The sequence below is a fragment of the Chryseobacterium amylolyticum genome (assembly GCF_051011775.1).
Taxonomy (GTDB): Bacteria; Bacteroidota; Bacteroidia; order Flavobacteriales; family Weeksellaceae; genus Chryseobacterium.
Genome location: NZ_JBPCHX010000007.1, coordinates 115,344 through 173,014, shown reverse-complemented (window position 1 = coordinate 173,014; position 57,671 = coordinate 115,344). Strand labels below are relative to the sequence as shown.

Genomic DNA, 57,671 nt, shown 5'->3' with positions numbered 1-57,671 from the left:
TCTACTTCTACTTCTTCATCATTCAAAATCTTTTCATTATTCATGGAAAGCCGGAAAGCATAATAATCCTCCTCTACTCCTATGATAGGAATAGCAATTCCGGATCTGGTTATGACATCTCCATGTTCGTTTTCTACGAAATATTTTAAAATATTAGTACCTGAAAGATGATGGTCCTGCAGATACTGTGCTAAAAGCTGTGGACTGAATATCACGAAACCTTTAAGTTCAGAGAATATTTTTTTCATATATATGGATTGGATTAAATTTTACATAGGTGGAAAAGTGCTCAATCATATTATTCTTTAACATCATGCTTTCTTTTAAGTTACTAATTTCCATAACCTTATCTTTTTATTACTGGTGATTACCTTTCATATGCATATGTCTCATTTAAGCAAATTAAAAGATTTATATCACAATTATTTAAACTGATTTGCTAAATCTAAATAATATTGTTTTCCATATTCATTATTGGATTCTTCTGCTTTTTTGTTAAAATAATCTGCTACCTCTTTTTTATTTTCCTCAGGAATTTCACCACCATACAAATCTATGATAACCTCAAAAGAGCTTTCTGCTACCTTTTTCGGAGACATTTCCTTTACCTCCATAAAATACTGCCACTTTTGATTGTAATTTTTGAAATGTTCCATTCTTGGAAGAAATATTGCCACATAAGGACCTATATTTTTTTTGTAAGCATTTTCAAGCATCAACTCATAGATCTCCTTTGTTTCCGGCAAATTGTACCTTTGGAGCATATTTCCTAATGCAGAAATGAGTAAAACTACCAGTTTGGTATTATCAGCATTACTTTTATAAATATCTAAAAGAATATCAGCAAATTCTGCATCGTTAAAAAGATTGTTATAATATACTGATACTTCAAGTCTCGGTGTCTTTTCAAACTCTTTTACAGCCTGAAACAGTTCCTCTGCACTCAGTTTTTTCCATCCGGAGATTTGTTTTTTTAACGATTCTATGTTATCAATATTCTTCTGTATCTTTTGAGGTATTTTGCTCATTTATATATTTTTTCTTTATTTACATTCAACTTTAAATTTACCGTTGCTTTCCACGGATTTGGTTTCTGCTTTACTCATAATATCATCTATTTCAGCCGCAGTGTAGAATTTTCTTCCTTGCTTCAGATTGGCAGGATCATAAGAGTGATAGAAACCTCCGTCAAGCCTTCTCTTATTCAGTAAGGCCTGGCTTTTATGATGAAATAATGCAGAGCCTTCAATATTCCTGGAAGCAATTCTTCCATTTAAATTATCAACATACTTCACTTCATCAAAGACCTTTCCATCTCTCGCATGTTCCATAAAACGTTCCTGAACAGGCCGTTCCGTAATTCCTTCATACACCATCACACCATTACTAAACAGTTGGTAGAAAGCATCCAATCCAAAAACATCGATCCAAATATTGCTATCAAACACAAAGGCATATAAATTGGGATTTCTGCCTTCTAAGCCGATCGGATCTTTGGAAATATAATTTCCGCTATCGTTATCATAATATCTGAATCGATTATAATAAAGACCGTCTGTTTCTATGTCTTCATATTGCCCAAGCTGCCTGAAAGGAATAAAATACCTATCGCCTTTTAAATTTTTAAGATTTCCATAGATATCATATTCTGTACTCCAGATTACTTTACCTTCTTTATCAAAAGCCTGTACCGGTCTTCCTAAATAATCAGAAACAATACTGTAGCTTTCTCCATTGATAATTTTGGCACACGGTACATATGAATTTCGCTCATATATCCATGTAACCACATTTTGTACAGGTTCTTTTCCTTCAAGAACGTTTCCGTCATCATCTATTGTCGTTACAGGTTCTTCATCAATATCATAGCTCCATTCATGCAGAAGAACGTTGCCATCCCAAATATAACGAGTTATTTTCTTTAGACCAATTTTTGAGATTCTTCTTCCGATGGCATCATACTTAAAGCTTACCTCTTTCCCATCGGGACGTTTTACTTTGGTAAGCATTCCGTTGGCACCCCAGAAATAGGCCCAGTCACCAGGGTTCCATTCCGGGCTCTGCACTTCTGCGGAAGGTATTGAATTTACATTGGGTAAATCTATACCGTCTGGCAGCTTAGGAGTATTCAGCCAGTCTGAAGCGATGGTTTTGTAATAAGGATGCACAATATCTTCTTCGTCCTGATGCTCCGGTAAAACATTATTGATCGGACGTTTACTTTTTAATAGTAAATTACCATCCTCATCGTAATGATAGAACCAGTTTTTGTCACGCATCAGCTTTCCTCCTTTATCGTACACACGATCGGTTCTTTTTACACTTTCGTACAGACAGCCTGTAGCATCCGGATTTTTATATTGCACCTCACCACTGGAGTATTCTGCAGCCACAAGGCTTCCAAACGCATCATAATCAAACCTTGTTCTTCCGCCCGTTACTCTATCCAGAATATTGAACAAACGGTTTCCTGCAGCCCAGTTATAATCTTTATGTAAAGTTGTATCAGTTTTATTAACTGTCACCTTCTGGCTTATTGGCATTCCGGTATGATCAAACTCGAATGTACTTTCTATTCCGCCTGTGATTTCACGGGAAAGCAGCTGCCCACTCTGACTGATATCAATGTTCATCTGCCATGGCAGCTTAAGATCCGGAGTGGCAGCTATTACTGTTTTAAAGTGTCTCAAATCATTGTAGGCATATTCTATCTCCGCACCCAGACTGCTTTGTAAACCTACGAGATTTCCCTGACTGTCGTATTCATACTGAATAGAATGTTCACCTTGCTTTTCACTGGTGATCTGCCCTAATTTATTTCTCTGGAAACTGATGCTGCTGTCTTCGTTATCAGCTTTAATCAGTAATCCTGAAGTATCATATTGATAGGCTTCCCATGTTCCGTCCGGATAATGGGTCTGCGTAATCCTTCGTCCCAAATCATACTCGTAAAATGTATTTTTTCCCTGTGGGGTTCTTCTTTGGGTAATAAGACCGTCTTTGTCTCTTATAAAAAATTTTTTCTGACCGTCAAAACCTGTTTCTCCTATAATTTCATTATTATTATTTCTTTCAAAAGAATATATTTCCCCTTTTTCATTGGTAATGCTTACTAAATTTTCATAGGCATCATAGCCGAAGATCAGGGTTTCTTCTTTTTTATTGGTAATGGCATTCCGTCTAACTCTGCGTTTCAGGCTTCCCAACGGAGTATAGCTCAGAAGCCATTCTGCCCGGCCGTCTGTGGCATATACCGGCAGATCATAAGCATCATAACGAAGTTTTAAAGGAAGCTGTCCCTGTTCATCTACTTCTATTACCCTTCCCATCCTGTCTCTGTTAAGAATGGTTCTGTTTAATGGTTTCGGGCTGAAAACAAGCATTCTTCCGTATTCATCATATTTCAGATATTGTTCCGCTCCGGCCGTATTGGCTATATGAGTAATCTGTCCTCTCTGATTGTATTCATAGTAAGTTGCAATATCCCCTCTTCTGCTATTTTCAGGAAGTCTTTCTCCATCGGTATACTGGTAATAGACGGTTTCTTCTATGGGATCGGTATAGTTCAACAGTTTTCCGTCTTCGTCATAACTCCAAGTTTCTGAAGCTCCGGAAGGTGAAAAACGGGCTGTAACCTGTCCAAATTCATTATACTGATAGTGATATTCTTCGCCATCCGGACTATGGTAAATTTTGATATTCCCCATTTCATCATAGGTGAATCCTTCCACTCTGCCTTCAGGTGATCCAATCATTTTCAGCTCATTATGTGCGGTATAATCATACCAGGTTTCACCACCTTCTCCATCTACTTTTTTATAAACCAGAAAGTTTTCATCGTAATGGTACTCCTCTGTTTTATTATTTTGTTTTGGATAGATAACTTCTGTATAACCTTCCTCATCATGATAATGAAGTTTACCTTCCATATATCCATCCGTTCCTTTGGTATGGATTACCCTTCCCTTTTTGTCATATTCCCACTGATAGCTCATTCCGTTACGGTTGGTTCTTCTTACCACATGGTTTTCTCCATCATAATGAAACACAATGGCCTTTTTATGAATATCCCAGACACGGGTAAGATTACCCCGCTCATCATAATCATAACGAACCTGCAGATCTCTCTGCTTTTTATAACAATAGTAAACTTCTGTTACTTTTTTATACTCAGGATGAATAATGGTTTCTATACTACAGCCACTCTTAACATCTTTTATACTTTTAAGGACAATATTCCGGTCTTCATATTCATATTCCCTGATTGTTCCGTCACCATATTCAATACGGATTACTTTATATATAGTTCCTTCCGAAATATGATGGAAACGTTGATACGTATAGATATCAGTTCCTTTACGGATTACCCAGATGCTGCTGCTTGGTCTGTACTGCCATATCTTCTGATCCCGGAAATACGTCATTTCCTCACCTATTTCAGGAGCAGGAATCAGCATTGCTATATTTTCGTCCGGATGCATCCATCCGGCAAACTTATTATCTTCCTCAGGTAGAATAAACAGATCATGATTATTGAAAACCCCGTTTCCAAGCGGGCCAAAATCATAAGGCCGGTCGCTGTGCCAGATATTTTTCCAGAGTAAAGGTGTACTGCCCTGAATTACAAAATCATCCCATTCGAAAACCATAGCACCGGTTGCAAAATTCACAGGTTCAAATCCCCAATGACACAATTTCTTGGATAAAGCATTGGCAAATTTGAATTTATTGAACGGAGCTTTTTTAAGAACACTGTGATTAAGCTTTTTTAAACCGTTGGCTCCAAGTTTTCCTATTTTCTTGGTCAAACTTCTCATTAAAAACATTCCCGCAAGACGCATCAGCATTTCTCCCGGAGTATAAACATGGGGTACAAAGGCTCCTCCCACCAATACCGGCCCGCCCGTATTGATCTGGATATACATACTTGAAAAATTATTGTAGAAAGCAAAATAAGCCAGAGGGTTTTTCTTTGGTTTATCAGGCATTGCAGGCAGCATGGTCATTCCGAAAGGGAATCCCATACAGGTAAGCACCTGCTGAGGCTGATTGCCGCTCATTTTACTTCCCTGTGCCAAAACTGTCTGCGAGCCGTAATAGACCTCTCCTTCGTGTGGAGCTTCCTGAGGAAAAGGAATAATATAAACAGGAATCAAAGAAGTGATATGTCTGAAAGGGATTACAACCCCCATAACACTGGTGGTTGTAGTTGCTTTATGCCTTCCGTGAACATATATTGACCCTCCCATCGGAATGCTTTCCGGAAGAGACGGCATCAGGTTTCTTGCAAATTGCGGAATCGGAATCGTAATGGTAATGTAATCCATAATATCAAAAACAATCCCGATAAACGGATGTGGCAACGGTAATGGAATCAGCATAAATGAAGGCGGCGGCGGAATGAGCGTCCAATGAATATCAATCGCCAGTACAATATCAAAATGCTTACTCGTATGCTGAATGGCTGTGGAAGGCATTGCAGGAGTATTAACCTTTATCAGCTTCACTTTGCTTTCCGGAGCCGCTTTTTCTGCAGTCACAGCACTGCCCCCACCTCCGCCTCCACTGCTTTTCGCCGGCTGGCCAGAGTCCCCGCCCGCTATGGATTTAGCCATGGAAACAGGATTCAGTGAATCGAAATTATTCTTCATTCCGTTTTTCCATCCCTGTGTGGTTTTATCCCAGCTTACCGAGGTAACATCTGCATTTACCTTCCAGGAGCGGTCCGGATTCATATCCGGTTTTGCTACCTTGATGGGTTTTACTGTTTTTTTATTCAGATCTGCCATGATTCTTTTAATTTGAGATTAGCCCGCTTTCGGTTTTTCCACGCTCACTTTCCAGTCATCACCAAAATAGCCCTTCATTTCGTTATCCAGTAGTGCTTTTTTATCCGTATCTCCTTCATATTTAAGAATAAGCATAGAGGCCACAAACCTCAGACTGCTCTGTTCCCTTGCTGAAGAATCCATCACTTTTGCTATATCCAGGCATTTTTCAAAATACCTGATCATTTTATCTTTTGTCAGAACCGTATCATTCAACGTTCCGATGATTCTGTAACACTCAATAGCCATTGCATATTCTCCTATTTTCCGAGCCGTTTCTGCAGCTTTTTCAAATGCTTTCTGTGCCCTGGATTTTTTGGAATTCCCTAATAAATGGCTTCCATAGTTCATATACATCTGAACTTCCAGCGGAGTATCCGGCTCTACTTCTTCAAATATGGTTTGGTAGGTGTCTTCTGCTTTATCCTTTTTTTTATCTGCCGTATAAGCCTGGGTAAGCATAAAATAGGCAGAAATTTCTCCCTGTTTATTCTTTTGTTCTTGGGCAAGCTTCACCGCCTTTTTCAGTGCATATTCCGCTTCTCTGAACCTTTCTTTACTTAAATGATTACTCGCTGTAAGGATCTGCTGCTGAAAATCCGTATCCGGACTGTTCTTTTTACGATTGGTATGGGCAGCGGTATTCTGCATTAGCTGATGAATATCTACTTCTACCCTGAAACTATGCGCTGAGGAGATGTTTGACAAGGTCCTGTAATGGTGATGCTCTGCCCAGACCAGTTTAATATCTTTATTTCCCGACTTTTCGCAGATCCTGCACCATTCTTTTACCCACAAAGAAAGCTCTTCGGTATCGCTGATCCTTAGCGGAGCTATATAAATGTAGATGCAGGAATCCTTAATATTGGCGAAATTTTTCTTTAATTCCAGTAAAGGATAAAAGGCTTTGTATGCATCTGTTTTAAAAGTTTCGTCAGGTTGTCTGAGTTCCCATTCCGGAATATTTTCTTCACTTTTCTTCAGCATTTCATAGAATTCCGTCCATTCATCCAACAAGGTTTGTCCGAAAGAATTCATCCCGTTAAATTCCTGGTAATGGAGCAAAAAAACATCATCTCCCTCTTCATCCTCAGAAAGCTTCGACTTGATAAAACCATCAAAAAGATCGGTTTCATGTTTTTCTCCCAAACAGATCAGCATGGGTTTTTCTCCGTTCTTTGAAACAACTTTCCGCCATTGCCTTTTTAATTTGATCAACTCCAAATCTACCGGATTCATCTGCCTTAATTCAGTTTTACAGTTCCACTTACAATATTTGTCTCGCTTCCGCCACCAATATTTATTTTTCCCCCGCTGCTGAGATTGGCTTCGGTATCTCCTCTCATGGAAAGTGTTTTGGTTCCGATATCCAGCGTATCGGATTTGATACCGATTCCTGAAGTAGGATCACCGTCCTCAGGGCCTACCCCTACACCGATACTTGATGTTCCGCCTACTCCGATATTAATTCCCTGAACAAATATTTCTTTTCCTTTGATCTGGATATTTCCATCTTTATCCATATAAATGGAACTGCTTCCACAATTCAGCGTAATGGAAATTTTGCTGTCTATGGTGATGTTTCCAGCCCCATCCAGAAAAACGGAGTTCTGATCTTTATCTCTCACTGTAATTCCTCCCCCGTCATCCAGGCTCATCGTATGCCCGCTTTTACTGCTTAGGCTTTTAATATTATTACCGGCACCACCGCCTCCGCCAACGCCTCCATGGAACATTCCTCCCATCACAAACGGACGGTCAGGATGCTGATGGGCAAAGTTGACCACCACCTGATCTCCCTCTTCCGGAATAGCCATGAACCCACGGTTTTTACTTACTTTTTCACTTCCGCCGCCATCAGGAGTCATCACCCTGATATATTCTGTCGTGGTAGAGCCGTTCTGCCAGTCAAACTGTACTTTCACCCGTCCCTGATTTAAAGGGTCTGCATTGGAAATTACTTTGGCAAACTGAGCATCCGCTTTTGGGGTATGGAATTCCGGACGGGGAATAAATCCTGTATCTGATGCGATGGCCTCAAAGGTTCCTGTATAATATCCTCTTGCGTCTACATCATGATACATTTCTGTAATCATCAGTTTGGTAAAGTAGGTTGTTTCACTGCTTTCAGCTTTTCTCATTTCGATATCAGCAATACAGCCGGGATATAGAAACGGCACTGTTGTAACTCCTGAAATAACAAACACTTCGGCAGCTTTGCTTCCTGCAGTTCCTTTCTGGGAATTTTCAACATCCATGAAAGACACTGCTTTTATGGGGGCAACTCTCAGTGATGGGGTTGTAAAGGTTTTCTCTGAAATTTCATACGCCCTTTTCGCAATATCTGAAGTATGATTGATCTTTGAGCTTCCGGCGGTTAATTTTTCATTTTTACTGCTGTTGTAGCCATAAAATGACGGATTCACGTGCTGCGCTTTCATTTTTATTTTAACATCGCTCACGCTGCTTCCGTATGTAAGTTTTACAGGTTTTTCCTGAGGGGGAAGTTTCCCGAAATGCAGTACTTCACCATCATAATAAAACTGTTCCCCATAAGCTTCTGCAATTCTTGCGAGATAGTTATAGTGGGTTTCTTCATATTGTGAACTGTAGGAAACATTCCCATGGGACGCATCTACCCTGAAATCAAAGGTATTTTGTCCCAGACCTTCTTTGATTACCTGATCTGCAATACTGTTCAGACTGATTTCCTGAGATCCCCCAAAACTTTGAATGTGGGGAGCTGCATCTAAAAGAACGGTTGGGCTGGAACCTGTAAGAACTATATTTCCCAGACTTCCTTTTTCCTGGCTGAAACCTACTTCAGTAATTACTCCTACAAAATTTCTTTCCGGGCCGTCTTCAACGTCTTTATACCTGAAGATCACTGTAATTCTTTTCCCCAGGAAGTTCTGGGCTTCCTCAAGATTATGGTTTTCTGAGCTTCCTAAGGTATCGTGAGCCAGCATCAGATCAAATTCATGATGTCTTACAGCACTTTGTTTTAATTTAAAATGCTTGAAATGTTTGATTACTTTTCCGTCAATTACAATTTCAAGCTTTACCACCCGATTGATCCCGGCGACCTGGTTTCCGGGAATCGTATTGGCATTATAAATTCCTGAAGTGGGCTGTTTAGACCACACTTTATCTTCTACCAGAGTGGGAGGATTAGGTTGTTTTACCTGGTTCATAAACATTTGAGAGCCGTTTTGAACCATTCCTGTATAGGCCTGGGCCTGAGCCATTTTTTCCGTTGCCTTCTTAATGGTTCCATTCGATTTTTCCTGTACTTCCTTAGCAGTTCTGCTGACCGCCTGATCTGTCAACGTTTCTTTAATATTGTTTACAGCTGGAATTTTATCTTTAGAAACAGGCGTTTTGGGTGAATGATCGTCCTGAAACATAGTTGTAATATTTTGATTGATTGGATGTCAGATTTTTTTAAGCTAAAATTGATCTGAACAATAAGATCAGATAAACTTTATTACCCGATTCCGCCTATGGGCCGGAGCCGGATATTGAGGTCAAAACAGGCATTAGAAAAACGGTAAAAAGGAAAAGCAAAATACGAAGTCCTGTTTACCCCCTGTTAATGGCAGAATTTCTCCTGATTTAATGTTGTAATATGCGGGTTTTAATCATTATTAATTTTTTGTATTGGATTGGTGGTATTACAAAGATAAAGCGGTAATCGTTATTCAGGAAATTTTCTACATATAATCTGTAATTTTGTAGTAGTTCTACGACTTTTCATCAATAATTCCAAAACAGATGATTAAAAAAAAGAAACAAATCCCTCAGTGTCAAATAAATATTTAACAATTTTTAATAAATAAAAACGGGCAATTTATCACTTAAAATAGAAATAAGTTAAAAATACCATGTAATAAAAAACCAGCTGCAAATAATAAATCAACAGCTGGTTTTTATTGAAACGAGTTTACATTTATAAAAAAAGTATATTTATTAAAACCATTAAGAACGGTTAAGAAACGAAGCACAGTTAAGATGAATTATTACAACTTAATACAGCCTTAATGTTTTAAAAATAAAAGTTGCAACCAATTCATTTAAGGTTTTCTAAGCTCTGCCACTTTTTTGAGATAAACATCGCTCTGATCCAGAAATTCCTGATCGGTCTGATGTATGGTAATATGAGGCATAACTCCCTGCCCTCTTTTCTGATCCGGAAGATTCTGAGCATCCTGAATCACATGAACAATTGAGAATCCGGTCTGGATTCCCGTGTTGGGAAGTTCATACACCAGCGGAAAGTGGCCGTTATGTTCATAGTAGCCTCCTACAGTTTCTTTTCCAATGACAACGGCATTGGTATAAGATTTAATCAGAGAAGCCAAATGGGAAGCAGCAGAAGCAACCCTTTGGTCTACCAACAGATAAAGCTGCCCTTTAAAGGTTCTGTCATTAGGCATTATGGAAGGATTTTTGTCATCTGCCCAATAGTATTTGCCCTGAACATTTTTAGGATAAAGCTGTTTCAGATAGGCATTCAGCCCCTGCTTATCCTGAACTCCATTGGAAAGGAAAAGAGGGGTTATCACCAGTTTTTCTTCCAACGGAACTTCGTTGAATTTGGTATAGGCATAATGACTGTCGCGGAAAGGCCTTTGTGTAAGATAAGAGAACACTTTTTCATACAGAGCTCCTGTACCTCCAGTATTTCCCCTGAGATCAATAATCAGGTTCTGTATGTTTTCACGTTCCAGAGTATCCATCATCTGATCAAGGAAAACGCTGAATTTTTTATAAGCAGGATCTTCTTTTCCGGTAGCAAAATCAAATCCTCTCAGAGACAGCCTGTAAATCCCCCCGCCTTTTTTGCTGAAACTATATTTTTCAGACAGCAGCTTTTTATCAAAAGCAAGTGAATATCTTGATTCCTGAAGCTTTTTAAAGTTTTCCAATGGGATCCCCGGCAGGGAAATCTCCTTTGCGGCTCCATTCCATTGATACCGGATCACATAATTTTTATGGTTTCCGAATTCTATATAAAATTTATCCAGCATACCTCTTTCAAAACCTGTGGTTTCCTTATAAGGCATAGAATATCCATCAGAAAAATAATACTGAGAAAGGCGGCTGATCATCTCTTTTGAAGGAATTCCGTTGATGGAAAGGACTTCAGCACCAAGAGGTATTGCTGCATCTTTTGAATCCTGAAGCAGGCGGCCGTCAATATTTTTCAGGGTAATGGGCAGATATTCAGATTTCTGTGTGAGATAGTATGAGGCATGATTGGGTAAGTCTGTATAATTATGACAGCTTCCTTCAAATCCGGTAAGTCTGGCAATTATTTTATAAAAATCGAAAATATTTTTACAGTTTCCTGCTTCTGTTTCTGCCTGCTGGTAGATGCTGTCTATCTGTTTTTTACTTCTGTACACATACAATCCGGAATTTGCCTGTTCCCTGATAGAACGGAATGCCCTTAGGTCTTCCACAAACTGACCAGGTGTAAACTGACCATTCAGAACAGGGACACTTTTGGACTCGACAACAGAAACTTTTGTTGTTTTGCTTTTTTCAAGATAAGATTTGGCCCAGATCTTCACTTCATATTTTTTCCCTTTTTCAGGGGTAAAATAGAAACGCTCAACACTTTTTATTCCTCTGGAATCATCCTGTTCCTTTAATTTTTTTCCATCCATAAACAATGCAACTCCCAGATTGGCATCAGCGGATTGTACCGAGATCCATGATGGCCGGTGAGATTGTGGTGAATATTTCAGGGTATCTCCCGGCTTAAGCTCCGAATGGGTCTGTGCATATGCACTGTTTAAAAACAGTAAAAGGGGAATGATAAAAGGTTTGGTCATTATTATTTTTTGAATGGGCTAATATACAAATTAACCTTAACCGTTTGAGCATTCTTTTAATACTATAATTTTATACTCATTTCCTGTACTTCTTCTGCAGAAAACCCATAAATCTGTGGTGTTTTTATATCCAGAAGATTCAGATAGATGTATAATTCTGCCCTGTGGTGGATTTCATGCTCTATCATGGCACGAAGCCATTTCCATACTGAAATTTCACTATTAGCCGGTGTCAGACATTTCCGTGTAAGATCCTCGTCTGAAAGGCCGGTAATAATTTCCAGGGTCTGCCTGTGCATTTCATTGAAAAATTTAACTGTATTTCCATAGCCGTCGGCAAGCTCTTTTCCACATCCCGGATAGGCACTTTTTTTTCCGGCGATGGTTTCTCCATACATATAGCGTTCAATGGCTGCAATATGCCTTATCTGATCTCCGATGGTAAATTTCCCGGGTTTATAGGTAAAATCAATATGCTCCGGAGGAACAATTTCTATAATACGATTGGTTCTTTCTCTTATTTTTCCGTAATAATCTATGAATGACTGTATTGTTTTTATTTCCATATCCTTTGTTTTATCAGGTCCTTTTTCTATAAAGTGAATATAAGAAATCCAAAGATAAGATCTTGATTTTTACCATAATCATTTATAAGATTAAAAAAATCCCTAATAAGTGAGTCCAAAATTTGGAAGCTTACCAAATAACCAATATTTTAGTTAAAAAATAACCATGATGAGAACAGGAATCTGTTTGTGTATTATTCTGTTAGGTTTTAACAGTATCACCGCTCAATCCGCAAAAATTGATACTGAAAAACTGCTTGAATATTATGAAACACAACGCTATGCCGATGCCGCCCGATATCTTCAGAGCATATATCCCGGAGAAACACAGGATATAAAAGCCCTTTCGCAAATTGCTTATTGTAATATGATGGCCGGTAAACTGCCGGAAGCAGAGAAAAACTATCTGAAAATTAACACTCTTCAACCGAACAGCCTGCCCACTTTATTCAGTTTAGCCGGTATTAATTCCAGAAGGGGAAATGTTGCTAATGCCAAAGCTTATCTTCAGCAGATTATTCAGCTTGACAGCCTTAACTTCAGCGCTTACAAGCAGCTTGCAGCTTATGCCGACCAACCTGAGCCCAGACTCGATTATCTCAAAAAAGCCAATACTATCAATCCTGCTGATCCTGATGTAGCTTATGATCTTTCTTTAACGTACAGCGGCCTGAAACAATACCAGCCCGCTTACAATGTATTGAAAACAGCCATCGCTGCCGATACTGAAAATTTCACCTTACAGCAGGCTTTATTACCGGTTGCGAACCAGCTAACCAAATATCCGGAAGTGATTGAGACCGGCGAAAAACTGCTGAAAAATCATGCTGACGCCAACGTAATGAATGACATGGGACAGGCCTATTTTTATGTAAAGGATTATCAGAAATGCATTATGATGTACAAGACACTTGAGGATATGGGGGTCCAAAATGAAGGCACGTTCTATTATATGGCCTTAAGCTATCGTGAGCTGAAAGATTATCATAAAGCTGAAATCTATGCACAAAAAACTATTGATGAAGCTGTTTCAAAGCACACCACTCTTTATTATGCCGCGCTGGCTGGTATTTATGAAGCCAAAAACCAGTATAACGAGGCGGTAACCGCTTATAAAAGAGGATTGACATTCGGTACCAGCAATATTATTTATTACCGTTTGGGACTTCTCTATGACCTCAATCTGAAGCAGCCTAAAAATGCAGCCATGTATTATCAGTTATACCTTAAAAACAAGCCTGATCAGGAAAAGGAAAAAGAGCAGATTGCTTATGCCCAGGGAAGAATCCCTCTTTTAAAATAGTAATACTATTTTGTGATTATAGTCACAAGTGTAAACTTTATTAATCCGTTAATTTTGTATTCAACGATAAAAACAACATTTATGGACAATACAACTCAAAACGCAGCAGAACAGTTTATCCGGTATTTAAATGAAGAAAATTTTGACAAAGCGGAAAGCTGCCTTGATCCTGATTTTAAATTTATAGGAGTACTGGGAAAAAGAGACGGAGCTTCAGTCTATATCAAAGATATGAAGCAGATGAAGTTCAAATATGAAATTCTTAAGACTTTTACGTCCGGAGAAGATGTATGCTTCTGGTATAATATCAACATGGGAGAAAAAACAATAGAATCTTCAGGATGGTATCATATAAAGGATGGAAAGATTCACACTTTAAAGGTTCTGTTTGATCCGAGACCTTTACTGGACAAATAAAAATATATTGAAAGCTTTGTCCCCATTCATATCCCCCGGTCGTCATAAAAAAAGAATATAATTTATGAAAGAATTTGCACTGATCTTCAGACTGAAAGATATTTCTGATTTCAAACCTTCTCCGGAACAGATCCGGGAGCGTATGGCGTGGCTGGGAAGCATTGCAGCACAAAACAAACTGATGGATAAAGGGAATACTTTATTACCTGCTCCCGGCACCGCTAAAACTGTAAAGCCTGACAATATTGTAACAGACGGCCCTTATACCGAGATCAAGGAGTTCATCAGCGGATATATTATTGTACGGGCAGAATCTATAGATGAAGCAGTGGAAATGGCGAAAGGAAATCCTATCTTTAAAATCGGCGGGAATATTGAAGTCCGTGAAGTTTTGAAAGCGGATGAGTAAGCAGGAAGCAGGAAGATGGGAGATGGAAGTTATGGCAGTTTAAGTAGAAATTTCTTTCTTCAGGCAGCGATGTATCATGTTTTAAAAAATTAATTTACAAAGTAGAAAACGTTTTAAATCCATCCTACTTTTTTTCTCCATACTGTATATTGAACGTCTTTGCCATCAATTTCCGGAATGTCTTCAGATTCCGGAATTTTATTGATATCTGTTCCGGCCAGTGGCGGCAGGTTTACTGTCTCACGCTCTTTATTTACATTTTCCTTATTTTCTACGGGATAAATTGTTCCGTCGGCGGTTAACTGTGTTCCATATCGTTGGGGTTTACTCTGAAAAACCTGAATCCGGTCATGTAAATAAGCTTTATGTACGGGATTAATATCACTGCCATTTTCTTCCATCATCGCATAGCAGGCTTTCATAAATTCAGGTTCGCCGATAGCATGCTGAATAATCAGCCAGGCAGCATCATTTGCTTTCTCTCCTACTTTTGAGATGGTTGGATATCCAATTTCAGCCATGATTTCCCGCAGCCGTTCCGCATTAGCTTTATGAATTTTTTCCATTTCAGGATGATAACCTCCGGATAGCTCGCCGGCCAGCAGCAGCTTTTCTCTTACAGACAGGTCTTTGTCAGCCATTTCAATCAGTTCTTTTTCAAAAGGGAGATGATTCATATTATAAATGTTTATTGATGATTGATAAATGATAAGTGAGGAATATACTCTATATAATTTTATCAAGAATAAAACTTACCCTGCTTTCTACTGAAACTTTCGGAACTTCTATGATCGTAAAACCATACTCCTGATAAATTTCTTTCATACACTCAAAGGTTGCCACTGCCTGTTCAAAGGTTTGTTTTCTCTCAGGATCATTTTCATAAATCTCTTTCCATGGCGGAAGAATAAAAACATTGTTGTGATAAACCATTGCTCTGGCTTTAGATTCCATGATTGCCGGGATGGGAATATTTTCAAGTCTCATATAACCAAGCGTATCCAGTATGCCGCGGTCAAAGAAAACAGGTTTTGTATAGCCCATTTCACTTATTTCCAGGTAGGTTTTTAGAGATTCCTCAAACATCAGTTCTGCAAAACGTTCTTTATTGAGCCAGGGAAGTCCTTCACCACCGGAATCAATCTGCTGCCTGATAATTTTCCTTCCTTCTTCCGGCACTGTAATCGCTTCATGGCGGCTTAATTCTTCCAGCAATGTTGTTTTGCCGGCTCCGGGACCTCCGGTAATAATATATCGTGTTAAAATATCCTGCTTCATGGATTTGAATTATATCTGATTAAACCCAGGCTTCCATAGATTCTGTGGGTATTAATAATTATTTTTAATAATGTTTTTATAAGTGCTGATACGGTCTTCCTCACGGAACATATTACATAATATCAGGAGATTATCCGTATTGTATTTTTCTGAAACTTTCTGTAATCTCTGACCAACAGACTGAGGTGTTTCTGTAATAATCCTGTCTAAAACAGTAAAGAACTCTTCTTCATCTTTAGTTCCCAGAACCTTTTCTTCAACAGCTTCCGGGGAAAGAACAGCATCCGGACTTACCAGTTGACGGGATTGTAAAAACTGATAAGCCATTCCATAGGCATTCCGTCTGGCCTCTTCAATGGTAGCAGCCACTGATACAGCCACTGCAACCTGTAAAGAAGGCTTTGGAAAATATTTCGTTACATCAAATTCTCTGAGATAGGCATCTGTATTTTCCATTCCCTTCTCATTGTTCATAAAAGCAGCAAATGAATATCCGATCCCGTGCTTTGCGGCTTCCCTGGCAGAAGTTATTCCAGAGCCCAGCCACATGATTTCGGGGATATGCAGCACATGGGTTGGCTGCGCAATAAGCCCGTTGTATACACTTTCTTCGTCTCTGATAAACTGAATGATTTCTTCCAGCTTTGTCTCCATATCGGATAAGACCACCGGTTTATGATTATTCAAAGCCATTACGGCATCTTTTAACCCTCCCGGCGCCTTTCCCAGCCCTAAAATAAAGCGTTCCGGATATAGGGTTGACAGCATTTTGGTCCATTCTGCAATTTTATAGGCAGAATAATTCCGCATCATGATGCCGGCTGTCCCCACTTTGATCCGGCTTGTTTTACTGAGGACAATTGCCGCTAAAAGTTCTGGACTGGAGCTGCCATAAGCTTCTACTCCATGATGTTCAGAATACATAATACTATGAAATCCTGTTTCTTCAGCCAATACGGCAAGATTAAGACTGTTAGTCAATGCCAATGCTGCATTTCCTCCCATGACGGCAGGTGACTGGTCTAATATCCCTAGCTTCAGCTTCATCGTATTGAATCAATTTTATGGTGAAGTTATGAAAGCTTTGTTTAACAGAAAAATATAATCCTATCATTCTTTAGGTGGGAAGACAATTCCTTCATCCTTAATCAGGTCGTAACCAAATTTCATGATAGTTTCAATAACCGGAATGGCTTTTTTTCCTTTCTCTGTAAGGCTGTATTCCACTTTCGGAGGAATTACCGGAAATACTTCCCTGTGGATCATCTCTTTAGCTTCCAGCTCACGCAGCTGGCTGGTCAGCATTTTATCTGTAATATGGGGAATATCCTTTTTAAGTTCGCTAAAACGGAGAGGTTTCTCCTGTAATCTCCACAAAACCGGCATTTTCCAGGTTCCGCCGATATGACTTAATGCAAATTCAATGGGAGTATAATATAATCTTTTATCATGGAAAAATTCAGGCATAACAAATGTTTTTACATTAACACTTTCTAAAAAGTAAGTATAGAACCAAAAGGTAAGTATATAGTTTTCTGATAGTCTATTCTGCAAATTTGCAAAAAAAAATAATGAATATGAATAGAAATCTTTATCTGCTGGCATTTGGTGTTTTCGGAATTACCACTACAGAATTCGGAGTGATTGGAGTATTGCCTGAACTCGCTTCTGCATTCCGGGTCTCCATTGAAAAAGCGGGATGGCTGCTGAGTGCATTTGCATTGATTGTTGCTGTTTTCGGGCCATTCATGCTTCTTATCCTCTCTTCTTTCAAAAGAAAAAGCTTATTGATTCTTTCTTTATCAGTTTTTGTCGCAGCCAATATCCTGTCTGCCTTTATTCCTGATTTTTATCTTCTTCTTATCGTAAGAATGATTCCTGCGTTTTTCCATCCGGTGTACTGGTCTATTGCTTTATCTGTGGCCGGACAAACCTCAGATGCTGCAGAGAAATCCAGGGCCGTCAGTATTATTTTTTCCGGGCTTACGCTGGCAACTGTCTTGGGAGTACCCTTGGCTACTTTTATGTCTGATTTTCTCTCCTGGCAATCTTCCTTTTTACTCACTGCTTTCATTAATGGTGTTGCTCTGGCAGGAGTATGGCTGTATTTGCCATCCATTCAGAATACAGGAGCATCTTCGGGTAAATTCCAAATTAAAACATTTCGGGATAAGCATATATGGGGCGGGTTTCTTCTGGCATTCTTCATGATTACAGCAATGTATTCAACCTACGGTTATATGGCAGATTTTTTAAAGAATGTCACCCATATGAACGGAAAACAAATCAGTATGATGCTTTTTCTGTTTGGTACTGCAGGTATTGCAGGAAACAGAATTGCAGGAAAATATATGAGCAGGTTTCCGTTTCAGACTACTTTGGCGTTCCTGATTTTACTATCCGGAATCCACCTTCTGATTGCATATTACGGGAGCTGTTTTACCCCTATGATTTTGATTACAGGCTTTTGGGGGCTCATACATTCCGGAGGTTTTCTGATCAGTAATATCAATGTAACCTCGTCTACATCAGAGGACTCTGAGTTCATCAACAGTATTTTTACTTCGTGCGGGAATTTTGCTGTTACTGCAGGGAGTCTTTTGGGGGGATTCTGTATTGCCCGTTATGGTATAGAAAACGTAGTATGGCTAAGCATCACAGTTCTTATTCTTGCTATGGTTGTGCTGCTTGTCAAAAAAAGAAACAGATATTGAACTTTATTAAAAAGTAAAGCCTTCCATTACAGCCAGGTTACTTTAAGTTTTTTCAGGAACAAGACCTTACTTCTGATTCTTATATTTGCGACTGTCTTTAATAATCGTAATTATTACAAAGTAAATCAAAAGCGCAAGCATATGAAGCCCTGGCACAACAAGCAGCAAAAACCACCATACAAGTCCTGCACCTCCACCACTGTCAAATAGTAAATGATAATATAATACTGCATTGTATATGAAGAACAATATCATATTGAAAGTACCGAATTTCCAACTGTGTCTAAAGGTTACAATAATAAGTAAGAAACAAACTATTGAAGCTGCATATAAAAGCTGATTATCATTCATTGTTGGTTAAACTATTTATCATTTATTTTAAACTGTTCTGTTCTAAGCAGATAGCAGCCTCTAGGGAAACTTTTTGTCCGTTAACACAAATTCATAGGTTTCAAATCTGCTGATTGTTGTAAGAAAGCACTTGCAGATACAAGAAAAAATAATAGTTGAAGCGTTTCATGGCTGGTTTTTAATGATAACAATTATACATAGAATTATCCTATTTTACAAATAACATTTGCCTTGTGAAGTGTCTATTGTGTAAAGGCATGCTAGCTAAAAAACATCAGAATAACTCCAAAAAAAGAAACCTGAATATGTATTTTTAAATTTTATTTATATCAATTCCAAATAATTTGAATACTTTCCATTTATTGTCACAAATATTTAATACTTTAGCTCAATAATTTTAACGAATGGGAATAATCCTTAAACCAATTGATATTGTAGATGACATTTCACAAGAAGAATTCCGTGAAAAATATCTAAAGCCATGTAAGCCGGTAGTAATCAGAAACATGGCAAGAAAGTGGCCTGCCTATCAAAAATGGACGATGGACTATATGAAGGAGGTGGTTGGTGATGTTATCGTTCCCCTTTATGACAGCTCAAAAGCAGATCCTGCAGCACCTATTAATACTCCAACGACAAAAATGCCTTTCAGTGAGTATGTTGACCTTATTCAAAGAGAGCCTACCGACCTGAGAATCTTTTTCTTTGATCCTATAAAATTTGCGCCAAAATTACTGGATGATTATGTTCCGCCAAAAAATCTTATGGGTGGATTTTTAGATAAATATCCAAGTATGTTCTTCGGAGGTAAAGGCTCTGTGACTTTCCTTCATTATGATATTGATATGCCGCATATTTTCCATACCCATTTCAATGGAAGAAAGCATGTCCTTCTTTTTGAATACAAATGGAAAACCCGCCTTTATAAGCTTCCTTATGCTACCTATGCCCTGGAAGATTATGATATTGCCAATCCTGATTTTGAAAAATTCCCAGCATTGGACGGGATTGAAGGAATTGAGTGTTTTCTGGAGCATGGAGATACTCTATTTATGCCTACCGGCTGGTGGCACTGGATGAAATATCTGGACGGTTCTTTCTCTATTTCCCTGCGTGCCTGGGATAAAAGCTGGGCGGTAAAAGCACATTCTCTCTGGAATCTTGCCATTCAGCGTAATTTTGATAATTTCATGAAAGGCCGGTATAAAAAAAGGTATATGGACTGGAAAGAAAGGAAAGCTGTAGAAAAAGCCAATATTGCTTTGAAAAAAGGACTTCCAAAATAACAGAAAATCTTTTAATATATAGCGGATGGATGATTGAACAGAATCATCCATTCTTTTTTTATTCACCTTCAGGATATGATTCAAAAATTAATTAAATTGCATAGTACGTTTCCTAATACCCATGTATATGTTTGAAAAGTTGATAGATAGTTTTGAAAAGCTATGCCTGCAGATTATAATTGAAATACTGCTGGTTCCGGTAACCATTTTCAAATTGTTTCAGGACCCACGCCGCTGCTATGATCTTTCTGCACACGAGATGGAAAAAGAAGAAACCGAGCGTTTTCACGACTACCTCTCTCCTATCAAACTTTCTGTTTATACTTCTGTAATAGTCTCCGTACTTTTGATGGATTACAGCGGAGAGCACAATATCATTTCCAAGATTAAGGGACTGAGCATGGTAGAAAAGGCACTCTTTATATTTTTGATGAATAATATTACTGCTGTCATATTCAGTGTTGCTTTATTATGGTACAAACAAGAAAAAGTAAATACGGTAACCTTCCGGACATTGCTGTTTTCTTTCATTTATACAACCGTCTACACTACTACTCCCTTTTTTATATTAATCAGTTCGGCTATGTTTCTGGGGCAGACATTAAATGTGGAAGCTTATCTGGACCGTCTTGGCAAAGTGAGTGAATACGGGACGAGAGATTATCTGTTTTTTCTGGTCTTTCTGGTTTTTATTATCATTGGAATTATCGGGGTCTTCAAGTTGTTCAAAGCACTCCATTACATTCTGAAGAATAATTTCAGCTATCATCCTTATGTCGTATGGTTTTTCACAGTGCTGTTCTTTGTTATTCAGCTTTATTATGCAAGAGGATTTATTTAAAAACCAACACATACCAGTCTGTTCATATTTGTTTACATTTGTAAAAATCTTATATCATGCCTAAACCTCGAGAAAGAATAGTAAGCACTGCAATGGTGCTCTTCCATAGACAAGGCTATAACAGCACGGGTATTAACCAGATTATTGACGAAGCCGATGTGTCAAAGGCAAGCTTTTACCAGCATTTTAAATCTAAAGATGATCTTTGCATAGAGTTCCTTAATAAAAGGTATGACTATTGGGTTTCTGAGCTTGAAAAATTCACATCGGAAGCAAAAACACTGCAGGAAAAGTTTCAGAAATCATTTGATTTCCTGATGTACATGAATGAAAAAGAAGATTTCAGGGGATGCAGTTTTCTGAATATCCTGTCGGAAATTCCTGCCGATAAGGAAGAAATTCATAAGGTGATCCGCAATCATAAAGTTAAGCTGAGAGAATCCTTCAATGAAGCTATTCAGAATGAGATGATATCAGCCCATATCTATCTTCTTTTTGAAAGCTCAATACTGGCCAGCCAGCTTTACAGATCGAATGAACTGATAGAGAAATCTAAAATGATTGTGCAGGAAATACTTAGTTCATCACGTTAAGCAAAATTTAAATTTTGGCTAAAGCCGGTGATTGGTTTGTACTTTTAAGGCGGGCTAAAGCCCACCTCTATTGAATTTTAATAAACATCTTTTATCTTTTATAAATTTCCTGTATTAACAATTCTTAAAAAAAACTTAATTTTCTCTTCAACTCGTTTCCCAAACAGTCGTTTAATTTTGTTTCTGATTTTATCTAAAGAAGGAAAAAGTGAAAAAAATTTTTACAACTGTTTTATTTTGTGCCTCTGTTTTTTTCTATGCACAGACCGGTTCTCTTTCCGGAAACATTAATGACGATTCGAAAATAGCCCTGCCGGGAGCCAAAATCTCCTTAAGCCCCGGAAATATCTATACGACTTCTGATGAGCATGGAAATTTTGTTTTCCTGAATGTGCCTCCCGGAACCTACACCATGAAGATCGATTATCTGGGATATGGAACTCATGAATATCATGTAACGGTAGAGCCTGAAAAAAACACCCGTCAGAATATTATTTTCGACAAGAAAGAGACATCCATTGCGGCTATTGTAGTTTCGGGAGCTACATTAAAAAATCAGGCAAGAGCTTTAAACAAGCAAAAAAATAATGCCAATATCACCAACGTAATTTCTTCAGATCAGATCGGCCGTTTTCCTGATGCCAACATCGGAGATGCCCTGAAGCGGGTTCCGGGTGTCACCATACAAAATGACCAGGGTGAAGCCAGAAACCTTATCATCCGGGGGCTTGCTCCGAATCTTAACTCCGTTACCCTGAATGGTGACAGAATTCCTTCTGCTGAAGGAGATAACCGGAATGTTCAGATGGACCTGATTCCTTCTGACATGATCTCTACAATAGAGGTTAACAAAACCCTGACTCCGGATATGGATGCCGATGCCATCGGTGGTTCCGTTAACCTGATCACAAGGGCTTCTCCTAACGGACAGAGAATTTCTGCCACGCTCGCCGGAGGATACAATCCGATCCGTGAAAAAGGAAATTATACAGCCGGATTTGTTTATGGAAACAGATTTCTGGATAAAAAATTAGGCGCAGTTTTCAGTTTCTCCTATAACAACAACAATTTCGGTTCAGATAATATTGAACCTGTATGGAGCCAGGCCAATGATATCGCCCAGACTGTTTATGTGAGCAAAATGGGAGTACGTTATTATAATGAACACCGTATCAGACATAGTTTTGATCTTAATATGGATTATGAATTCAATTCTAAAAACAAGATCTATGCTTCCGCCATGTACAACTTCAGAAATGATAAAGAAACCCGATATGCCTTAGGATATAAAATAAAACCGGTATACAACAGTGATGAAACTGAAATCACAGACTGGAAAGGAAGCATTACAAGACAGAATAAAGGGGGGGATGCCGATAATGACAACACCCGCCTGGAAAAACAGAAAGTTCAGAACTACGCTTTAAGAGGGGAACATTTATTAGGTTCTAAAGTGGATCTCGACTGGTCCGTAAACTATGCCATTGCAAGCGAAGACAAGCCTCACCAGCGTTATATAGAGTTTGAAAACAGCAAAATGAATTTTTCTCCGGACCTCAGCAATCCTGAAAAACCTGTGATCAATCTTCTGGCGGCAGATAATCCGGGAAGCTATAAACTGAGTGATCTTTCCGATGCCAACAGCTTTACACAGGAAAAGGAACTGGGAGCAAGAGTGAATGTGCGTTTCCCGTTTTCAGTAATTGATGGTCAGAAAGGACGCCTTCGTACCGGTTTCCGCATGCGTTTGAAGAAAAAGGAAAGAGAAAATGATTTTTATGCTTTTACGCCTGTCAACAGTATGGGAAGCCTTTTATCCGTTCCGACAATAAATCTGGACGGTCAGAACTTCCAGCCGGGAAATTATGTTCCGGGAACATTCGTTGATCCTTCTTTCCTTGGAAATCTGGATTTATTCAATCCGGGATTGTTCAATGGTAAGCTGAAACCTGAAAAATATTTATCCAGCAACTACAATGCTAAAGAGCAGATTTATGCAGGTTATATCCGCTGGGACCAGGATTTTAATGACAAACTGTCCATGATTGTTGGAGCCCGTGTAGAGACAACACAGATTGATTACACCGGAAACTATGTCATGAATGAAAAGGATCTGGTAGGACAGATTAATAATACCAATACTTATACGAATGTCCTTCCGAATATTTCCTTCAAATATGTGCCGGTTCAGGATCTTGTGCTTCGTGCAGCCTTTACGACAGCACTTGCCCGCCCGAACTACTATTCGCTCGTTCCTTATCTGAATGTTATTTCAGAAGATGAAATCGTTGCAGCCGGAAACCCGAATCTAAAAGCAACCTATGCTTACAATTTTGATTTCATGGCGGAAAAATACTTTAAATCTGTCGGGATTCTTTCCGGAGGCGTATTCTACAAAAATCTGAACGACTTTATTTATACGTACTCAAAAAGAAATTATACGGCCAATGATTTTGCGAATGATTTTGCGGGACAAACCAATCCGATTCCGGCAGGAGAAAGCAACTGGAAGTTTACCCAGCAGCGTAACGGTGACAATGTAGATATTTATGGTTTTGAGGTCGCTTTACAAAGACAGCTCGACTTTATTCCCGGAGCTTTCTGGAAAGGACTTGGAGTATATGTCAACTATACTTATACCAAATCCAAAGCAAAAGGTATTACCAACGAAGAAGGTATTGAAAGAACAGATGTAGGATTTCCGGGAGCTGCCCCTCATATGTTCAACGGATCTTTATCCTGGGAAAATAAACGTTTTTCAGCCAGAATCTCCATGAATTATGCTTCTCATTATATTGATGAGCTCGGTGGCAAGGCATTTGATGACCGTTATTATGACAAACAGTTTTTCCTTGATGCCAATGCTTCCTACAGGATTACAAGCCAGCTCAGAGTTTTTGCAGAAGCCAATAATCTGACGAACCAGCCGTTAAGATATTATCAGGGAATCCCAGACAGGACCGCTCAGGCTGAATATTACAGACCAAGGTTTACGATGGGGGTAAAATTTGATTTTTAAAACAAACATGAAAAACATACATTATATACTGGCTCTTTCAGTTCTTCCTTTTGTGATCAACTGCACCGGTCAGCAACAATTAACAGAAAAATTAAAACCAACTGTTATTACAGAAACAGTTGTTCATGATACCGATGATCCTGCGATATGGATCAATCCTCAGGACACTTCAAAAAGCATTATCATCGGAACAGATAAAGATACGGATGGAGGCTTGTATGCCTTTGATCTTAACGGGAAAATCATCAATAAAGTTTTAGGATTAAAACGTCCCAACAATGTTGATCTTGAATATGGTTTTATTTTAAACGGGAAGAAAACCGATATTGCAGCAGTCACTGAAAGGGAAACCAATACAATAAAATTATATTCGCTTCCCGAACTGAAAGAAGTGGGTGAAATCTCTGTATTTGACGGAGAAACGGAACGTGGTCCGATGGGAATTTCAATGTATAAGAAACCACAGACAGAAGAAATATTTGTCATTGTGGGAAGAAAATCAGGCCCGGCTGACGGGTACTTATGGCAATATAAGCTTTCTGAAAAAAACGGTTCTATTACCGGAGAAGTTGTACGCAAGTTTGGAAAATACAGCGGTCTGAAAGAGATTGAAAGCATTGCTGTAGATGACGAAATGGGTTATATCTATTATTCTGATGAGCAGTTCGGGGTTCACAAATATTATGCTGATCCAAAAAAAGGAAATGAAGAGCTATCCGTTTTCGGAAAAGGAGATTTTACATCTGATGTGGAAGGAATTTCGATCTATCCTACTTCTCAGGGAAAAGGGTATATTCTGGTTTCAAATCAGCAGAATGATACTTTCAATGTCTATTTAAGGGAAGATCAGTCCAGAGGAAGAATTGCAGAAATTCCGGTTTCTACCTTAGAAAGTGATGGTTCTGAAGTGACCAATGTTAACTTAGGTCCGAAATTCCCGAAAGGAGTTTTTGTGGCGATGAGTAATGGCAGAGTATTTCATTATTATGACTGGAGAATGGTTGAAAAAGCTATTAAAACCGCTGTGAAAGCTGCAAAATAAAAATAATCTTTAACCATTAAGGTGATAAGGTTTTAAGAATATTAAGTTGAACTGTACTGTCATTGCGAACCACAGGTGAAGCAATCTCGTGAGTTCAGCTCAACTTAATACTCTTCATTTTTCATTCCTTTCACTGAATATGCTTCTTCAAAAACTCTGCGGTGAATGATATTTTATTTTTTAACAAATCCAGCGGAGTTCCTTCAAATAATACCTTACCGCCAAATTTCCCTGCACCGGGTCCCATATCAATTATCCAGTCTGCCTGTGAAATAATATCAAGATTGTGTTCGATGACAATCAAGGTATTGTTCTGATCTACAAGGCTGGTAAAAAACGTAAGCAGTTTTTGGATATCACTTGGATGCAGTCCTGTGCTCGGTTCATCAAGAATAATGATCTGATTGGTATTTTTCAGTTCTCTTGTCAGTTTCAGGCGCTGTCTTTCACCTCCGGAAAAGCTGTCCAGCCTTTGTCCTAATGTCAGATAATCAAGTCCAAGCTGTATCAGCAGATCAAAATTTCTGAGAACAAATTCATCCTTAAAAAAATCAGCGGCTTCAGAAACCGTCAGGTTCATCACTTCAGCAATTGTTTTTCCGTGGTATGTAAACTTCAGTACGTCGGGATCAAATCCTGAACCACCACAAACCTCGCATGGCTGTTCAATATCATCCATAAAAGCAAGGTCAATTTTTTCTATTCCTAATCCTTTACAGTTTTTACAGGCTCCTTCACTATTTCTGCTGAACAGCTTGTCTGAAACCTGATTAGATTGTGCAAAAAGCTTACGAACAGTATCCGATATTCCAAGATAAGTAAGCAAATTGGAACGGGCACTTGCAGTGAACAAAGACTGATCAATAATGGTCACATCCGGATAAAGCTCAGGTAAAATACGATTAATAAGGGTACTTTTACCGGAACCAGCCACTCCTGTTACAACTGTCATTATTCCGGTTGGGATATTTACAGTCACATTTTTAAGATTATATCTGTTGGCATTTTTAATTTCAAGATAGCCATCAGGCTTTCTGAACCTTTGTTTTACAGAGGGTTTCTTTGCGAAATAGGAACCTGTTTTGCCAGCCGAATTCTTTAAGTTTTTAAATGTTCCGTCATATACCACCTCTCCCCCATTTCTTCCTGAACCGGGACCAATATCAATAACCCGATCCGCCATTTTAATCAGGTCAGGATCATGCTCTACAATTAAAACAGAATTTCCTTTGTCCCGAATCTGCTGCATGATGGTGATGATATTCTGCAGATCTTTCGGATGGAGTCCGATACTGGGTTCATCAAAAATATATAACAGGTCTACCAGGCTGTTTCCCAGACTCCGAACCATTTTTATACGCTGAGACTCTCCTCCGGAAAGGGTATTGGTGCTTCGGTCCAAAGTCAGATACTGCAGCCCGATCGTAATGATATTCTGCAGTTTTGCTGAAAGCTCTTTAATAATGACTTCATATGTCCCTGTATCCAGAGAAGTAATAAACTCCAGCAGCTCGTCTACGGAAAGTGCCATACAGTCTGCGATATTCATTCCCTTAATTTTACAGGATAATATTTTTTCATTCAGCCGTTTTCCGTTGCATGAAGGGCATATTTTCGTTATGACAATATTCTTCAGAGCGTCTTTTCTAGTTATGTTTTCTTTAGAATCCTTTTTCAGAAACGCTTTTTCAATTCTTGGGACAATACCTTCGTATTTTACTGTTTTTCCCCATTCTTTATGAGGATGTTTAGGTTTGTGTTCCGGTGCGTACAACAAGGTTTCCCATTCTTTACCGGTAAAATCTTTCAGCTTTTTATCATTATCGAAATAGCCTGATAAAGTATATCTTGTTAAACGCCATCCGCCTGGCTGAAAAGTCGGAAACCTTACGGCTCCTTCGTGCAGAGATTTTTCACGATCCATTAAGGCATTCACATTCAACGTCTGAACAAATCCCAATCCTTCACACTCCGGGCACATTCCCTGAGGATGATTAAATGAAAAAACATTTGAATATCCCACAAACGGCTCCCCCATTCTGGAAAATAAAAGCCTTAAAGAAGCAGATACATCTGCTGCTGTTCCTACCGTAGATCTGGCATTTCCTCCCAACCGTTTCTGATTGATAATGATAGGAACATTCAGATTTTCAATTTTATCTACATCCGGAAGGCCATAATGCTGTAAACGGTTTCTGATAAAGCTGTTCTGGGTTTCATTGATCTGCCTTTGTGCCTCAGCTCCTATGGTTTCAAAAACCAAAGATGATTTTCCTGATCCGGATACTCCCGTAAAAACTACAATCTTGTATTTTGGGACTTTTATGGAAATATTTTTGAGATTATTTTGCCGGGCATTCGTAATTTCTATATTTTCCATGATAAAAATACTTAACTTTGTTAATATTTAACTAAGTTAAGCATATTTATAATGAAACCCATTGAAAAAGAATTTTTTAACACATTTACCGATTTCCAGTGCCTTATTCTGGCACATATGAACCGGGGTGATATTAACGGGGTAACCGCAGCCCATTATAATATTATTGAATTTATTTTAAGAAAAGGAACCGCTACGGGAAGAGAAATATCGACAGCGTTTAATATCAGCCAGGCAGCCATTTCAAAACAGCTGAAATTTCTGATCAGTCATGATTTTATTATCAGAAAACAGGAGGAAAAAGATCACAGGAAATTTAATCTTTCGGTGACCGATAAAGGAAAATTTATCATAGAAAATTCTGAGACATTCCGTAAGAATATTACACGGCAGACGGCTTCTATACTCACTTCTAAAGAACTGGAAAATTTTAATTATCTGCTGGGTAAAGTTTTGAATGATATAAAATTGTAAAACTCAATTCTTACTTATATGTACCAAATACTCTGTCCCAGATAGAAGTATAGAATCCGAAATTTTTACTTTCATCCAAATGATGCTGATTGTGAAATCTTGTTGTTCCCACAAAAAAGCGGTCGAAGGAAGCCGGAAAAAATTCCCTGTTCAGGTGCCCTATGGTTCCCCAGATCAGATTAAGCAAAAGATAAATGGAAATGGAAACTACAGAAAAATCATATCCTATGAGTAAGGCCAGCATCATGAGTCCGAATCCTATCGTTTCAAAAGGATGAAGAACAAAGAGACTCAAAAAATTCGTACTGACATGCTCATGATGTTTTCCGTGCAGCATTTTATACAGGAAAGGTAAATGCGCGGCAAAATGGAAAAAATACATCAGAAGATCCATTAAGAGGAGCAAAGCAGCAACCTCCGTTGTTATTATCATGAAGGATTGTGTCTGTCCAAGCACTATCCATCCGTTTTTCCATAAAAAAGCTCCGAGTAACATAACGAAACTGTTACACAATATCGTAAGCAGGCTGAGAAAAAAATCGGATCTTTTGACAGGATGATTTTTTTCCTGCAACAGACTTTTACGGCAGGTTTTTTCAATAAAAATATATAAACCTATGGAAAACAGGTAGAGAAAGACGTTGACAATCAGGCTGAATATAATCCATTCCGGCCAGGAAAACTGCCAGAACATATTTAAATAACCGGAAAGTTCAGCTTGATTAAAATTCATAAATCCTTCATCCTTCAACTTGATGTCATAAAGGTATGAATTTCACAGTAAAGCAGCCAAAGTCTACATTAGCGCTATTTCTGTCTTGCCTTTCTTCTGAGTTCCCGAAGCCTTGAGGTGAGCTTTTTTCTTAAATCGTTATGGTATGCGCGGTAATTTTTGATGCTGTTTTCCAGATTCTTTTTATTAAGCAGATACTCTTCATAAAGATGGCTCAGTTCTGAAATCTGAGTAATCACTTCTGAGGGCTGGCTTTCAGGATCTTCCGCATCTTCTATCAGCAGACGGTAATATTCAATACGGCTGGTCAGGTTCATGTGAAGTTTCGGTTCTATTCCCTGCATGGTTTTATGATTTTATGGTGTTTCTGAATAGATTGAAGCAAACAGGCTAAAAGGCTAAATTGCAAAACGGCAAAGAGACTTTTATAGATTTTACTTTTTATTCTATATCTTATTTTATATTTGTCATTATTAAAATTCCGCAATCAGCTCTTTTGTCTTTCGCTATTTTGCTTTTTCGCTTTTCGATATAAACTACTTCCCCGCTACGATAGGCGGCACATCACTCTGAAATAAAATCCTGGTATTTCCATTCTTTTCGTGATCTGCTGATTTGAAATATCCACCGTTCAGAGCAGATGAGATAAGGGTTTCATCAGGATCTCCAAGAGGTAACAGCGGAAGTCCTGCATATTCATTAACGATTATCTGTGGTGAAATTCCATTGCTGTATTCTCCGGAGCCCTTGGCATTAAATACTTTATAAATTACCGGGTGAATCTGCCAGGAAATTTTTCTCGGTTTACGTTTGTCTTCCACCACAAATCCTGCCATATCTTTCCCCAGTGTGGTATTTCCAATCTGAATGACCTGCATATACGGCTTCAGATTATTGATGACAATTTCAGCAGCAGACGCTGTACTGTTAGAAGTAAGGATGAAAACTTTCTGTAAACCTAACGCATTGGCCCGTAGCGTTGTAAAATTTAAAGCTTTGGGATCATAGGCAATTTGCTCTGCGAATGTCCTTTTTACTTCACCTCCGTTTTTATTTCCTTTAAAAATAATGAATGGTGAAGCGGATGAAAGACCGGCGGGAATCAGTGAACAAAGTGCAGCCGCAGCAGATACTGAACCTCCATAATTGTAGCGGAGATCAAGGATCAGCTCCTGTACGCCGGCAGCTTTAAATTCTGCAAATTTTTGATTCAGCGCCTGGGTCATCCCGTCCGGAAAATCATAGATATACAGATACCCCACTTTTTTAGTGTTTTTATCAAAAATCTTAGATAAAATAGGCTGTTCAAAAGAGAAGCCGTAATAAACGGTAATATTTTTTTCATTGATGACTGTTCCATTCTGCCATTTTCCGACCGTAAGATCCACAACAGTCTGATCTTTAATGGATGCAGCCATAGCTTCAGCATTTGCGGCCGTCATTACTTTCCCGTTGACTTTGGTAATGATCATACCCCGTTCCAGCCCAGCATTGAAAGCCGGAGAATTTTGAAGGACCAGCTTAACCACAGTAATCACTTCATTATTGGCCAGCTGAACGACGGTATAATCAAAACCGTACATATTCCTTATGGACCGTGGATAGGTAGAAGAATCTTCAGTATTCACTATAAATGAAAACCGGTCCTGGGGAGACAGCAGGCTTTTAAAAAAATCTTTGGCAGGAAGTCTGTAATCCGGTTTTGCAGGCATCTGATCTGCCCAGTAATAGTATCGTTTCATACTGTCCTGAACCCAGAGATTCACAGATTCTGTACTTCCTTCCGGGAAAACAGGTATGCTTTCATCATTATTTGAACATGAAATGAGGAATGCTGCCATCGCAAAGCATAGAATTTTTAAAAAATTTTTCATACGTATTACAGATATTCTGCTACATCAATATCTCCTTTTACTACCCATTCTCCATTTTCCATCTTCTCCTGAAGGACAATCATATTGGCCCCTGTGTGCTGTTTTAATTTCACCTGAATCATTTTAGATCCTGCGTAAGGCTCTGTAGTTCCCGGTTTGTATAATTCAAGATAAACCGGAGCTGTAGAACTGAAAAAACTATAGACTTTCACTGCAGTAAAATTATCCTTCCCGATAGTATCAAACTCGGCCAGCACTACTCCGTTTTCCCTTTTCAGAATACCTTTTACATTTTTCAGAGATGTTCCTGAAAGCTCTCCCAGGTTAGGAAAAATAAATTCAAAACCTACTTTTCCCAAATTCACCTGGGGTTTTACAGCATAAGTCTGCAGGTAGATCCCCGGAAGATTAAAAAAGTAAAGGTTCTTATAATCATCTATATTGTCATAAGTAATATTGTATTTTGCAATTTCAGCACCTGTTTCATTGTTATAAACAGACAGTTTATTGGTTTCTCCCTGATCCAGTACAAACTGAAGCCGGGTTTCTATTTTATTGGTATAAGATGTTTTTCCGTCAATGGTTACAGGCTGTCCGTTAAACCTCAGCTGCAGCACATCAGGTTTGGAAAATCCTTTGATAGTAACCTCTCCGGGTTTCTGTACTTTATCATATAACTCCATCGTATTGTTGTCTGTGCATGAAAACAGTACAGTGAATAACAGTAGTAATGCGAAGATTTTATTCATCTTTCTTCAATTATTTCTTGTAAACTTTAAAAATATTGCCCGGCCCATGGGCCGGGCAATACACAATTATAAAAAAACTGGTTGGATATGTTCCGGATAGCTTTTTTCAAAGACTCTCCATTATTTATATTTAAAATTTCATGGTGTTTCTCCCATCAGATTCTAAGGGATCAGAATAATGATTATTTCTTAATAAATTTCAGTCTCTCCGTAGTCTTTCCATCCGTAATTTCTGCAATATATGCTCCTGATGTAAGACCAGCCAGATGAATCGCTTTGGAATACTGAGCGGTAAGTACTTTTTGTCCTGCTGCATTATAAATACTGACTACGGTTATATTTTCTTTCAATGCCGGATTAAGCTGCAGCTGTAAAAATTCTTTTACCGGATTTTCTGCGATTTGTGTTATAATTTTGTTTCTTTTTACATCCTTAGTTCCCAAAAATGAATCGGCATAAATTCCTATTTCATCAATATTAATGTTCTGGATATTATTTCCGCTTGCTTTTCTGTTGGCCCACATCCCGATATAAATTTTCTTCCCTGCAAAAGCAGAAAGATCTACAAGGGATTCTACAAACTCGGTGAGATCCGCCGGAAATGGATTGGCAGAATCTCCTACCTGTATTTTGTAAGGGCTTGAAATGTCATTTCCATTGCCATCTACCGTCATTGCCTGAAAGTCAGATAATGCAGGAACTTCTTTCTGTGGTGTGCTTACATAGATAAAAAGATCTCTGGCAACAATGGTATGGGTGGATCTCTGCCTTCCGATATAAGCTGCTAAAGTGACAGTTCCTGAAACATTTGTAAGATCAATCTGAGGAGAAATAATCCAGTCATTTTCCGTTGTAAATCCTGTAGCATTTCCGGTTGGAACCAAACTGATCGAATGGCGGAGAACACCTGCCGTTCCATAAGTTAAAGATGTTCCGTTGTGATAGATATTTTGTCCCTGTACCCATCCGTTGCCATTGCTGTTCAGATCATGGAATGTCCATCCCTGAAGATCAGCAGGAGTGTCAAAAGAATTCCCCCATACCAGAGACTGCGCTGCAGCCAGATGGGTTAAAAACAGAGCAGATGATAAAATTATTTTTTTCATAATGCTGATGATTAAGATTTTTGAAGAAAGCAAGGAATCAGCATGTGCTGTTCCCTGCTTTTTAAAGTTTTTATTATTCTACAATCGTGAAATTGTATTTTGTCCAGATTCCCTGGAAATTTCCACAGTTTCTTGGAGATACATTCCAGCTTCCTTCGTTGAAGAACGGCTGGCTCATACCCCATAGAGATGCAGGAGTACCAGTCGCCAGGTTAGCTGCAGGAATTCCCGCTGTACCTGTACCCGTAACTGAAGTAGTAAATCCGTGAACCTGAATTGTGCTGTATGCTGAAGCTGAAGAAAGTTCAGAACCTGTACCTTCCACTTTGATTCCCACAGGGTAACCTGTAACTACAGCGTTATTTAATGTTAATCTTCCGTGTCTTCTGATGTGGATACCGTTTTCATATAAAACACCTTTAGAAGAGTTTTTAGCACCGATAATAGTAAGGTTGTTGATTACCGGATGAGTCAGCAATGTTGTAGAAGAACCATCTGCATTGTTATCAAGCTCGATACCATTAGAATCCGGGCTTGCTCCGCTAAGACTATGCGTAGAATTATAATCTGCCAAAGCCAGTGCACAAGTGATTGTTCCTGTATATCCGTTATCGAAATCGAAATTATCATCATCCGCAGCGAAAGAAACAAGGTTGGAAGCGTTTACAGTACCACCGAAGAATTCAAAAGAGTCATCTTTCCCGAAAGACACCTGAATATGATCCAGAGTAGTTCCGTTTCCTACTCCTCCTAAAGTAAGACCGTTGATCTCATTCCCAGAGTTCGGAGCTAAAAGATCGTATCCGGCAAATTCAATACGTACATATTTCAATGTTCCACCGTTATGAGAAGAATTGGTTCCACCGTAATAGAAATCAGGACCGGATAACCCTTCAATCGTTTTTGTGAAAGGCGTGTTTGTAGGAGCATCTCCTAATATGATAACACCTCCAAAATCACCAGGAGCAGCAGTTGTATCTTCGTTTCCATCCAACAATTTGTAGCTGGTGAAGATAATTGGCTGAGCTTCTGTACCTGCTGCATTGATTTTTCCTGTTTTAGTAATTACCAGTACTCCTGTAGCTGTATTGTTACTGTTTGGCTTAGCTTTAATGAATGTACCCGGCTGGATTGTTAATGTAGCACCATTCTTTACGGTTACAACTCCATCTAATTCAACTACACCGCTCCATGTAGTATTTGTAGTAATAGCACCACTTACGCTGGTTACCGGAAGAGCCGAAGCTGTAAGGTACTCAGCAGAAGTAGATTTCATTTCGAATGGAGATGATGAATCCGCCAGTTGATCGTTTTGACAAGCTGTAAGAGATAATGCTGCCACTGCAATTAGAGTTAGTCTTTTCATTGTTATAATTTTTAATAAATCCGGTCGTGTTATTTTTTATACCAGATCAGTTTTTTATTCAGGAATATCTTCCTCTTATTCCTTCGATTTGTTTTTTGGTGTTCATCCCATCGCTGCAGGAGGAGCTGCATTGCGGGAGTTCCCGTGAGAATCGTTAAAGCCCGGGAAAACTTTAACGCCGGCGTTATCAGAACTGTACTGCTGTGCGCATCATCAGTTTAATCAGTTTTGATCAGGCTGCCGGAACCTGTACGCTGCTATAATTAAGATATCTTTCCATATCCGTTGATATACTCCTAAAAAGTATAATTTACACTCAGGCTGAACATTCTTCCGCTATAAGCCCGAAACATAATTTTATCAATATTTTTATCGTATCTGTCTGTAGCTCCCGGAAGAAGATCCCATGCTTCCCTGTCTGTACCTACATTACTTCCGCCTCCGTTTTTTTCAGCGAGATAAGAATTGAAATTGTTATAATATTCCTTAACCCTGTTGAAGAGGTTTCTCACATTAAATTTTACTTCAAAGTTTCTGTCGCGGAGAAATTTATAGGAGATCTGAGCATCCGCCACAGCATAAGGGCGTTGTATTTCTTCTCCTTTGTAAGCATACCCTACGGTGATGTACTGGTCTCCTTTTGCGTTATACAAAAAACTCATACCCAGCCGGCTTCCATCATAGATAAGCCCAAGGTTATAAGCATAAGGAGTCTGCCCGTAAAGCGGCCGGTTCACTTCATAGGTTTCATCATTGTCTCCCGTTTTGTACAGATCTTTAAAAGCCACTACCTTCGTATGGTTATAAGTGAAGTTTCCGCTTATGAAAAGTTTTTCCAGAAAAGTTCCGTCTGCTATAAAGCCTAAACTTTTTCTCACTTCTGCCTCTACGCCTATCAGCTTTGCATTTTTTGAATTTCCATTGTACAGGAAAAGGTTTCCTTCACTGGAAATATGGCCTTCCCGTTCGATAGGTCTGTCTATATTTTTATAATACAGTCCTGCAGAAAATATTTCTCCCAATCCTGGAAACCATTCAAATTTGAAATCATAATTATTAATGACAGAGGACGTCATTTCAGTATTATAGATCAAACCATTGGCAATCGGGTCAAAATACGGCAAACCGGTTCTTTCATTAAACTGCGGACGGATGACGGATTTGTTATAGGCAAGTCTCAGATTGATCTTGTTGGTAGGGCTATATGTAAAATTCGCAGAGGGCATCCATTGCCATGGTTTATCATCTATAGCCGCTCTAATGATGTATTTGGAATCCGAAGGATCCAGCTGCTGGGAAATCATATCGTACTTAAAATATTCTGCACGAAGTCCCCAGACTAACCTTAATTTTTTCCAGCGGTTATCAAACATCACAAAAACCGCATGCTGATTGACTTCTCCTTCATACTTATCGTTTTTATAGAGTCCCCGGGTTTCCCAGCCAATACCACCCGGAACATAATGGGAGCCATTAAACCATTCAGCAAGCGAACCATACATCGTCAAATAGTTCTTTTCGCTGTTCGGAACGTCCCGGTTTTCGTCAACACGAAGAAAAAACTTCTGCTGTTGGTTGGTATTGTTTTTTATAGCACCGGCATATCCTGTTTTAACAGTATTCTTAAAGCTTCCTGCGTCCATATCCCATTTAACAGACGCTCCGTAATTGTAATCTGTTTCTTTGTTTTCTATATATCCTCTGTAAAAATCTGCTCCGGAATTATAGATCTTATGAAATGTGAGAATTTCATTTCCGATAAAGTCATATCTGGTGATATATTGTGTGTAGTCTTTGGTATCAGAAGCCACTCCTGTACGGGCTGCAAACCAACTGATCTCTGCGTTTCCTATTTTATGGCTTCCTTCCAGTTTATTTTGTAAAAGGGTCTGAAAAATCGGGTAATTGGTATTATCCGTATAAGGCCTGTCCAGGTTTTTGATCTGTTCCGGATCATTATTGGGGATAACACCATTATAAAAATAATTATAAGCTAATTCTGCATTGGCAGCCATTCCACTTCCGGTTGAATATTCATTCCATCCGGTTACTCTTGTCAGTGTATTATCAAAAATATGGGTATAGGAATTACGGAAAGAGATTCTGTTTTTCCCAAGCTGCAATCCAAAATTAAGCATCCCAGCCAGTGTAGAATTATAATTATAGGAGGCCCCGCTGTTTTTGAAATTATAGAATGGAATCTGTCCGTTGGCATCAGGCATTCCCGTTGTATCCAGCCAGTTTCCTCTTCCGGTATGGTCTATGTCCAGTTTATTCTGTTCATTTCTTATGACGAATGCTCCCGCAAAACCCCATTTATTATTGTTTTTAAGGGCGTAGGTCCTTCCCAATGCCAGCTGTATATTAGATCCCATGTCACCTCTGGTTGTATAGGTGCTGAAATTGTCATTCGTAAACTGCCTGGACTGTTCAAAAAATCTTGGGTCTGTCCAGTTCATCGGCTCAAGTCCTTTGGGAAAGTCCCTTGTCCCGTCATCATAACCGAAATAATCGTACTTTCCTCGTTTACGGGTCAGAAATTCTTTGAAGGCAGACTGGTCATTATAAGAAGTTCCCATTGTTACCGTCGTAAAATTTTCGTTGGGAATATCTTTGGTCCTCACTTCCACATACCCTCCTGCGAAGCTGGCATTCATATCTGGGGTGGCAGATTTGCTTACCACTACACTTTCCACCATGGCAGTAGGAATGATATCGAATGAAAAATTCTGGTTATAGGCTTCCGTACTTGGAAGATTAATTCCATCCATCGCAGCGGTATTCCAACGCTCTCCCATAGACCGTACCACTACATATTTATTATCAATGGTGGTAATTCCTGTTACCCTTTTCAGGGTTCCTCCCACGTCGCTGTCAGGTGTTTTGGAAATCTGTTCTGCTGAAATACCATCACTCATCTGAGCGGCTTTCTTCTGCTGTGCTAGAAGCCCGGCCTGGGTATCTGCCTTGCGGGCTGCAGTAATTATCACTTCTTTGATGTCCGTTATTTTATCGGATGCTTTGTTTAAAGCAAATGAAACAGAGCTGGTTTCATTATTGATAACAGATAATTTCTGAACTCTCAGTGTATTATATTTAGGCGCTTTTATCGTGAGGTCATAAGTTCCTGAGGGAAGATCTATCGTAAAATCCCCGTTATTATCAGTCACTGCAGTTTTCTGAGCCATACTAACTTCAGCTCCGATAACAGGATTCCCTACCTCATCTACGATTTTACCGGAAATACGTCCGTTTCCCGGTGCGGAAATGTTAGAACTTTCATATTTTATCGAAATAAGGTCGCCATGCAGACGGTATACAACAGGAAGTCCGTTGATAATATCCTTCAGACAGCTGTTGACAGAAGTGTTTTCACATTTTACTCCTTTTACCTTCAGCTCTTTTATATCTACCCTGGAATAAGCCAGTCTCATTCCCGTTTTTCCGGCAAATTCCTCCAAAACTTCAATCAACGGTCTGTTGGCAGGTACAGAAAATGTTACTTTCTGAACCAGCTCCTGAGCTTCAGCGGCTACAGTAAAAAATAAGGCTGCTATGGTAATCCCACATTTCAAACTTTTCATACTTAAAGTGTTCTCTTGATTATGATTATTTAATTTTTAATAGTGATTATTTTTTCAGGATATAGGTGTTTTCTTTTTTCTGCACTTCCAGTCCAAGGATAAAAGCCAGTGATTCAATATTTTCACCGACTGTTCCTCCGGTAAAGTCTGCAGTGATCTTTCTTTCTTCAGCTTCTTTAGGATACAATACTTTGGTATTATAGCTGTTTTCCAGAATAGTTACCACCTCTTTTAACGGAACATCATTAAAGCTTAAAGACAATATGGAAGAAACTTTACCAGCTGATTTTCTTACCGGTTTCAATGATATCACCGCAGTTGTATGGGCAATCCCGAAATTGGTCCATTTCTGATTCGGTGTAAGGAAAGAAACCGGAACTCCCGGAGAAGATACGGCCACCTTCCCTTCATAAAGATCGACCGCTTTTTTCTTTCCGGATTGTGAAATTTTAAATACAGTTCCCAACACTTTGGTACTGAAACCTTCTGCACGAACGATGAAAGGATGCATTTTTGATTTTGCCACAGAGAATATGGCATCTCCTTTTAAATCCACCACTCTGGTGTCAGCAGGAAATGATTTTGCTACGGTCATTTCAGCTCCCGGTAAAAGGGTAACTACCGATCCGTCTTCAAGATGAACAATACGGTTTGCGGATTTGGCCATATAAACATCAGGCCTGATGAACATGGTGTAGGTAAAAATTCCGCCCAATGATAAAAGCAGAATAATTACCGCAGCAATTTTATATAATAGATGTGTTTTTAAGTTTTTTGCAGATGAAACCGAAATAATATCCGTTGGAGAAAAATAATGTTCCAATCCGGATAAAACCCTTTCTTTAGATGCTTTCCTGTGAACGGCATCCAGCTCTTTCTCAGCCTGGATTTTCCATTGTTTTAAAAGTTCATGTTCTTTTTCAGAAACCGGATCTTCCGAAACTTCCCGTTCCCAAAGTCTGAAAACAAAGGCTTCAATATTTTTATAAGTCAAACGTTTTTTCATAGAGTCTTTCATCGTATTCACAGATACTTCTATCTATAAGACAGTGAAAATGAAAAACTTCCCCGGGGCATTCTTAACGTTATATTCACATTACAGCCCAATTGTTAATAATTTTCGCTCTTTTTCACATTTACTCAACATTAACATGCCATTTAGGCTTCTTTTTTCAGAAATATTTAATCTTACCATCCCCAAAGTTCACAAAAAGTTAACTTTCCTTTAGGTAATTTTGTAACAGAATATGAGCCCAACAGACTATACATTATTAAAGAAAATAAAATCAGGCGACCGTCCTGCATTTATGCTGCTGTATGACCGATACTGGGATAGTCTATATAGCTTTGTTTTTGTACGGACCCGGGATAAAGAAATCACTGAAGAAATCCTTCAGAACCTTTGGGTGAAGCTTCTTGAACATGCAGATACCATACAGACTGATGATTCTGAAAGTGCGAAAGGTTATCTTCTCCGCCATCTCCATTACCGTATTATTGATTTTTACAACAGCCATAAAAAGGCCCCTCCTACACTGAGCATTGATGAGTTTGATATCCCACATGAAATTGATACGGCGGATACAGATTATTTTGAAATCCTTGAGGAAAATGAAATTTCTGCTTTATTACTGATGATTGATGAAGTAGTGGGGAGGCTTCCTTCAACAGAACAGCAGGTATATGATATGAGAATCAGGAAAAATATGTCTGTCAGTGAAACGGCAGAAGCATTGGGGCTCAGCAATAAAACCGTAAGTAATAAATTAAGCAGAGCTTTGGGTGAAATCCGGGAACAGCTTAATCCGGAGTACCAGTCATCTAAAAAACTGGTTTCTATCCTGTTTTTGATGGAGATTTTGACGAGGTACTGAGATGTGGTTCGGGATGCGGAGCGCGGGGTTGTATCAATGGTCAATCTGCTGCGCGGTCAATTGTCAATTTATAACGTCTGTCAAGATTCACAGCGAAGCGGATTCACTATTGACTATTCACCAAATACTGGCAGAAAAACTGTATTAAAATCCAGGATTTTAAAGTCGGCAAGGCTGGAGTTTATATTTTCGTCGTTATTGGTGAAAATAATGGTTTTCATTCCTGCTGCTTTTGCTGCTTTTAAGCCTGAATGGCTGTCTTCAATGGCAATGCAGTGCTCAGGAGAAATCCCAAGATTTTTTGCAGAAGTAAGATAAACCGCGGGATGAGGTTTTCCCTGGGCTTCAAACTCCGAAGAATGTACGGTATCAAACAAATCATAAACCTCAAGCTTTTCAAGAACAGCGTGGGCCACCCGTAAGGGAGCGTTTGTAGCCAATCCTATTTTATAATCATTATTCTTAAGATTTCTGATAAATTCCTGAACACCTGACATTGTACAGGCATTGGTGTGTATCATCTCAATCACTCTTGTGACCACCTTATTTTCCAGATCAGCTGCATCAAAATTTTCCCACGGAAATCTTTCATACCAGAACTCTGTTACTTCCTGTGTAGTCATATACTTTGTTTGCGCGGCAAGTTCTTCCGTAATCTTTACGCCATAGGATGAAAAGACATCAAATTCGGCCTGAGCCCAGAATTTTTCTGAATCTATAAGGACACCGTCCATATCAAATATTACTGCTTTTAAAGCCATATTCTGAGTAATGATTATAAATTAAATAATAAATTACCGGCTGATTTTATAGACACAGCGTTGTCCCCCCGAAATGATATGATCTATTCTTTCCACTTTATAATCTTTCCCTATCAGGGATTGAAAATTGGATAGCTCGGCACGGCAGAACCCCTGACATTCTGCAGCGGCAGCACATATCGGGCAATGGTTTTCAATCAGGAAGTAATTTTGCCCTTCTTTTTTCCATTCTGCCATATAGCCTTCCTCACTTCGGACTTTTGCCAGAAACTCCAGACGCTGTTCTAAAGACTGTGCTTTGGAAAGTATTTTTTCATAACGGTCGTGAGTGTTCTTTTCGCGGTCGCTGATCAGCAAGTTCAACGCATTTTCGCCTAAAAGATTTTTCACAGATTTCAGAAGCTGAACGGTTACATCCGCATGGGTATCGGGAAACTGAGCCAAGCCTTTTTCAGTAAGAGTATAATAAGCAGATGGGCGTCCTACGCCTTCGCTTTTCACTGAAGACCGGATCAGCCCTTCCTCAGCAAGATTCAGTAAATGTTTTCTTGCACCTTCTTTGGTAATTGATAATTCTTCTGCGATAAGAAATGAGGTAGCTTCCCCTCTCATCTTTAAAAACATCAGAATCCGATCTGCAGCCGGCTTCTTCATTTGACAATATTTAGGTTGTTTTATTTTCCAACAACAAATATAGTCATTTTCTATAACCTTAAAAATTAAAGCTTAAATTAAACATTTACAACACTTTATTATTTTCATTCATTACATTAATAAAACAACAATAAAGTTGTTTTATTCAAATATATTTTTACCTTTGTCATAGGTTAATTAAAAAAATAAATACGATGAACCCATTTACATTACCGCAGCTACCTTACGCTTATGATGCTTTGGCTCCATTTATAGATAAAGAAACAATGACGATTCATCATCAAAAGCACCATCAGGCTTATGTAGACAATCTGAATGCAGCTCTGATGCAAACCAATGAAATCAATCCTGATCTTGATTCGTTACTGCAAAGGATCAGTGAATACAGTCCTGCTGTAAGAAATAACGGAGGTGGGCATTATAACCATTCTTTATTCTGGGAAATTCTTTCTCCTGAACCTAAGCTGAGTCCCGAAGGCATGCTTTATGATGACATCACAGCCACTTTTGGAAGCCTGGAAGAGCTTAAAGCAGGAATGAAAAAAGCCGGTCTGGCTCAATTTGGTTCAGGATGGGTATGGCTATATGTAAAATTTAATGGATCTCTGGCCATCAGTTCTACCCCTAACCAGGATAACCCGATGATGGACATTCTTTCGATGAACAGAGGTTTTCCGATTCTTGGAATAGATGTATGGGAACATGCTTATTATCTGAACTATCAGAATAAACGCGCAGATTATCTGGATGCCTTCTGGTCTGTACTGGATTGGGCTGCCGTTGAGAAAAAATATGATGAGGCTTTGTCAAAAATAAGATAACTAACATGGATTTTAATGAGCTATGACTGAGGAAATTTTTATCAATAAAGCAAAAGCTTCAGGCATTATTGCTTTTGACCTTTCAGACTACAAACCGACGACGGAAATTGTAGAACTGGATATTAAAGATCATCTTTTCATGGGAATGATTGTGAAGGAAAAAGAATTTAAAGAATCTATTGCTGCAGTAGATTATTCGGTGTACGATGAAAAAGCAGTAGGAATTATCTGCTCTACGGGTGCTATCATCCCGCCCTGGGCATACATGATGATCATGGAAAAGCTTTTTCCTTACGCTTCTTATGTGGATTTAAATAATGCAGAAACAATTCTGCTTGATCTCTGGAAACGCCGTCTCATTTATGCTGATCTGAAACAGTACAGAAACCAGAAAGTGGTTGTCCGGGCCAATACCCATCATGATCCTTCTCTGTATTTGTTAGCGGCCGGACTGCTGAAACCTTTGGTTAAAACATTGATGTATGGCGAAATAGGACTGCCCAAAGTAATTTTTAAACAATAAAAATGAAAGCAATTATATTCAACGGATCATTGGAAAGAAGAGCCTTATCTACTTCCGGGCTGATTTCGGATTATTTTTCAGAGCGGCTGAAAATGTCTGGTATTCACACTGATATTTTTACACTGGCAGATTCCGGAATTCCGTTATTTGATGTAACACTCACCAAAACTCCTTTGGCGGTGGAACGTATGGTTCAGATGTTTACTGATGCTGATCTTCATATATGGCTGGCTCCACTTTATCATGGCAGTATTCCTGGAGTGATGAAAAACTGTCTGGACTGGCTCGAAGTAACTGCCAACAGATATGAACCTTATCTTACTGATAAAATGGTGGGGATGATATGCTGGGCTGACGGTCTTCAGGCCATGCAGGGAATTAATACCATGGATTCTATTGCCAAATCGTTGCGTGCCTGGCCGCTGCCATTCAGCGTACCTGTTGTAAGATCATCATTATTTGCAGCTGACAATTCAACACAGATTTCGGATCTCTATTCCGGTAAGTTTGATAAGCTTATCAGCATTGCAACTTCTAAAAAAATAGAAAGTCTGAAATCTTCAGGCTTAACAAAATCAGCAGACTAGCTGCCAGACTGGTCTTACAGTGTAAGCGCGTAATTTGTGGGCAGACTGATGATGTAAAAATAAAAATTAGCACGCTTTATGCTGCTTATTTTCAAAGAACAGTGTTGAACTGCTGTAATTAAGTTGAAGGGGATTTCCAAGTCGTTCTTCGTTGAAGAAATCCCTTTTTTTAAAACCTAAAAATTCATATGATATGGCTATAAAAATAACGGATGCCTGTATCAACTGCGGAGCCTGCGAACCTGAATGCCCCAATTCAGCCATTTATGAAGGGGCCATTGACTGGCGCTGGAAAGACAAGACAAAGCTTACAGGACATATAAAGTTCCCGGATGGTTCGGAAACTGATGCCGATGCATATAATGAAGCGGTTTCGGATGAAGTCTATTATATCGTTTCCGGAAAATGTACAGAATGTAAAGGCTTTCATGAAGAACCACAATGCAAGGCGGTATGCCCTGTAGACTGTTGTGTGGATGATCCCGATCATCGTGAAACCGAAGAAGTACTACTGGAACGGCAGAAATTCATGCACAGTGCCTAAGTATTCGGTTGGATGCCCTGATTAACGCTATGAAGCAAGAGAGCGATAAAATTTCTACCTTTTATATTTAATTTCGATAGAGGCGGGTTTTAACCCGCCTTCTTATTTCTTTTTCTTCGGCTTCAGCCAAAACTTATTTGGCTTTAATTTCAGTATAGATTCTTTGAGTAAAAGGAGTTTCTACCCCAACCTCAACACCATATTTCAGTACAGCTCCTGCAAACAGCTCCAGTTCGTTTTCTTTCTTTCCTGAATTGATGTCAAGCTGTAACGAAGTTGGAGTTTCAAAAGGAAATGTGGAAGCTTTTTCGAATGTCTTATCAATGATATCTTCCTGAAGATAAATTCCTTTTTTATCGGCAATTTGCTTTATTTCTTTCATAATTTCAGTGGCTTCACTCCTCTGTTGTTCATTTGTACAGACAGTTCCTATGGAAGAATTATGTTTAGCCGTTACCAGTCCGAAACTGGCAATAAATATGAATTTTGTCCAGATATCCGTTAATGAATTGTCTTTAAAGTCAAAATCAATCTTACTTTCATTCAGTAGCTCTGTAATCCATTCTATAGGAGCAGAAAAATGCTCAGGATCTCTTCCGATAATCATTTTTCCTGCTTTTCCCTTATGTTCTACTATTCCTCTTTCTTTAATATGGGAAGCTACATAGATACAGGTTGGAAGAACAGTATGTTCAGGAATTATTTTCCGTATCCTGTCGTAAATATCCGCCCCGTTCATCATAGGTAGCAATATGGCATTTTCGTTAATGACCGGCAGCAACTGCCGGCAAACATTTTCAAGATCATATTCCTTTACACAGATCAGGACCAGATCAGGATTTTTAATATCACTGATGTTCTTCAAAATATCATTGGGATAGGTCTTCGGATTGGAATGCTCCGGAGATAACAAGGTCAATCCGTTCTCTTTTACCTTCTCATACGTTTCTCCGCGGGCAACAAAGGAAACATTATATTTTCGGGAAGTTTCATTGGCCTGATTGATTTTAAAACCAAAATAACCGCCTACCCCGCCCAATCCTACAACAACAATCTGTTTTTTGTTCATGAAATTATTTTTAAACAAATATCAGTAACAATGCATGAAATACCACTTGACAAATGAAAAGAATTACATTTTATAAATATCCCTTCTGATCCTGCTCAGTGAACTGTCTTTAATTCCAAGATAAGAAGCTATCACTTTTAAAGGAACATACCGGAAAATTTCAGGATCTTTCTTCATCAGGCTGGCATATCTTGTGGAAGCTTTCTGGCTGGCCATTTCAATCAGCCTGTCATGAATATTATAATAATTAAGGACAAAAAGAAGTCTGCTGAATTCCCTGAATTCAGGAATATTATGGAAATTATGCTGTACGTTCTCCAATCCCGTTTCCCAGAAAACACAATCCGTTACGGTCTGATATATTTCTTTGGTTGGCTGCTGCCTGAAAAAAGACAGAAAATCATTAACAAAGCAGGGCGCCCTATAAATATTTGTTGTAATTTCCTCATTATCTTCGTTCAGAATATAGGAACGGACATATCCTTTTTCCAGAAAATAGGTTTTGGTACTGATCACATTTTTATCCAGCAAAACTCTGTTTGCCTTTAACTCAAAACGGCTGAACTTTTCTGTTATTTTTTCAACCACTTCTTTTCTGATTGTAAACAGGGAATGAAAATAGGTATTAAGTGATGATTTGTTCATAGAATAAAGGCTTCAGCATATTTTATATTTAAAATCTTTCCAGAACAAAAATAGCATTTATAAACGATTGAAATAAACCCTGAACTTTTTTAATAAATCAAGTGGTAATTTTGTAATTTTCTCTTTTAAAAACAGATAAGATCAATATGGATCATGACTTCACTTACAATTTCATCGAACCTGACATAGAAATCGCAGATTTTGTTGAAAATCTGGGAACATTTCGGAATCTGTCGGATCAAGCTAAAGAAGTAGTGATTATTCCTGACGGAAGAATTGATCTTTTTTTCTCCCGGTCAGCTTCAGAGCCTTTTCATGTTACCCTTCTCGGTTTGGAAACCTATCCTGAACAAAGGTATATTGCTCCTCATACAATTGCTTTTGTTGTAAGTTTTAAGCCTCTTGCTGTTGAATATATTCTGAATACCTCCATTGCCGGCTTGCTCAATGCAGGAAAAGAACTCTCTCCTGATTTCTGGAATTTTGGCGCAGGCGATTTAAAGGATTTCAACAACTGCTGTATCAAAGCTACCCAAAAGATAAAGCAACTGCTTCCTGCGAAAACAGATGAAAGGAAATTAAAGCTTTTCGAGCTGGTTTATGCCTCAAAAGGTGAAATGAGTGTGCAGGAGCTTTCTGAAAAAACAGGCTGGAGCAGCAGGCAGATCAACCGTTATTTTACCAAACAGCTTGGATTGTCGTTAAAGGCATATTCTACTATTCTGCGTTTCAGAGCTTCATTGGAACACATCGCACAGGGAAGATTATTCCCGGAACTCAACTATACCGATCAGAATCACTTCATCAAAGAGGTGAAGAAATTTTCCGGAGTTGCTCCCAAAGAATTATCCCAAAATAAAAACGACCGATTTGTACTATTATCAGTATTGAAAGGAAAATAAATTTGCATTGTAAAATTTAAATTAACAATGCTGATAGAAAATAAATCAATAGCAATCGTTGGTGGCGGTCCTGCCGGACTTACACTGGCAAGACTTTTACAGCTGAAAGGAGCTAATGTAAAAGTATATGAAAGAGACTTCGATAAAAATGCCCGTGTCCAGGGCTCTCCTCTTGATATGCATGAAGATTCGGGGCTGGAAGCCATCCGTAAAGCAGGGTTGCTGGATGAATTTAAGAAAAGCTTCCGTCCCGGAGCTGACAGAGCACTGATTGTGAATGAAAAAGCAGAAATATTTTTTAGTGATCACGAAACAAAGCCTGAAGAAGATTTTGGGTATGAACATTTTCGTCCGGAAATAGACCGCGGCCCATTAAGGAATATGCTCCTGGATGCTCTCCAGCCTGAAACGGTAGTCTGGGACAGTCATTTTATCTCTATGGAAAGCCTGGATGAAGGCTGGCTGCTGCATTTCAAAAACGGAACTTCCATGTATGCAGATCTTGTCATTGCCGGAGACGGAGCCAATTCCAAAATACGGCCTTATCTAACTGATATTAAACCCGTTTATTCAGGAGTGATCATGCTGGAAGGAAATGTTTCAAAGGAAAATGCTCCTAATATTGATGCCATGGTGAAAGGCGGAAAAATAATGGCTTTCGGAAATCGTCAAAACATTTTGCTTGGGCAGAAAGGTAACGGAGATATTGGATTTTATGCAAGTTTTAAAGCTGATGAAAACTGGCCTGCTGCCAGTGGGCTCAACTTTTCTGATAATACCCAAATGCTGAAATGGTTTAAAACAGAATACTCTGAATGGAGCTCTGTGTGGGAAGAATTGTTTGAAAACGCTGTAACTCCTTTTATTCCACGTCTGATTTACTATATGCCCTTTGATCACACCTGGGAAACCCTGCCCAACCTGACATTAATCGGTGATGCTGCTCATGTAATGCCTCCATTTGCAGGAGAAGGAGCTAATATGGCTATGCTGGATGCTCTGGAATTGAGTGAGCATTTAACAGATAACCATTATAATACGCTACATGAAGCTATTTCCAGCTACGAACAGAAGATGCGCGAGAGAGCTGCCATTGCCACCCGGGAGTCCCTGGAAAATGGGGAACGGATGCATTCTGACACATCATTAACAACCATGCTTGACTTTTTTAATGGCCATTAAGTTTCATTATGACAAAGGCTGCCTTCAATTGAAGACAGCCTTTTCCCTCTTAGAAAATAATTTTTTTCTCTCCGTTTTAGATCCAGATACGGAGGTTCACCTGTGTTATTTCTTGATCAGCTTGGTATTATAAGTGTTCTTGTCATCTTTTATAGTGATCACATACATTCCTTTTACTAAAGAAGCAACATTGATTTTTTGTCCGTCTATTTTTCCTTCCTGAACAAGTCTTCCGTCTGCACTGTAAATTTTGTAATCACCCTTACCTTTAAAGTTTTTCACTTCAACAAAGGTATCTGCAGGGTTAGGATAAACAGATATTCCGGATGATTTTGTATCTGCTGTTTCTCTCACAGCAAGTGTATTGGCAGTAATCTTCACAGGAAGATCCATAATGCCTCCTGCCTGGCTTTCCAGTTCGCCGCATACATCATCAGGAGCTGTGTTGAAAAACTTACCTACAATTCTCATTCTTAACAATTTATCTCCGGAATAAGTATTGGCCGGGACTGTAAAGTTAAGGTTACCCATTCCAACATTTCCTGTAGGAGACGCCCCGGATGTCTGAGCGACTCTTTCTGATGCTTCGAAAGTTCCATTTCTGTTATAATCAACCCATACAGATAAATTTACCTGCATGCCGCTCTGTAGCAAGTTTCCTATCCTTGGCGAAATTGTATATGTATTACCTTGTGTCAAATTAACAATCTTGGTAGGATCCTCACTTAAATCTTTATAAGATCTCGCTGTAGCATCAGTATAATCTATATTGGCAACTGCAACTTTCAAAATTGCACCTAAATAAGGTGATCCGGAGTTTAATAAACAGTAATCCACACCGGTCTTTAATCCTTTTGTTTTAAATGTATAATTATTAGAAAAAGTCCCGGGAACTGAATTGACTACAGCGGCCACCTGAACCTCATAATTGGTTTCATCTTCTAAATTATTCAGAACAGCAGAATTAGCCTGGCTAAGGACATTAGACCAGTTTACTGTGCCTGCTTTTCTGTAATTGACAGAGTAAGTAGCTCCCGGAACACTGTTCCAGGATATTCTTGCAGATGTTTTGAAAATCTCAGTATCTATAGCCGAAACTCCTGTAGGAGACGCCGTAGAAGATGTAGGTGCACTCCCTACAGTAACAGCAGGCGACACGGCATAAAAGATATTTCCTACAGCTGACACTCTTAATTTTACTGTTCCGCTTACATTTCCTGGCATTTGTGCACTATAGCTTCCGGTATTGGGTGTTGCTGCAACAAGGTTTGTCCAGGTTACCCCATTATCAGTAGTATAATCTATTTTCACACTCACTGTATTATAAGGTGCTGCATTTGTATTGGCAACATCCCAGTAAATGGTGTTCACTGCATTATTATACAATACTGAAGATGGAGTAAGCCCATTAAATTTGAATGGTCCGTCATTTCCTACAGTTACAGTAGTTGTTGAGCTGGAAACCATCGGGCGTTGAGCATTAAGATCTCTTACCGTTACAGCATAGTTCAGTGTTCGGGGGATATAAGATACAGTTTCCCATCTCTGCTTATCTGTCAGGATTCCATTCATCACACTTGCGAAGTTGGGAAAATACCTTCTCCCGTTTGGTGTTTCGGGAACGGACCTTGTTAAAGCTCCTTTCGGATTATATCCCCATCCGCTATCGCCGGAAATTGTAGAAAATTCATCTGTACTGTCATTCTGTTCCCAGGTATAGTTCACAGAATCATTTTCAGCATCGGTTGCTGAAGCTTCAAGATAATAAGCCGTTCCTTTAGGAATGCTATAAGCAACCAGAGGATTAATGGCCGGAGCTGTATTATTGATAATATTTTGAGAAACTCCGCAATTAAGTTTATTTTCTAAATTAGTTAGTACCTGATCAATGGATTTATAATGAAAATATCCATCTGCGTTAGCCTGAACATTATCATAGGTAATCCCGGCATATCCCATAATCGTTGTTCCACCGCCCGGCTCTACGTTTGCGCCTTGGTTTGCATCTGTAACAGAAGTATTTGAAAACGTGTGATTTGCTCCCAGCTGATGTCCCATTTCATGTGCTGCAGTAAAATCAAAAACTTCCCCTACAGGAACAGGTCCCTGTGTATAAGCAGAACCTTTTTTTATTTCAGTATTAGTCGCCGGATCTACGCAGACAATTCCGATTCCTCCCGCATTTCCGCTTCTCTCAGCATTCTGGTTAAGAACATGCCCGATATCATAATTGGCATTTCCTACTGCTGAAGTAAGTGTTTGTTGTAATTGAAGATTTAAATTACCCGTATAAGGATCTGTTACCGGATCGAGATAGATGATCTGCGGAAGATTCTGTACTGTTAAATGAGCACCAAAATCACGCTCAAAAACACCATTTATGCGGGTCATTGTATTATTCATAGCAGCCAGAACCACGCCTTTTTTCACATCATCTGTAGCATTGGCCGGAGTTCCTGCAGCTGTTAATTGATACTGGCTGTATTCTCCTGTAACGGATAATGCCATTCTGAAATCCCTGTATTTTGTATTAGTAGGTCTGCTGGTAATTCCAACTCCGGAGAGCATTTTTTTACCATTCTCCACCAGCTTATTAATATTTTTAAAATCATGTTCTCCTGTATCACATTTGAAGCCATGTTCTCCATCATTCTTTGTTTTATAGAAGACTCCGTAAGTCTGTTTATCCGCACTGATGGGCTCTATAAACTGAAACACTCCATCCTTGATGATCATTGACTGCATATCAGTGGGAGAAGTACTGAACCGTAAATACTTGGAAGGATCATCTACTCCAACTCCCACGTAAGATCCTAACTGATATTTTTCTACCAGAGATCTGTCCATCACAGGATTGCTATACACTGCAAATTTTTCAATCTTCCCTTCTACAGTTGGTAAATAAATAATAACAGGCTTTGCATTTTTCCCTGTTTCTTCTGCACTTTTAAGCATTTCTCTAAGAGACTTCAGATCTACTCTGTAAGAATGCTGTACTTCTACTCCTTCTCTTATCTGTGAACTTTTTTGAGAAACAGACTCCCACCTCTGGGCATTGAAAACCGTAAAACAAGACGCTAATGCGCAAACGAATAAAATTCTTTTTTTCATAGATATATTTAAGTTATTTTGATAGAATGCTGAAAATTTTAATATATGACAGGCAAACTCACTATTATCATAAATTCAATAAAATAGAATTAATCATATAAAATTCACAACAAAACTCTTTACAAAACTTATATATTTTGAATAAAAAACAAAAAAAAACGATACTACACAGATACAACAAACAAATTAATTATTTAATTATCAACGAATTATGTTATGAGCATCTTCCATGTAACAATATTACACTCTGTGAATCATTAAATTTTTCAATCCGAAGAGCTTCTTAAAGACATATTGAAACTCAGAAAGAAAATAGTACTTAAATGATACTTATGCAGTCATTAAAAAGGAATAAATGATAAAGAGTAAGAAGTAAAAATAAATAAGTTAAGGATGATCAGTAATTTTTTTTATCCTTAATTTTCAAAACCCAGCAAAAGAATAACTATCTATATATCAATATTTTAAAATCACATCTACACAGTGTAGTATTCGTGTAGTATCGCTTTTTTTCCTGTTTAAGTTAAAAATTTTCATATTTGAAACCGAGACCACAAAAAAAACCGAGTGGTGAAAAGAGAATATTTCGAGTACTGTCTGACCTGATGAATCAGACAGTTTTTTTTTGAATTATGTTAAGGTGTCAAAGAAATGATAAATATCTGTTTCTTTGGGAATGTTCAGTTTTTTTCTGATCCTGTATTTTTTCTGCTGAACACTTCTATGCTGAACCAAAGTATAACTTGCAATTTCTTTGGATGTAAAATGAAGTTTCAGCATGGCACAAAAAACAAGTTCAGAATTTTCCAGACCTGGATTAATTATTAAAAGCTGTTTTATAAATTCAGGATAGGCTTCTTTAAAACGATCCAGAAATTCAGGATCATTTTTTTTACCAAGCTCAATAATTTCTTCCTGCTTATTGTCATTCATCCTTACTTTGAGGTTTTCAGCTTCTATAGCGAGAACTTTTTTCCGCTTTCCCAATGCAATAATAATCCTCCAGGCATATAGCCCCAACAAACAAAGACCTACAAATGAGAGGGAAACAATCCAGTATATTTTATTCTGGTGGCGGTCAGCATCTTGCCGGGTTTCTGCAATAAAGGATTCCATATCCTGATTGATAGCAGCCAGTAAAGATGTATTGGTTTTATAAAAAGCGTCCGTGTACGCCTTCAGATAAAAGTAAGCTTTCTCTTTATCCCCTGTATGTTCATATAAAACTCTGAGATCATTATAAAGATACTTTCCATAATAGGCATAGATACGTTTCGTTTTTTCATTGATTTTCAAGGCTTTATTAAAAGCCTCCTCGGCCTTATCATATTGTTTGTAGCTGAGAAAATATTCCCCCATTATGGTATTTGCATAGAGTGCGATTCCATCTTCCTTACCTCTTATATTGGCTTTGTTGTAAGCAAGCGTTATATATTTATAGGCGGAGTCCTTGTTTTTATGCATATAGATATAATCGCTTATAGCACAATCCGCCAGACCTGTATCATCAAACTTTTTTGCCCTATGGAAATATTCGAGTGCTTTGTTATAATCTTTTTTTTGAACAAGATAAATTGCCTGTCTTAAATAAATGCTGAAAAGAAGATCATTTTTGAGCGGTGACTGATCACTTTTCCGTATAAAGTTCATTGCTTCATCATTATACTGAAGAGCTTTATCAAGCCTCCGGAGTTCTACGTTGAAGCGGCCATAAACATTATAAAACCTTGCTTTATGTATATTGTCATCTGAACCATCCAGGATTTTCTTCGCATTGTCAAAAAGAATCTGTGACTTCTGAAAGTTTTCCAGTGAAATATTAAGTTCTGCCAGATTGATATAGCATAAGGCCTTGCCGTCTTCATAGTTCATCTTATCGGCCTGTCTGTAATACCTTTTATTAAGATCAATCAACGAATCATAGTCTCCGGCAAGCCGGAATTTTTCATTCTGCTTCAGCAAAGAGACGTCAAAGGCCTTTTCAGCCTCTTTTTTTGAATGAGAATGGCACGAAATTAAAATAATAAGTAAAACAGAAAGAAAAATACGTATCATATGTTTCTTTATTTAAGCTATATTCCTATATACATAATGTTAATACATGACTTCCTTAGAAAAAACAATGTTCATATTTAATCTTCAATGGTTATTTCTGATGGATCAATAAAATATTTTGATAAAACAGAATCCTGCATTTTTTATTGTGATCCCTTTCTTTATTCCTGTAAGTTTTCAAAAAAATCATAAATATCTGTTTCTCCGGGGATGTTCAGTCTTTTACGGATCCTGTACTTTTTCTGCTGTACCGATCTGTGCTGTACAAAAGTATAATCTGCAATTTCCTTGGATGAAAAACGCAGTTTCAGCATCGCGCAGAAAGTGAGTTCAGAATTTTCAAGATCCGGGTTGATTTCCAGAAGTGCTTTTATAAATTCAGGATATAATTCTTTAAACTTCAGCAAGAAAGAAGAATCATTCTTTTTAGCAAGATCTATCACTTCCTCCAGCTGTTTTGCCTGAACACGATGCTTCAATGCTTCAGTCTGCTCTTTCAGGGTATTCTTCTTTTTTTGCAATTTATTAATCAGCTTCTGCACGTACACTCCTGAAACGGTGAGAACAGTAACAGAAAGAGCAATGAATAGCGGAAGATCATTTCTGTGCCAATCAGATTCCTGCTTTACTTCTGAAATAAAATCTTCGGTAGCTTTATTCATGGCGGCAAATCTGGCAGCATCAAAACGCTTTTCCTCTTCCATATATTTTTTTAGATAAAAGTAGGCTTTCCCTCCGTCATTTTTTTTCTTGTACACTTCTGCAAGTGCTTTATATACGTCTTTTATATGTGAAGAATAGGTGCGTCTTGTCCTGATATTAATTTCAAGGGCTTTTTTAAGAGCCTTTTCCGCCTGTTCACTGTTATCAGTTTCATTATAATAATATCCCATGGTATAATATACCCAAAGCGATTCCACATCTGTTGTTTTCTGACTCAGCATTTTTTCATCTGCCCTGGCAATATATATCCCTGCAGAATCAGGTTTATGGGTGTATAAATAGTATTGCGCCACCATGCAATTGGTATATGCCGAATTTTCCAGTGTATTTGCCTTGATAAAGCATTTTAAAGATGTCCCCAGCCATCCTTTCCATGCATGGTAAATACCTTTGTTTACATAAAGTCTCGGAAGAAGTTTCTGAGTAAGTTTTGTATTTTTTGCCTGCTTCAAATAATAAAATGCTTTGTTATTGCATTCTATAGCCTTATCATATACTTTAAGATGCGAGTAATACAGACTGTAATCATCATAGAAAGTTGCTTTGTGATAAGCATTTTCAGAATTTATCAGGGCTTTTTCTGCTTTACTGAAAAAAAAACGGGCTTTTTCATAATTGCCTGCTGATACATTAACCCCTGCCATATTCAGGTAACAGAGTCCTTTTCCTGCTGTATATTTCATTTTAGCTGCCTTTTTCAGATAATTTTTGTTTAAACTGCTAAAGGCTTCATATTCACCGGACAATTGCAACTCAGCGCTTTGGGTTAATAAGGAAACATCAAAATTTTCCTTTTCTTTGTCCGGGGTATTGCGATGACAGGAAAACAGGCACACAAATAATCCTATACAGATTGTATAGGTTATCATTCTCTTTATGCCGGTTGGATATGTTTTTTTATTCTTAAAATTAATTTTTCCCATGCCACTTTTCCCTGTATCTAAATATCTACCTATGCATATTTAGTGAAATATGCTGATCAATTTATGCCATTATTTTTCCCCAATAAGTGTTATAAATATACATAATTTCCCAAACTTATTATGAAATAAGCAATCTGTTTTGCGAAAATATAACATTAAAATAAAGTAACCCTAGTTCCTTTAAACGGACATTTTTAAAAAATTTCCGGACAAACAGCATAGATCTTCCGTATTAAAAAGCACATGCTTTAATAATGATAAGACTACCTGAAATGGAAATTGTTACAAAGAGATTAAATTCTAGAGGTTAGTTTAGTAAATTATTTTCATATAATTGCTGTAATTATTTTCAGTAATACCTTACGATTACACACTAACTTACAATACAATGAAGACACAAAAAAAGAGACAAAAAAAGAGACAACTTTAACTGTTGTCTCTTTCAGTGACCCGGCTGGGATTCGAACCCAGGACCCATACATTAAAAGTGTATTGCTCTACCAGCTGAGCTACCGAGTCGGCCGCTTACTTTTTCAAGTAAATCCCTTTGCTTAAGGGACTGCAAAGATAGAAACTTTTTCTTTATTTACAATACTTCCCAGCGATTTTACAGACTCAATTCTGCTAACCTTTACATAATCAGAGACAAAAATTTTGAATCTGCAGCAGGCTCAGAAACTGGAATTTTCAAATCAGGAATAATTTATCATCCAAAATATAATCCGGCATCTTAAACAAAGAAGATTAATCATTAACACTTGCTATCAATTTTTAAAAGCATATTCATCATAAACTGTGTTGATGAGATCATCAGAATTAATATTTCTTGAAAAAATAGGATAATGAAAACGATCAAGTTTATTCAGGATACGGATCAGATCCATTTTTTCCTTATGGCTGAGATTACCCGCCACGATATTGGTCGCCTGGCGGATCTTCTCCATCTGTTTTTCCAGGACTATCAATCCTCTTTCGGAAATGCGGATCAATTTACTTCGCTTGTCCAGATCAGAATCTGACTGTTCAATAAGCCCCTGGCGCAGCAGTCTTGCAATAATAAGCATACCAACCGGCTTATCATGAATATTTTTTTTGATAAGCGCCATCTTGGTCATCTCACCAAAAGCTTTTAAATTGATCAAATAAATGAAGTCTTCCTGGGTGGAAAATTCAGAATCTGATATTGCGGATTTGGAGTAGGTTTTCGCATAGCGGTTAAGGTGAACCAATAACGTACTTATCGCACTTTCCGGTGTTCTTCCATTCTCTTTACCCTCCCAATAGGGTTCTTCAAAAGGATCTGCACGGTGCATATTCTCCTGATCAGAAATCCAGGACTTAAAGCCTTCAATAGTGCAGGGATAGGAGTTTGGATCAGCATCTGATTCAAATTGCTCAAGGAGCGTCATAAAGTCTTTGATAAGGGCAAAATTCATTTCAATAAAATAGTATACAAATATACTTTATTTCAGGTGAATTTCCTCTATTTTTTAATCCATACGGTATAAGATTTGTAGTTTAAAGTTTAATTATCAACGATATGGACGAAATAAAAACAGACAGGTTAGACCCGGTTATTGATAAACATCTGATCGATGAATATTTTAACCTGGCAGTAAAGAAGGAGCTAAATATTGACATTGACGTCAGCTCCGAATACATTGCTGCACATAATATCGTTTCAAAAAAATTAATTCTCGTTAAAACATTTTCGGATATCGTTATGGGAAACCCTGACCTTTACCTTTTACTCCGCTCGTTAATTCAAAATGTAAATACTTATTCTTTAACAAAAACACAGATCATCAGTACTCTGAAAAATCAATAAAAAATCTCTCAAAATTTTTGAGAGATTTTTTTGGGTAAAATTGCAGTTCTTTATACCTGTTCTGTTGTATGCTTTGCCACCATTGCTTCAAGATCATCCAGATTAAATGGTTTTGAAACATAATCATCCGCCTGCGCTTCAGAAGCTAACGCTGCAATATCATTATTTGCGGTAACATAAATGACCGGAATGTGATTAAATTCTTTACTGTTTTTAAGAAGCTTTGTCGCCTCTACCCCACCGATTCGGGGAATCCAGTTATCCATCAGAATAATATCCGGCTGGTATTCTGCTACTTTCTCAAGGATATCATGGGATGTTTCTGAAATTTTAACATCGTAGCCGTTTTCTTCAAATATGATGGTGATGACTTCTAAAATAGCAGTATCATCATCAAAAATTAAAATTCTCTTTTTATTCATATTATTGAGGTTATTCTATTACAACTGATTGATATAATCCGCTAAATTATCAGGCCTGATAATTAAATCATAATCAATTTCTTCTACAGCATGCCTGGGCATATATTCCACTTCTGCAGTTTCAGGATCCTGAATCCAGACCTGCCCGTTATACTTTTTAATATACAACAGGCCTTCTACTCCGTCAGCATTGGCTCCTGATAAAAGTATTCCGATCATATGTTCCCCGTAAATTTCAGCAGCAGACCTGAAAGTAACATCTATAGAAGGCCGGGAGTAATTCATCTTTTCGGAGCTGTCCAGTGACATATTTTTCTTGTTTTCAAACAGTAAATGGTAATCAGCAGGAACAATATACAGGGTCCGGTTATTAATTTCGGTTTTATCTTCTACTTCTACCACCGGTATTCTGATAAACTGCTGCAGCAAAGTCCGCAGGATATCTCCGGATTGGGCTTTACGGTGAACTACAACAACAATCGGAATATTCAGTTTTTCATCAAGATTTTTAATCATTTCGATAATGACCTGTAAGCTCCCGGCCGATCCGCCAATAACAATTAATTCAATATTCGTCTCTGATTTCATCATTGCAGTATTAATGGTGATCAAGCTTTTTCCAGATTTTCTGGTCTTCAGTCTGATGATAATTCTTTTCAATGGTGGAAAACCGAAGTGTTTCTTTGGCACCGAGAGCAAGAAAACCAAGATTTTCAAGGCTGTTGTCAAAAAGCCTGAATACCCTTTCCTGAAGTTCTCTGTCAAAATAGATCAGAACATTTCTGCAGATAATCAGCTGAAAACTGTTAAAAGAACTGTCTGACACCAGGTTGTGAGTAGATAAAATAAGTTTTTCCTGTAAACTTTTATCAAACTTTACACTATCATAATTAGCGGTATAATAATCAGAAAAATCCTTTATTCCGCCTGAAAGCATATAGTTTTCAGAATATAATTTCATCTGATGCAGCGGAAAGACACCGGCTCTGGCGGTCTCAAGAACAGCAGGGTTCAGATCAGTGCCATAGATCAGGGATTTATCGTACAATCCTGCTTCTTTCAGCAGAATTGCTATTGAATAGGCTTCTTCTCCTGTTGAGCAACCTGCTATCCAGATTCTGATCAGCGGATAGGTACCTAGTTGCGGCAGCACTTTCTCTCTCAACGCTCTGAAAAAAGAAGGATCTCTGAACATTTCCGTAACATTTACGGTAACTTCTTCTATAAAGCGCTTCAGATACTCCGGATCGTTCATAATAATATACCTGAGTTCTGCAAAACTGGTAAGCCTGTC

49 protein-coding genes and 1 tRNA gene (2 of these 50 cut by a window edge) are annotated in these 57,671 nt (G+C 38.4%); 18 read left to right on the top strand and 32 right to left on the bottom strand.

Annotation, left to right across the window (positions count from 1 at the left end; genetic code table 11):
- The 7 genes from ACR1PO_RS19335 to ACR1PO_RS19305 form a co-directional block, all read right to left on the bottom strand.
- Nucleotides 1-248, bottom strand: partial view of a hypothetical protein gene (locus tag ACR1PO_RS19335; RefSeq protein WP_332387298.1) — the 5' portion only. 247 nt of this gene lie to the left of the window's left edge; only the first 248 of its 495 coding nucleotides appear in the window; the start codon lies at nt 246-248; the stop codon falls past the left edge of the window.
- 174 nt (nt 249-422) lie between these two features.
- Entirely contained in the window at nt 423-1,028 is a 606-nt protein-coding gene (locus ACR1PO_RS19330; protein ID WP_433987855.1) for a hypothetical protein, read from the bottom strand.
- 15 nt (nt 1,029-1,043) lie between these two features.
- Nucleotides 1,044-5,789: an RHS repeat-associated core domain-containing protein gene (locus ACR1PO_RS19325; protein WP_433987854.1), complete on the bottom strand. Its 4,746-nt coding sequence runs from the start codon at nt 5,787-5,789 to the stop codon at nt 1,044-1,046.
- Between the two features lie 18 nt (nt 5,790-5,807).
- Complete coding sequence (locus ACR1PO_RS19320; RefSeq protein WP_433987853.1) at nt 5,808-7,067, bottom strand: tetratricopeptide repeat protein; 1,260 nt, start codon at nt 7,065-7,067, stop codon at nt 5,808-5,810.
- A gap of 5 nt (nt 7,068-7,072) precedes the next feature.
- Nucleotides 7,073-9,235 carry a type VI secretion system Vgr family protein gene (locus ACR1PO_RS19315; RefSeq protein WP_433987852.1) on the bottom strand — a complete coding sequence of 721 codons (2,163 nt, stop codon included), beginning with the start codon at nt 9,233-9,235 and terminating at the stop codon, nt 7,073-7,075.
- 666 nt (nt 9,236-9,901) lie between these two features.
- Entirely contained in the window at nt 9,902-11,668 is a 1,767-nt protein-coding gene (locus ACR1PO_RS19310) for a S41 family peptidase (RefSeq protein WP_433987851.1), read from the bottom strand.
- 62 nt (nt 11,669-11,730) lie between these two features.
- Nucleotides 11,731-12,234 carry a DinB family protein gene (locus ACR1PO_RS19305; protein WP_433987850.1) on the bottom strand — a complete coding sequence of 168 codons (504 nt, stop codon included), beginning with the start codon at nt 12,232-12,234 and terminating at the stop codon, nt 11,731-11,733.
- Between the two features lie 166 nt (nt 12,235-12,400).
- Here ACR1PO_RS19305 and ACR1PO_RS19300 point away from each other — a divergent pair, with 166 nt between their 5' ends.
- The 3 genes from ACR1PO_RS19300 to ACR1PO_RS19290 all read left to right on the top strand — a co-directional run bounded on the left by ACR1PO_RS19300 (nt 12,401) and on the right by ACR1PO_RS19290 (nt 14,363).
- The gene (locus ACR1PO_RS19300) at nt 12,401-13,537 is read left to right on the top strand and encodes a tetratricopeptide repeat protein (protein ID WP_433987849.1); all 1,137 of its coding nucleotides are present in this window, start codon (nt 12,401-12,403) and stop codon (nt 13,535-13,537) included.
- Between the two features lie 81 nt (nt 13,538-13,618).
- The gene (locus ACR1PO_RS19295; RefSeq protein WP_332387307.1) at nt 13,619-13,954 is read left to right on the top strand and encodes a nuclear transport factor 2 family protein; all 336 of its coding nucleotides are present in this window, start codon (nt 13,619-13,621) and stop codon (nt 13,952-13,954) included.
- Nucleotides 13,955-14,018: 64 nt separating this feature from the next.
- Nucleotides 14,019-14,363 (top strand): YciI family protein, encoded by a 345-nt coding sequence (locus ACR1PO_RS19290; RefSeq protein WP_433987848.1) that lies wholly within the window; start codon nt 14,019-14,021, stop codon nt 14,361-14,363.
- Nucleotides 14,364-14,476: 113 nt separating this feature from the next.
- Here ACR1PO_RS19290 and ACR1PO_RS19285 read toward each other — a convergent pair whose 3' ends face one another.
- The 4 genes from ACR1PO_RS19285 to ACR1PO_RS19270 form a co-directional block, all read right to left on the bottom strand.
- Nucleotides 14,477-15,040 (bottom strand): DUF6624 domain-containing protein, encoded by a 564-nt coding sequence (locus ACR1PO_RS19285; RefSeq protein ID WP_433987847.1) that lies wholly within the window; start codon nt 15,038-15,040, stop codon nt 14,477-14,479.
- 49 nt (nt 15,041-15,089) lie between these two features.
- Complete coding sequence (locus ACR1PO_RS19280) at nt 15,090-15,641, bottom strand: AAA family ATPase (protein WP_433987846.1); 552 nt, start codon at nt 15,639-15,641, stop codon at nt 15,090-15,092.
- Nucleotides 15,642-15,692: 51 nt separating this feature from the next.
- Complete coding sequence (locus tag ACR1PO_RS19275) at nt 15,693-16,688, bottom strand: MsnO8 family LLM class oxidoreductase (protein ID WP_332387310.1); 996 nt, start codon at nt 16,686-16,688, stop codon at nt 15,693-15,695.
- A 63-nt stretch (nt 16,689-16,751) separates the two neighbouring features.
- A complete protein-coding gene (locus ACR1PO_RS19270) occupies nt 16,752-17,108 on the bottom strand; it encodes a winged helix-turn-helix transcriptional regulator (RefSeq protein WP_433987845.1) in 357 nt (118 codons plus the stop codon).
- 110 nt (nt 17,109-17,218) lie between these two features.
- Between ACR1PO_RS19270 and ACR1PO_RS19265 the strand changes: the two genes are divergently transcribed.
- From ACR1PO_RS19265 to ACR1PO_RS19240, 6 genes are all read left to right on the top strand, one after another.
- Complete coding sequence (locus ACR1PO_RS19265) at nt 17,219-18,355, top strand: MFS transporter (protein WP_433987844.1); 1,137 nt, start codon at nt 17,219-17,221, stop codon at nt 18,353-18,355.
- 755 nt (nt 18,356-19,110) lie between these two features.
- Nucleotides 19,111-19,992, top strand: a complete 882-nt coding sequence (locus ACR1PO_RS19260; RefSeq protein ID WP_433987843.1) for a cupin-like domain-containing protein — start codon at nt 19,111-19,113, stop codon at nt 19,990-19,992.
- A gap of 127 nt (nt 19,993-20,119) precedes the next feature.
- Nucleotides 20,120-20,833 carry a hypothetical protein gene (locus ACR1PO_RS19255; RefSeq protein WP_433987842.1) on the top strand — a complete coding sequence of 238 codons (714 nt, stop codon included), beginning with the start codon at nt 20,120-20,122 and terminating at the stop codon, nt 20,831-20,833.
- A gap of 56 nt (nt 20,834-20,889) precedes the next feature.
- Nucleotides 20,890-21,426, top strand: coding sequence for a TetR/AcrR family transcriptional regulator (locus ACR1PO_RS19250; RefSeq protein WP_332387315.1), 537 nt, complete (start codon nt 20,890-20,892; stop codon nt 21,424-21,426).
- A gap of 208 nt (nt 21,427-21,634) precedes the next feature.
- Nucleotides 21,635-24,445, top strand: coding sequence for a TonB-dependent receptor (locus ACR1PO_RS19245; RefSeq protein ID WP_433987841.1), 2,811 nt, complete (start codon nt 21,635-21,637; stop codon nt 24,443-24,445).
- Between the two features lie 7 nt (nt 24,446-24,452).
- On the top strand, nt 24,453-25,487 hold the full coding sequence (locus ACR1PO_RS19240) for a phytase (protein WP_433987840.1): 1,035 nt from the start codon (nt 24,453-24,455) through the stop codon (nt 25,485-25,487).
- 130 nt (nt 25,488-25,617) lie between these two features.
- On the opposite strand, the gene ACR1PO_RS19235 is transcribed toward ACR1PO_RS19240, so the two are convergent.
- Entirely contained in the window at nt 25,618-27,867 is a 2,250-nt protein-coding gene (locus ACR1PO_RS19235) for an ATP-binding cassette domain-containing protein (protein WP_433987839.1), read from the bottom strand.
- 51 nt (nt 27,868-27,918) lie between these two features.
- On the opposite strand from ACR1PO_RS19235, the gene ACR1PO_RS19230 reads away from it, so the two are divergent.
- Nucleotides 27,919-28,341 carry a MarR family winged helix-turn-helix transcriptional regulator gene (locus ACR1PO_RS19230; protein WP_433987838.1) on the top strand — a complete coding sequence of 141 codons (423 nt, stop codon included), beginning with the start codon at nt 27,919-27,921 and terminating at the stop codon, nt 28,339-28,341.
- Between the two features lie 10 nt (nt 28,342-28,351).
- On the opposite strand, the gene ACR1PO_RS19225 is transcribed toward ACR1PO_RS19230, so the two are convergent.
- The 8 genes from ACR1PO_RS19225 to ACR1PO_RS19190 all read right to left on the bottom strand — a co-directional run bounded on the left by ACR1PO_RS19225 (nt 28,352) and on the right by ACR1PO_RS19190 (nt 38,759).
- Nucleotides 28,352-28,837 (bottom strand): sterol desaturase family protein, encoded by a 486-nt coding sequence (locus ACR1PO_RS19225; RefSeq protein WP_332387319.1) that lies wholly within the window; start codon nt 28,835-28,837, stop codon nt 28,352-28,354.
- A gap of 311 nt (nt 28,838-29,148) precedes the next feature.
- Nucleotides 29,149-29,418 (bottom strand): hypothetical protein, encoded by a 270-nt coding sequence (locus ACR1PO_RS19220; RefSeq protein ID WP_433987837.1) that lies wholly within the window; start codon nt 29,416-29,418, stop codon nt 29,149-29,151.
- Nucleotides 29,419-29,610: 192 nt separating this feature from the next.
- Entirely contained in the window at nt 29,611-30,948 is a 1,338-nt protein-coding gene (locus ACR1PO_RS19215; protein WP_433987836.1) for a S41 family peptidase, read from the bottom strand.
- Nucleotides 30,949-30,953: 5 nt separating this feature from the next.
- A complete protein-coding gene (locus ACR1PO_RS19210) occupies nt 30,954-31,697 on the bottom strand; it encodes a hypothetical protein (RefSeq protein ID WP_433987835.1) in 744 nt (247 codons plus the stop codon).
- A gap of 182 nt (nt 31,698-31,879) precedes the next feature.
- Nucleotides 31,880-32,803: a T9SS-dependent choice-of-anchor J family protein gene (locus tag ACR1PO_RS19205; protein ID WP_332387323.1), complete on the bottom strand. Its 924-nt coding sequence runs from the start codon at nt 32,801-32,803 to the stop codon at nt 31,880-31,882.
- A 73-nt stretch (nt 32,804-32,876) separates the two neighbouring features.
- A complete protein-coding gene (locus ACR1PO_RS19200; RefSeq protein ID WP_332387324.1) occupies nt 32,877-34,169 on the bottom strand; it encodes a beta-helix domain-containing protein in 1,293 nt (430 codons plus the stop codon).
- Between the two features lie 296 nt (nt 34,170-34,465).
- Nucleotides 34,466-37,753, bottom strand: coding sequence for a TonB-dependent receptor (locus tag ACR1PO_RS19195; RefSeq protein ID WP_433987834.1), 3,288 nt, complete (start codon nt 37,751-37,753; stop codon nt 34,466-34,468).
- 46 nt (nt 37,754-37,799) lie between these two features.
- Nucleotides 37,800-38,759 carry a FecR family protein gene (locus ACR1PO_RS19190; protein WP_433987833.1) on the bottom strand — a complete coding sequence of 320 codons (960 nt, stop codon included), beginning with the start codon at nt 38,757-38,759 and terminating at the stop codon, nt 37,800-37,802.
- A gap of 241 nt (nt 38,760-39,000) precedes the next feature.
- Here ACR1PO_RS19190 and ACR1PO_RS19185 point away from each other — a divergent pair, with 241 nt between their 5' ends.
- Nucleotides 39,001-39,627, top strand: a complete 627-nt coding sequence (locus ACR1PO_RS19185) for an RNA polymerase sigma factor (protein ID WP_332387329.1) — start codon at nt 39,001-39,003, stop codon at nt 39,625-39,627.
- 113 nt (nt 39,628-39,740) lie between these two features.
- On the opposite strand, the gene hxpB is transcribed toward ACR1PO_RS19185, so the two are convergent.
- Both hxpB and ACR1PO_RS19175 read right to left on the bottom strand, forming a co-directional pair.
- Nucleotides 39,741-40,388 (bottom strand): hexitol phosphatase HxpB, encoded by a 648-nt coding sequence (hxpB, locus tag ACR1PO_RS19180; protein WP_332387330.1) that lies wholly within the window; start codon nt 40,386-40,388, stop codon nt 39,741-39,743.
- Nucleotides 40,389-40,421: 33 nt separating this feature from the next.
- Nucleotides 40,422-41,042: a helix-turn-helix transcriptional regulator gene (locus ACR1PO_RS19175; RefSeq protein WP_332387331.1), complete on the bottom strand. Its 621-nt coding sequence runs from the start codon at nt 41,040-41,042 to the stop codon at nt 40,422-40,424.
- Nucleotides 41,043-41,236: 194 nt separating this feature from the next.
- Between ACR1PO_RS19175 and ACR1PO_RS19170 the strand changes: the two genes are divergently transcribed.
- The 4 genes from ACR1PO_RS19170 (at nt 41,237) to ACR1PO_RS19155 (ending at nt 43,517) form a co-directional block, all read left to right on the top strand.
- On the top strand, nt 41,237-41,863 hold the full coding sequence (locus tag ACR1PO_RS19170) for a superoxide dismutase (RefSeq protein ID WP_433987832.1): 627 nt from the start codon (nt 41,237-41,239) through the stop codon (nt 41,861-41,863).
- Between the two features lie 22 nt (nt 41,864-41,885).
- Nucleotides 41,886-42,386, top strand: coding sequence for a DUF2480 family protein (locus ACR1PO_RS19165; protein WP_332387333.1), 501 nt, complete (start codon nt 41,886-41,888; stop codon nt 42,384-42,386).
- A gap of 2 nt (nt 42,387-42,388) precedes the next feature.
- A complete protein-coding gene (locus ACR1PO_RS19160) occupies nt 42,389-42,973 on the top strand; it encodes an NADPH-dependent FMN reductase (protein ID WP_433987831.1) in 585 nt (194 codons plus the stop codon).
- Between the two features lie 193 nt (nt 42,974-43,166).
- Nucleotides 43,167-43,517, top strand: a complete 351-nt coding sequence (locus ACR1PO_RS19155) for a 4Fe-4S dicluster domain-containing protein (RefSeq protein ID WP_332387335.1) — start codon at nt 43,167-43,169, stop codon at nt 43,515-43,517.
- Between the two features lie 133 nt (nt 43,518-43,650).
- Here the strand turns inward: ACR1PO_RS19155 and ACR1PO_RS19150 are convergent, their stop codons facing one another.
- Together ACR1PO_RS19150 and ACR1PO_RS19145 are read right to left on the bottom strand one after the other, a co-directional pair.
- Nucleotides 43,651-44,586 (bottom strand): ketopantoate reductase family protein, encoded by a 936-nt coding sequence (locus ACR1PO_RS19150; protein ID WP_433987830.1) that lies wholly within the window; start codon nt 44,584-44,586, stop codon nt 43,651-43,653.
- Between the two features lie 63 nt (nt 44,587-44,649).
- Nucleotides 44,650-45,231: a Crp/Fnr family transcriptional regulator gene (locus tag ACR1PO_RS19145; RefSeq protein ID WP_433987829.1), complete on the bottom strand. Its 582-nt coding sequence runs from the start codon at nt 45,229-45,231 to the stop codon at nt 44,650-44,652.
- 146 nt (nt 45,232-45,377) lie between these two features.
- Here ACR1PO_RS19145 and ACR1PO_RS19140 point away from each other — a divergent pair, with 146 nt between their 5' ends.
- Both ACR1PO_RS19140 and ACR1PO_RS19135 read left to right on the top strand, forming a co-directional pair.
- The gene (locus ACR1PO_RS19140; RefSeq protein WP_433987828.1) at nt 45,378-46,133 is read left to right on the top strand and encodes a helix-turn-helix domain-containing protein; all 756 of its coding nucleotides are present in this window, start codon (nt 45,378-45,380) and stop codon (nt 46,131-46,133) included.
- A 27-nt stretch (nt 46,134-46,160) separates the two neighbouring features.
- Nucleotides 46,161-47,315: an FAD-dependent oxidoreductase gene (locus ACR1PO_RS19135; RefSeq protein ID WP_433987827.1), complete on the top strand. Its 1,155-nt coding sequence runs from the start codon at nt 46,161-46,163 to the stop codon at nt 47,313-47,315.
- A gap of 105 nt (nt 47,316-47,420) precedes the next feature.
- On the opposite strand, the gene ACR1PO_RS19130 is transcribed toward ACR1PO_RS19135, so the two are convergent.
- From ACR1PO_RS19130 to ACR1PO_RS19110, 5 genes are all read right to left on the bottom strand, one after another.
- A complete protein-coding gene (locus tag ACR1PO_RS19130) occupies nt 47,421-50,426 on the bottom strand; it encodes a reprolysin-like metallopeptidase (protein ID WP_433987826.1) in 3,006 nt (1,001 codons plus the stop codon).
- Between the two features lie 630 nt (nt 50,427-51,056).
- The gene (locus tag ACR1PO_RS19125; RefSeq protein ID WP_433987825.1) at nt 51,057-52,481 is read right to left on the bottom strand and encodes a hypothetical protein; all 1,425 of its coding nucleotides are present in this window, start codon (nt 52,479-52,481) and stop codon (nt 51,057-51,059) included.
- Nucleotides 52,482-52,642: 161 nt separating this feature from the next.
- Nucleotides 52,643-54,073, bottom strand: a complete 1,431-nt coding sequence (locus tag ACR1PO_RS19120) for a tetratricopeptide repeat protein (protein WP_433987824.1) — start codon at nt 54,071-54,073, stop codon at nt 52,643-52,645.
- Between the two features lie 500 nt (nt 54,074-54,573).
- Nucleotides 54,574-54,646: transfer RNA gene (locus tag ACR1PO_RS19115), tRNA-Lys, on the bottom strand.
- Between the two features lie 245 nt (nt 54,647-54,891).
- Nucleotides 54,892-55,563 (bottom strand): MarR family winged helix-turn-helix transcriptional regulator, encoded by a 672-nt coding sequence (locus tag ACR1PO_RS19110; protein ID WP_433987823.1) that lies wholly within the window; start codon nt 55,561-55,563, stop codon nt 54,892-54,894.
- 104 nt (nt 55,564-55,667) lie between these two features.
- Here ACR1PO_RS19110 and ACR1PO_RS19105 point away from each other — a divergent pair, with 104 nt between their 5' ends.
- Complete coding sequence (locus ACR1PO_RS19105; protein ID WP_433987822.1) at nt 55,668-55,955, top strand: hypothetical protein; 288 nt, start codon at nt 55,668-55,670, stop codon at nt 55,953-55,955.
- A gap of 50 nt (nt 55,956-56,005) precedes the next feature.
- Here ACR1PO_RS19105 and ACR1PO_RS19100 read toward each other — a convergent pair whose 3' ends face one another.
- The 3 genes in view from ACR1PO_RS19100 to ACR1PO_RS19090 are tightly spaced (at most 18 nt apart) and all read right to left on the bottom strand, a layout consistent with a single transcriptional unit that may run on beyond the window.
- On the bottom strand, nt 56,006-56,377 hold the full coding sequence (locus tag ACR1PO_RS19100) for a response regulator (RefSeq protein ID WP_332387351.1): 372 nt from the start codon (nt 56,375-56,377) through the stop codon (nt 56,006-56,008).
- A gap of 18 nt (nt 56,378-56,395) precedes the next feature.
- The gene (locus ACR1PO_RS19095) at nt 56,396-56,968 is read right to left on the bottom strand and encodes a chemotaxis protein CheB (protein WP_433987821.1); all 573 of its coding nucleotides are present in this window, start codon (nt 56,966-56,968) and stop codon (nt 56,396-56,398) included.
- Between the two features lie 7 nt (nt 56,969-56,975).
- On the bottom strand, nt 56,976-57,671 hold the 3' portion of the coding sequence (locus tag ACR1PO_RS19090; protein ID WP_433987820.1) for a CheR family methyltransferase. Its footprint extends 135 nt past the window's final position; only the last 696 of its 831 coding nucleotides appear in the window; its start codon lies beyond the right edge, outside the window; it ends in the stop codon at nt 56,976-56,978.

Coding starts and splice junctions, on each gene's coding strand:
- ACR1PO_RS19330 (WP_433987855.1), bottom strand. CDS start 1,028: ATGAGCAAAATACCTCAAAAGATACAGAAGAATATTGATAACATAGAA.
- ACR1PO_RS19325 (WP_433987854.1), bottom strand. CDS start 5,789: ATGGCAGATCTGAATAAAAAAACAGTAAAACCCATCAAGGTAGCAAAA.
- ACR1PO_RS19320 (WP_433987853.1), bottom strand. CDS start 7,067: ATGAATCCGGTAGATTTGGAGTTGATCAAATTAAAAAGGCAATGGCGG.
- ACR1PO_RS19315 (WP_433987852.1), bottom strand. CDS start 9,235: ATGTTTCAGGACGATCATTCACCCAAAACGCCTGTTTCTAAAGATAAA.
- ACR1PO_RS19310 (WP_433987851.1), bottom strand. CDS start 11,668: ATGACCAAACCTTTTATCATTCCCCTTTTACTGTTTTTAAACAGTGCA.
- ACR1PO_RS19305 (WP_433987850.1), bottom strand. CDS start 12,234: ATGGAAATAAAAACAATACAGTCATTCATAGATTATTACGGAAAAATA.
- ACR1PO_RS19300 (WP_433987849.1), top strand. CDS start 12,401: ATGATGAGAACAGGAATCTGTTTGTGTATTATTCTGTTAGGTTTTAAC.
- ACR1PO_RS19295 (WP_332387307.1), top strand. CDS start 13,619: ATGGACAATACAACTCAAAACGCAGCAGAACAGTTTATCCGGTATTTA.
- ACR1PO_RS19290 (WP_433987848.1), top strand. CDS start 14,019: ATGAAAGAATTTGCACTGATCTTCAGACTGAAAGATATTTCTGATTTC.
- ACR1PO_RS19285 (WP_433987847.1), bottom strand. CDS start 15,040: ATGAATCATCTCCCTTTTGAAAAAGAACTGATTGAAATGGCTGACAAA.
- ACR1PO_RS19280 (WP_433987846.1), bottom strand. CDS start 15,641: ATGAAGCAGGATATTTTAACACGATATATTATTACCGGAGGTCCCGGA.
- ACR1PO_RS19275 (WP_332387310.1), bottom strand. CDS start 16,688: ATGAAGCTGAAGCTAGGGATATTAGACCAGTCACCTGCCGTCATGGGA.
- ACR1PO_RS19270 (WP_433987845.1), bottom strand. CDS start 17,108: ATGCCTGAATTTTTCCATGATAAAAGATTATATTATACTCCCATTGAA.
- ACR1PO_RS19265 (WP_433987844.1), top strand. CDS start 17,219: ATGAATAGAAATCTTTATCTGCTGGCATTTGGTGTTTTCGGAATTACC.
- ACR1PO_RS19260 (WP_433987843.1), top strand. CDS start 19,111: ATGGGAATAATCCTTAAACCAATTGATATTGTAGATGACATTTCACAA.
- ACR1PO_RS19255 (WP_433987842.1), top strand. CDS start 20,120: ATGTTTGAAAAGTTGATAGATAGTTTTGAAAAGCTATGCCTGCAGATT.
- ACR1PO_RS19250 (WP_332387315.1), top strand. CDS start 20,890: ATGCCTAAACCTCGAGAAAGAATAGTAAGCACTGCAATGGTGCTCTTC.
- ACR1PO_RS19240 (WP_433987840.1), top strand. CDS start 24,453: ATGAAAAACATACATTATATACTGGCTCTTTCAGTTCTTCCTTTTGTG.
- ACR1PO_RS19235 (WP_433987839.1), bottom strand. CDS start 27,867: ATGGAAAATATAGAAATTACGAATGCCCGGCAAAATAATCTCAAAAAT.
- ACR1PO_RS19230 (WP_433987838.1), top strand. CDS start 27,919: ATGAAACCCATTGAAAAAGAATTTTTTAACACATTTACCGATTTCCAG.
- ACR1PO_RS19225 (WP_332387319.1), bottom strand. CDS start 28,837: ATGTTACTCGGAGCTTTTTTATGGAAAAACGGATGGATAGTGCTTGGA.
- ACR1PO_RS19220 (WP_433987837.1), bottom strand. CDS start 29,418: ATGCAGGGAATAGAACCGAAACTTCACATGAACCTGACCAGCCGTATT.
- ACR1PO_RS19215 (WP_433987836.1), bottom strand. CDS start 30,948: ATGAAAAATTTTTTAAAAATTCTATGCTTTGCGATGGCAGCATTCCTC.
- ACR1PO_RS19210 (WP_433987835.1), bottom strand. CDS start 31,697: ATGAATAAAATCTTCGCATTACTACTGTTATTCACTGTACTGTTTTCA.
- ACR1PO_RS19205 (WP_332387323.1), bottom strand. CDS start 32,803: ATGAAAAAAATAATTTTATCATCTGCTCTGTTTTTAACCCATCTGGCT.
- ACR1PO_RS19200 (WP_332387324.1), bottom strand. CDS start 34,169: ATGAAAAGACTAACTCTAATTGCAGTGGCAGCATTATCTCTTACAGCT.
- ACR1PO_RS19195 (WP_433987834.1), bottom strand. CDS start 37,753: ATGAAAAGTTTGAAATGTGGGATTACCATAGCAGCCTTATTTTTTACT.
- ACR1PO_RS19190 (WP_433987833.1), bottom strand. CDS start 38,759: ATGAAAAAACGTTTGACTTATAAAAATATTGAAGCCTTTGTTTTCAGA.
- ACR1PO_RS19185 (WP_332387329.1), top strand. CDS start 39,001: ATGAGCCCAACAGACTATACATTATTAAAGAAAATAAAATCAGGCGAC.
- hxpB (WP_332387330.1), bottom strand. CDS start 40,388: ATGGCTTTAAAAGCAGTAATATTTGATATGGACGGTGTCCTTATAGAT.
- ACR1PO_RS19175 (WP_332387331.1), bottom strand. CDS start 41,042: ATGAAGAAGCCGGCTGCAGATCGGATTCTGATGTTTTTAAAGATGAGA.
- ACR1PO_RS19170 (WP_433987832.1), top strand. CDS start 41,237: ATGAACCCATTTACATTACCGCAGCTACCTTACGCTTATGATGCTTTG.
- ACR1PO_RS19165 (WP_332387333.1), top strand. CDS start 41,886: ATGACTGAGGAAATTTTTATCAATAAAGCAAAAGCTTCAGGCATTATT.
- ACR1PO_RS19160 (WP_433987831.1), top strand. CDS start 42,389: ATGAAAGCAATTATATTCAACGGATCATTGGAAAGAAGAGCCTTATCT.
- ACR1PO_RS19155 (WP_332387335.1), top strand. CDS start 43,167: ATGGCTATAAAAATAACGGATGCCTGTATCAACTGCGGAGCCTGCGAA.
- ACR1PO_RS19150 (WP_433987830.1), bottom strand. CDS start 44,586: ATGAACAAAAAACAGATTGTTGTTGTAGGATTGGGCGGGGTAGGCGGT.
- ACR1PO_RS19145 (WP_433987829.1), bottom strand. CDS start 45,231: ATGAACAAATCATCACTTAATACCTATTTTCATTCCCTGTTTACAATC.
- ACR1PO_RS19140 (WP_433987828.1), top strand. CDS start 45,378: ATGGATCATGACTTCACTTACAATTTCATCGAACCTGACATAGAAATC.
- ACR1PO_RS19135 (WP_433987827.1), top strand. CDS start 46,161: ATGCTGATAGAAAATAAATCAATAGCAATCGTTGGTGGCGGTCCTGCC.
- ACR1PO_RS19130 (WP_433987826.1), bottom strand. CDS start 50,426: ATGAAAAAAAGAATTTTATTCGTTTGCGCATTAGCGTCTTGTTTTACG.
- ACR1PO_RS19125 (WP_433987825.1), bottom strand. CDS start 52,481: ATGATACGTATTTTTCTTTCTGTTTTACTTATTATTTTAATTTCGTGC.
- ACR1PO_RS19120 (WP_433987824.1), bottom strand. CDS start 54,073: ATGATAACCTATACAATCTGTATAGGATTATTTGTGTGCCTGTTTTCC.
- ACR1PO_RS19110 (WP_433987823.1), bottom strand. CDS start 55,563: ATGAATTTTGCCCTTATCAAAGACTTTATGACGCTCCTTGAGCAATTT.
- ACR1PO_RS19105 (WP_433987822.1), top strand. CDS start 55,668: ATGGACGAAATAAAAACAGACAGGTTAGACCCGGTTATTGATAAACAT.
- ACR1PO_RS19100 (WP_332387351.1), bottom strand. CDS start 56,377: ATGAATAAAAAGAGAATTTTAATTTTTGATGATGATACTGCTATTTTA.
- ACR1PO_RS19095 (WP_433987821.1), bottom strand. CDS start 56,968: ATGATGAAATCAGAGACGAATATTGAATTAATTGTTATTGGCGGATCG.